The organism is Noviherbaspirillum sp. (genome assembly GCF_035254865.1).
Taxonomy (GTDB): Bacteria; Pseudomonadota; Gammaproteobacteria; order Burkholderiales; family Burkholderiaceae_D; genus Noviherbaspirillum.
In genome coordinates this window covers 1-48,049 of sequence record NZ_DATFAF010000023.1, presented here as the reverse complement: position 1 = coordinate 48,049, position 48,049 = coordinate 1, and the positions used below count along the sequence as shown (strand labels likewise).

Sequence of the window (48,049 nt, the reverse complement as noted above, 5' to 3'; positions counted from 1 at the left end):
GCCTTTGGGTAAGCCATGAGCGATGAACAGCATGGTGACCTTGCCTTTCAAGGCATTGATAGTGTGTGCGAAGTGCTCGGCGGTCGGGACGTCCAGCGCGCTGGTCGCTTCGTCAAAGATCAGAATGCTGGGGCGCTTGAGCAAGGCGCGGGCAATGGCAATCCTCTGCTTTTGCCCGCCCGACAATCCCGCACCGCGCTCGCCAATTTCGGTTTGATACCCCTGCGGCAGCGCCTCGATCACGTGGTGGATTTCCGCCATCTTGCATGCAGCGACGATCTGCTCGAACTTTGCATTTGGGCTGGCCATCTGCAAGTTGTCGTAGATCGTGCCTGAGAACAGCATTGTTTCCTGCGGTACGACACCGAAGTAACTACGCAACTCATTCGCCGAAAGGTAACGGATATCGACGCCGTCGATACGGATGGCACCGGCACTGGGTTGATAAAACCCTTGCAGCAGTTTGGCCAGCGTGCTTTTGCCGCAGCCGGAGGGTCCCATGATGGCGATGGTCTGCCCGGGTTGGATGGCCAGTGACAGATTCTCGTACACCAATGGCAGGTGGTCGCCGTAGCGGAAGGCGATCTCACTGATGTGGATTTCCCCGCGTCGGTTTGTGTCGCGGGCGGGGATCGCAGAATACGGCTCGACCGGTGCGTTCATGAGATCGCCCAGCCGGATCACCGCCAGTTTCGCTTGCTGGAACTGCTGCCACAAGCCAACCAGACGCAGCATCGGCTGCGATAATTTACCGGCAAACATCTGGAATGCGACCAGCATGCCGATGGTAAATTCGGCCGAGTGCATGACGGTGTAGGCGCCGATGCTTAGAATCAGCAGGCTCAACATCTGTTCGAGCAGGTTGGCGAAGGTGTTGTAGGTATTGGCCAATTGCCTGGTAGCGAAGCCGGCGGACAGGTAACTGGCAAGATAAGTGCTGTACTTGCTGTTTAGTTGCGGTTCGAGCTGCAGCGACTTCACCGTTTCCAGTCCGACGATGTATTCAGTCAGAAAAGCCTGGTTGCGAGCACCCAATTGGAATTGCTCTTGCAGGCGCATTTGAAACACCGGCGCCACCAGAAGGCTTAAACAAACAATCGTTCCCAGTACCGCTACGGCAATCAATGTCAGCGTGACGCTGTAATAGAACATGATCGCTACGAAGATCAGCAGGAAGGGCAAATCCAGCACCAGGGTCACGGCGGCGCTGGCGATGAATTCACGAATGGTTTCGATGCCGTGCAACCGCGCGGCGATTACACCGGTAGCGCGGTTCTGGAAATACAAGGGCGGCAATTTGAACACGCGCTCAAATACCGAAGAGCCGAGTACCGCATCGACGCGGTTTCCGGTGTGCAGAATCAAGTACTGGCGCAGCCAGGACAAGCCTGCCGAAAACAGCATGAACAGCGCCATGCCGATGGCAATAACGATCAGGGTGCTTTGCGTGTGATGAACAACGACCTTGTCGATGATGGTCTGGGTAAACAGGGGGGTGGCCAAGGCGATTATCTGAATTACCAGCGATGCCAGCAACACTTCCTGCCACAGTCTCTGATGCTTTAGCAGTTCGGGGATAAACCACCTGAAGCCGAAGCGGCGTGCCTGCCTGGCCTCGGCTTCGCTGTCCGGATCGGTGGCAGGATCGACTTTCGGGTGAATGCGGGTAACGTAGCCGGAATAGCGGAGTTTGAATTCATTGAGCGAAATCGTGCGCGGAGTGACATCGTTCACTTCGACAAGAAGGACATTGCCCGCCTCCGCTTGGAGGATCAATGCGGGACAATAACTTTCTGCGCTGCCGTCATCGGTCCCAGGGGCATCGCCACTTTCGGATTTCTGTGCCTCACGAGAAGCGGGCCTGGAATCAAACCAGCCAATGAGTGGAAAGGCTTCCTTGTGCAGCTTCTCCGGTTTGCTCTTGCGCAATGTCGATTCCAGGCCATACGCTTCTACGGCACGAATCAAAGCCCCGATCGTGTACGGCGCTACCCATTGCTGACTTGCCAGCTCGGTCGCGAAAGGTTTGCGATGGAGCGCACACACCCCTTGCAGCACCCAGAAAAAGGCGCCCTTCGTGAGAGTTTTGCTGCTGACACTATTTACTGACCAATTGGCCATACTCAGGCACCATATTGTTATTTTTGCAACGCGCAATTTATAATAACGGCAACTTTTAAACAACCCCATCTTTATGGGAAAGATTAATTTCCGCTCTGGAATTGAAATCCAAACACAGCCGGCAGGGGAATGATTGGCGCACCAACGCAGCACCGGGGATTCGATGGCTTGACCGCAAGCGGGCGTTTGAGAATGGCTAACGAGGCATATGAACGAGGTGTGTTCACGGCCGGGCGTCGACATTTGAACCAACGCAAGGCACGAATACCTGCGGCGCGTAGTGTGCTTACTGCCGCAGCACCCTCACACAAGCGGCAATCCAGACAGGACGGCCATCATGAGCAAACCGATTTCCTCGATCATGCACAGGGTTGTCAGCCCTGCCAGCATGGACGATTCCGTGGAGGAAGTAGAAGCGCAGATGCAGACGCATCAGGTTTCTTCCGCTCCCGTTTATGACAGCGACGGCGTCGTTCTCGGCATCCTCACCGCAACCGACTTGCTGAGGTTTCACGCATCCGGAAGGGACGCAAAAACCGTGAAGGCCTGGGAGATCTGCACCTACCGCCCGATTGAGGTCGCGCCCGACGCGTCGATTGCGGAAGTTGCCGAACTCATGCTCGCGCACAAGATTCACCACGTGGTGGTGATGCAGGGCAGATCGATGGTCGGTATCGTGTCCTCGCTCGATATCGTCAGGCTGTTCCTCGACCGGAATATGACCTAACGTGGTGCCCGCCCGAGCCGACTCTCAACGTCCAGCACGAGCCGGGTCGTCTTGAGCAGCGTGTCGGGATTCAGGCTCATCGAATCGATGCCGATTTCCACCAGGTACTCGGCCATTTCCGGATAGTCGGACGGCGCCTGTCCACAGATGCCGGAATGGCGTCCGTTGCGGCGCGCGCCCTCCACCGTCAGCCGGATCATTTCCTTGACGCCGGGGTCGCGTTCGTCGAAATCGAAGGCGACGATTTCCGAGTCCCTGTCCACGCCCAGCACGAGTTGCGTGAGGTCGTTGGAGCCGATCGAAAAGCCGTCGAACAGACGCGAGAAGGCGTCGATCTGCACCACGTTGTTCGGTATCTCGCACATGACGTAGATTTCCAGCCCGTTCTCGCCGCGCCGCAAGCCTTGCCGCGCCATTGCGTCCAGCACGGTTTGCGCTTCCTGGATGCGCCGGCAGAATGGAATCATGAGCTTGACGTTGGTCAGTCCCATGGTGTCGCGCACGCGCTTCATGGCTTCGCATTCCAGCGCAAAGCCATCCGCATAGGCCGGGTGCGCATAGCGCGCCGCCCCGCGGAAGCCGATCATCGGATTGGCTTCCTGCGGCTCGAACCAGCGCCCTCCGAGCAGGCTGGCGTACTCGTTGGTCTTGAAGTCGGACATGCGCACGATGACCGGCTTGGGATAAAACGCGGCGGCAATGGTGGCGACGCCTTCGGCAAGCTGCCGCACGAAATAATCCGCCGGCCGCGCATAGTCGCGCGTCATCCTGGCGATTTCTTCACGCACTTTTTCATCGTCGATGCGCTCCGGATGCACCAGGGCCATCGGATGCACCTTGATATGTTCGGCAACGATGAATTCCATGCGCGCCAGCCCGACGCCGTCGGTCGGCAGGAAGCTGGTCTGAAAGGCCACATCGGGATTGCCGAGGTTGACCATCAGTCGCGTGTGCGGCCGTGCCAGTGAAGAGAGATCGGTGCGTATGGTCTTGAACGGGATCAGGCCGCCGTACACATGCCCGACGTCGCCCTCGGCGCAGGCCACCGTCACTTCGTCGCCGCTGCGGATTTCCTCGGTGGCATTGTCGCAACCCACCACCGCCGGGATGCCGATCTCGCGCGCGACGATCGCGGCATGGCAGGTGCGTCCGCCGCGATTAGTCACCACTGCCGCGGCGGTTTTCATGACCGTGCCCCAATCGGGCGTGGTGGTGTCGGCGACCAGCACTTCGCCGGGCCGGAATTGGTTGAGCTGGGAGACGTCGGTGATCACGCGCGCCACGCCGCTGGCGACCTTGCCGCCCACTGCCCGGCCTTGCGCGCGCACCGGCCCCTTCCCCTCCAGCACGTATTCCTCGAGCATGCCGGCCGTCTTGCGCGAGGCAACGGTTTCCGGCCGCGCCTGCACGACGTACAACTTGCCATCGAGACCGTCCTTGGCCCACTCCATGTCCATCGGCATCGGATGTCCGGCCTTCGCACTGTAGTGGTCTTCAATTTTGATGGTCGCCTCGGCCAGCTGCAGCACCTCCTCGTCATTCAGGCAGAAACGCCGCCGCTCGTCCTTGGGCGTGGATACGTTGCGCGTGGTCTCGCGCCCCGCCGAGCTGGCATACACCATGCGGATCTTCTTCGCGCCGAGAGAACGGCGCAGCACCGCGCGATGGCCGGCATTGAAGCTCGGTTTGAAGACGTAGAACTCGTCGGGATCGACGGTGCCTTGCACGACGTTCTCGCCCAGCCCGTAAGCGCCGGTGATGAAGACGACATCGAGAAAACCGGATTCGGTGTCAAGCGAAAATGCCACGCCGCTCGACGCCAGGTCCGAGCGCACCATTTTCATGACGCCGATGGAAAGAAAAACCTTGAAATGATCGAAACCGTTGTCGATGCGATAGCGGATCGCACGGTCCGTGAACAGGCTGGCGAAGCAGTGCCGCACCGCGTCCAGCAGGCGCGCCTCGCCGGCGATATTGAGGAAGGTCTCGTGCTGCCCCGCGAAGCTGGCGGTCGGCAGGTCCTCGGCCGTGGCGGAGCTGCGCACGGCGACCGTGAGTTCGTTGCCGTATTCCTTCCTCAAGCGCGCATAAGCCGCAGTGATCTGCGCCGCCAAGTCCTCGGGCATGGCTGCTCGATAGACGATTTCGCGCGCCTGCCGCGCGCGGCGGGCAAGGTCATCGACATCGCCCGCCTTCAAGCCGTCCAGCGCATCGTGCAAGGCGGGCCATGCGTTGGCCCGGTCCAGCAGGTAGCGATAGGCGGCGGCGGTAATCGCAAAGCCGTTCGGCACGCGCACGCCTTTCGGCGCCAGTTCGCGCACCATCTCGCCCAGCGACGCGTTCTTGCCGCCGACGAGAGCGACGTCGCCAATTCCCAGGTCGGCGAACCAGCGAATCCAGGATGCGCTATCGTTTGCCATGCCGGCGCCGCGGGCAGCCGCTACTGGATGGTGATCTGCTTGGTGGTGCCGCCGGCCTTCTTCGGCAGCATCAGGCTCAGCACGCCATCCTGATACCTGGCTTCCACCTTGGATTCGTCCACATCCTGCGGCAGCGTGAAGCTGCGATACTGCTCGCCGTAGTGGCGCTCCTTGCGCACCATGTTGCCTTCCATCTTCTCTTCCTTCTCTTCCTTGGTTTCGGCGCGGATAGAAACCACGTTGCCGTCGATTGCGACCTTGATGTCTTCTTTCTTCACTCCCGGAATATCGGCCTTGATCTGATAGGCCTGCTCGGTTTCCGCCACGTCCATGCGGATGCGCGGTTCGGCTTCCATGCCGCGCAGCGAGGGCATCATGGAAAACTCCTTGAAGAAATCATCCATGTTGCGGAAGGGATCAAACCGCATCATGTCGCTGAAGGGATCAAAACGGGTCAAATTAGCCATAGTAACCTCCATGGTGAGTGCGAATCGATTGAAACAACCCGAATAACGCCATGCTCCCCGGCGCGTACGGCCATGCAGTGAACATCCGCACGCCGCAGAGGACATCCGCCCGGGATCCGCTCGTCGCGAGACGCAAGCCGAGCCGGAGCACTGCACTCATCATAGGTATTGGGCCGCACACCGCCATGAGCGAGGTCAATCGAAACCGCTGCGCGACACAATCGCGGTCCATTGACCCTTGCCGCAAACTTTGTTCAGATCGCTCTGGATTAATCCGCGCCAATTTATCTTTCCGCAACGCCAGATTCGCAAAGCTGCGCAAACTGACACTTGGCGTTCAACATGTTGTCTTACTTTTTTCGACTCAGGCTTGGGCCGCCGTCACTTATGGAAAATCCACTGCAGGCGCGCATCGACTCCCTCACTGAGGCGATCAGGCACCTAAGAAGAGACCTCGCGCGGAGCAAGCAGGCGGAAGCCTCCTTGCGCGCCAGTGAAAAACGCTTCCGCGCCTTCTTCAACGACACGCCGGTAGGCTTCGCGCAATTCGCACCGAACGGCCGTTTTCTCGAAGCGAACAAGCAGTTCTGCAACATGCTGGGCTATAGCCGCAACGAATTGCTTGAACACACCTTTCTCGACGTCACGCATCCATCCGATCGTGCAAGAGACCAGGAGTTGCGGCAACAGGTCCTGCAAGGCAAGATCCCGCGAGCGACCTGGGAGAAACGTTACATCCGCAAGGACGGCGGTATCGTCTGGGGCAGCCTGAGCCTGTCCGCAACACGCTCAAGCGATGGCGGCATGACTTACCTGCTGGCCGCGGTCGACAACATCAGCGAACGCAGGACCTTGCAGGAATCGCTGAACCGGATCGCCACCAATCTTGCGAAGACGGAAACCATGTCCTTGTCGGGTACCTGGCAGTGGGAAATCAGCCCGGGTACGATAAGCGCATCGCCGGAGGCCCTGCAGCTGTTCGGGATATCGCAGGATCAGGCATCCGTACCGTTCGACATATTCCTGCAGCGCGTCCATCCGGAGGACAGGTCCGTCCTGAGAGAAGCGCTGCGGCTTGCGACCACGGAACAGAAACCGTATCAGCTCGAATACCGGGTCTGTCTGCCACAGGGTAATGAAAGAGTGGTGCTGGCAAGCGGCGATATCTACGACCGCGACAAGGCGGGAAAGCCTCTCGTCATGGTCGGCATGGTGCAGGACATCACCTTGCGCAAACAGGCGGAGCGTGCGCTGGCGGAGAGCGAACAGCTGTTTCGACAATTGTTCGACAATGCCGCCGACGGCATCTTCATCGCGGACAAGGACGGCCAATATACCGACGTCAACACGAGTGCATGCCGCATGCTCGGATACCGCCGCGACGAACTGATCGGCATGCGCATTACCGATCTGATTCCGGAAGAGGACAAGGAGCGGCTCGCCACGGCAAGAGCCTATTTCTTGCAGGACAGCGAACATGCGCAGGTCGGCGAATGGAAGTTGCGGCACAAGAGCGGGGGATTCATCCTCGTGGAGGTCAATGCGCGAATCCTGCCCGATGGCCGGTGGATGGCGATCGTGCGCGACATCGGCGAACGCATGCGTATCCAGCGCGAACTGGAGCATTACGCCGAGGAATTGCAGGACCTGTATGACCACGCGCCTTGCGGCTATCACACGCTCGACGGCGATGGCGTGTTCTTGCAGATCAACAAGACGGAGCTGGACTGGCTGGGCTATGACAGCGAGGAACTGATCGGCAAGAAGAAGGTGACCGAGCTGCTCACCGAGGAAAGCAAGAAGAAGTTCAGCGAAAATTTTCCCAAATTCCTCGACCCCGGCCGGGTGCGCGACCTGGAAGTCGAATTCATACGCAAGGATGGCAGCATCCTGCCGGTGATGCTGAGCGCGTCCATCGTCTTCGACCTGGACGGCGGTATCGTCAGCAGCCGCACCACGCTGTTCGATATGACTGAACTGGCGGAAGCGCAGAAGAAATTGCGGCAAGCCGCCACCGTGTTCGAGCACACCAACGATGCCATCACCATCACCGACGCCGGCGGCACCATCGTCGCCGTGAACAAGGCGTTCTCCAAGATCACCGGCTATCAGCCCGAGGAAGTGATCGGCAGGAATCCGCGCATTCTGAAGTCGGACCGGCAGGACGACGAATTCTATCGAAGCCTGTGGTCCAGCATCGAGCAGACCGGTTCGTGGCAGGGCGAAATCTGGGATCGCCGGAAATCCGGCGAGTACTTCCCCGCCTGGGAGACCATCACCGCCGTCAGGGATGACAGCGGACGGATCACGGATTTCATTTCGGTCTTTTCCGACATTACGACCATCAAGGCGACCGAGGAGAAACTGACGCAACTGGCCTACCATGACGCTCTCACCGGCCTGCCCAACCGGCTTCTATTCAACGACCGGATCACCCAGGCGCTGGCGCATGCCAAGCGCCATCACACGCGTGCCGCGCTGCTGCTGCTCGACCTCGACCGCTTCAAGCTGATCAATGACACGCTGGGCCATGCGGCGGGCGACCAGTTGCTGCAGGTCATTGCGGCGCGTCTGAAAACGGCGATCCGCGAGGAGGATACCGTCGCCCGCCTCGGCGGGGACGAGTTCGCGATCATCCTGCCGCAGGTCGACAGCATCGAGGATGCCGCGATGTTCGCGCAGAAACTGACCAAGCTGGTGTCCCAGCCTCTGCCGCTGTCCAGCCAGATGCTCACCATTTCCACCAGCGTGGGCATCGGCATCTATCCGGACGACGCGCTCGACCCGGAAACGCTTTCCAAGTCGGCCGACATGGCCTTGTACGGCGCGAAGGACAAGGGGCGCAACGCGTACGAGTTCTATACGCCGGAGATGACGCGCAGCGCGACCGAGACGCTGCTGATCGACCGCGACCTGCGCCACGCCCTCACCCTGAATCAGCTGGAGTTGTTCTATCAGCCGCAAGTCAATCTTGCCACCGGGCGCATCGTCGGCGTCGAGGCGCTGATTCGCTGGAATCGCCCGTATCATGGCCTTCAGCTTCCCGCGCGCTTCATTCCGATCGCGGAAGAAACCGACCTGATCGAGTCGATCGGCGACTGGGTGTTCGACACGGCCTGGGAGCAGTTGCAGCGCTGGCGCGCGGCTGGCGCGCCGCCGGTTCGCCTGGCAATCAATCTGTCGGTGCGCCAGATCAAGCGCCCGCACCTGGTCGACGAGATCCGCAAGAAACTGGGTGCCGTGCCGCCCTATGCCGATACCGGGATCGACCTGGAAGTCACCGAGACGGCCCTGCAGATCGAGCCGGATACCGTGGACGCGCTCAGGGAGCTCAAGGCGCTGGGCCTGAACATCGTGATCGACGATTTCGGCACCGGGTATTCGTCGCTCAACTCCTTGAAGCATCTCCCGGTCGACATCCTGAAGATCGACCGTTCCTTCATCCACGGCATTCCGATGGATGCCGGCGACAAGGCGATCGCCAGCGCGATCGTCGCCATGGGGCACAGCCTCGGCATGCGCGTGGTGGCCGAAGGCGTGGAGACGCACGAACAGCTGCAATTCGTGATGGACCAGCATTGCGACGACGTGCAGGGTTTCCTGCTCTACCCGCCGCTGCCGGCCGATGAATGCGGGCGCTTCCTGATGTCAGGCTTGCCCATTGATCTTCATCAAAACGAACAGCGGGTGCCGCACTAAATTGGAACTGCGGCAGCTCGGGGGGAGACGTGGCGCGTACACCAAGTGTCAGGCACTCGATGTAATAGTGCATTTCTTCATCAACCGGGTCTGCCGCCTCGCCGTCCGTTCCACTTCATTCTTCCCCCGGCACAACTTGACGCCCATTCGGCGACGCTCTTTTGTCGTGCATCATTTACGGGCAGGCAATGACCAGTTTCTCCGCAAACAATCCTCTGCCCGACCAGCAATTCTCCCTGGTCAAAACGCTCGGCACCGTTGCCAATGCCGTCTTCATGACCGATGAAGCGGGCAGCATCATCTGGGTCAACGACGCGTTCTGCAAGCTGAGCGGCTATGCAGCTTCCGAAGCGATCGGCCACACACCCGCCCTGCTTCAGTCGGGCATGCAGAGCCCCTCCTTCTACACCCGCTTGTGGGAAACCATCCTGGCAGGTCATGTGTGGCAGGGCGAAGTGGTCGACCGGCGCAAGGACGGCTCGTTCTATACCGTGGAAGAAGTGATCACGCCGCTGTTCAACGAAGATGGTCTTGTTGTCAATTTCATCGCCATCCAGCGCGACATCAGCAAGCGCAAGAAGGATAGGGAAATCGACCACTACCTTGCCTACCATGATGCGCTGACGGGCTTGCCGAATCGCCTGTTTTTCCTCAGCGTCCTGCAGCTCGCGGTCACCCACGCCGAACACGCGCAGCAGATGCTTGCAACCCTGTTCATCGACCTTGACGAATTCGCATCCATCAATGAAAGACTGGGTTCCCGTATCGGCGACCGCCTGCTTGCGGCCGCAGCCGACCGCCTGCGTTCGACCCTGCGCAAGGAAGACACCCTCGCCCGGTTTGGCGGCGACGCCTTTACCGTCCTGATGATCGATATCCGCGATAGGGAGGTCGCCATGACCATGGCAAGCGCCTTGCTGGAAGCGCTTTCCCATTCGTTCATCATTGAAGGCCAAAAAATCGAACTTGGCGCCAGCATCGGCGTCTCAATCTATCCGGCTGACGGCAATGATGCGAAAAGCCTGCTCAGCCGCGCGGACCAGGCCATGAACGCGGTGAAACGCGAAGGCGGTAATGCCTTTCGATTTTGTCACACGCCTTGAGCCCTTTTCGGCGAGGAACTGCCTGCAGAGCGACACCTGCTGCCGCTGCCGGTTTTTTTAGGCGAAGCCCTCGAATTCCGGCGCTTCATCCCCATATCGCACACAGGAAAAAAGACCTCGTTCAGGTTGTATTTTTGGCTCTTCCGGCTGTCACGTGGTGTCAGACAAACCACACTCAACTACCCCGGATGAACCTCATTCTTTATCAGGAGTAGCAAGAAGCAGTGACTACACGAACCGACACCCCCGCAAACAAGAGCCGCCAGCCGCTTCGCGACATGCCGGAAGCCGCGCGTGAACATCATCGCCAGGACTTCAAGACCTTGTTGGAGCTGGGCAAGCAGCGCGGCTATCTGACGCACGCCGAGATCATCGACCACTTGCCGGACGGCATTGCTGAAGGCGACGCGATTGAAGGCATCATTGCCAGCCTGACGGACATGGGCATCGCCGTCTATGAGCAGACCCCGGATGCGGAAACGCTCCTGTGGTCCGATAACACAACGGCAACGACGGTCGATGACGAAGCCGAAGCCGCGATCGAAGCCGCGCTGTCCACCAACGGCAGCGACTTCGGCCGCAGCACCGACCCCGTACGCCTGTACATGAGCCGCATGGGCACGGCCAGCCTGCTCACGCGCCAGAACGAGATCGACATTGCCAAGCGCATCGAAGCCGGTCTGCACGACATGATGCGTGCGCTGTCGGCCTGCCCCGCGATCGTTGACGAGATTCTCGCCACGGCGGAAAAGGTCGCGCGCGATGAAATCAAGGTGAATGCGTTCATCGGCGGGATGGCAGAGCTGCCGGCGTCCGATGATGACAGTTCGACATCAGTCGCCGCCGCGCATCGCAAGGACGAAAAGGATGACGAACTGGAAAGCGATGCCGAAGGCGCGGATGAGGACGACGATGGCACGACGCTGTCGCCGCGCCAATTGCAGCAATTGAAAACCGACGCACTTGCTGCATTTGATCGTATCGCGAAATCCCTCAACGCCATGGGCAAGGCGCGCGCGCGCTACGGCTATCGTTCCAGGCCCTACCTCAAGGCACAGGAAAGCATCTCATCCGAGCTGGCCGGCATCCGCCTCGCACCCAAGGCCATCGAGCAGCTGGCCGCGTCGCTGCGCGCGCAGGTCGATCGCATGCGCGAGAGCGAAAAGGCCATCGCCGACATCGTGATCGACCGCTGCGGCATGCCGCGTGCGCATTTCAATGCCGTCTTCCCCGGCAACGCCACCAACATGCAATGGGTGGACGACGAAGCGGCCGCCGGCAAGTCCTACAGTGCCTGCCTGGTGCGTCATGCGCCCGCGGTGAAAGAGGCGCAGGAGCGGCTGCAGGAAGTGCAGGCGCACGTGGCGATTCCGCTCCCGGATCTGCGCAACATCCAGCGGCAGGTGGCGGCGGCGGAAATGCGCGTGCGCCGCGCGAAGAACGAGATGATCGAGGCGAATCTGCGCCTGGTGGTCTCGATCGCGAAGAAATACGTCAACCGCGGCTTGCCCTTCCTCGACCTGATCCAGGAAGGCAATATCGGCTTGATGAAGGCGGTCGACAAGTTCGAATACCGTCGCGGCTTCAAGTTTTCCACTTATGCGACATGGTGGATTCGCCAGGGGATCATGCGCGCGGTCGCGGACACGGCGCGGACCATCCGGGTGCCGGTGCACATGATGGAAATGGTGAACAAGCTCAATCGCATTGCGCGATCGATCCGCAGCGAAACCGGTGCAGCGCCCGACGCGGCCACGCTGGCGGTCAAGATGAAACTGCCGGAAGCCAAGGTGCGCGAGATCATGAAGATCGTTCGCGAACCGATATCGCTCGATATGCCGGTCGGTGAAGAAGGCGACATGGAGCTTGGCGACATGATCGAGGATACGCATACGACCGCGCCGGAGGATGCGGCGGTGCAGGCATCGATGCGGGCTATCATCAAGGACATGCTGGCCTCGCTGACGCCGCGCGAAGCGAAAGTGCTGCGCATGCGCTACGGGCTCGACACCTCGCGCGACCATACGCTGGAAGAAGTCGGCAAACAACTCGACGCCTCGCGCGAACGCGTTCGCCAGATCGAAGCCGCCGCAATGAGCAAGCTGCGCCATCCGTCGCGTGCCGAGAAGCTGAGAAGCTTTCTGGAAGCCGACTGAGAAAGACCGTCACGCAATGCGCGAGTAGCGGGTCGAGATGAATTTAATCGGCGCGCCGGGAAGGCCATGACTGTCCACGGAAAACACGGAAGGCACGGAAAATGGCAAGACTTTTTTACCTTTTGTGGGCAGCCGTCATTTCCCTGCAAAAGGGCAGAAGCTTTGCCAACAAAAAGAAAAGCATCCACGAGGATTGCAAAGCTTGACCTCATGCCCATGGTCTGCAACGGCTTAAACCTGCCGGAATCCCGGTGCGCGCCGCTTGGCAAGCCTGCCATTTCCGCACTCTGTCCGGGCGCTCTAATTGACCACGGCAGTCAAGGCTGCACATCTTCAAACCTTTGAGGACGGGAAATCCGTGTTGAATGCGATGGCGAAATTCCGGGCCGGCCTGGGCGCCGCATGCATGGGAAAACGCCGCGATGTCTCTACCGCGGCGTTCCTGTTCACAAGGCACGAATTAGTCAGAACGTGGCAGGATCCCAGTTTGTCTCATGGTGGATCGCATCGAGCAGCTCCTTGCCGATGACGGGCTCAAACTGTTTATGCAGCGGCGCAAGCGCCTTCTTGAAAGCCTTCTTCTCGGCCGGCGTCAGATCGACGATCTGCATCTTGGTCTTCTTCAGTTCAGCCAAGGCATCGTTGTTGTCCTTGGCGGCGATGCTGTTGAAGTAATCGGTGCTGTCTTTTACGACACCGTCCATGATCTTGCGAATATCCGGCGGCAATGCGTCCCAGAACCGCTTGTTCGCGACCAGCACATAGTTGTGGAAGCTATGGTTGGTGAGGGTCATGTACTTCTGCACTTCGTAGAACTTTTGCGTTGCGATGTTCGAGGTCGGATTTTCCTCGCCGTCGACCGTCCCCGTCTGCAAGGCAGTGTAGACCTCTGAGAAAGCCAGAACTTGCGGATTGGCGCCAAGCGCGCGCATCTGTGCGTCGATGACCTTCGATGGAGTGATGCGCATTTTCAGGCCCTTGAAGTCGGCCGGTGTGCGAAGCGGCCGGTTCGCTGTGGTTTCCTTGAACGCGTTATCCCAGAACGCCAGGCCGGCAATGCCCAGCCGGTCAAGCTTGTTCAGCATGCCCCTGCCAACCGGACCCTGGGTGATTTTATGCGCTTCGTCCAGATTATCGAAAATGTACGGCAAGTCGAATACCTGGAACTCCTTGACGCCCATCGAGGTAAGTTTGGACGAGAGTGGCGCGAGGACCTGCACCGCGCCGAGCTGGAGCGCCTCCATCTCCTCCTTGTCCTTGTACAGCGCACTGTTCGGATAGACGTCGACTTTCACCCGTCCGTGAGTGCGCTCCTCGGCGAGCTTCTTGAAGTATTCCGCGGCCTTGCCTTTGGGTGTGTCGAGCGCGACGACGTGACTGAACTTGATGACGATAGGGTTTTGTGCCCAGACGGAAGCAGCGCAGAGCAGCGCTGCGAGTCCAAGCGTGAATTTCGTATATCTCATTTGCTTATCTCCTTGTTTCGGCTGATGATGACCTTGTTTTTCAGTACGCCATGCGAGACGCTGAAGTTTTCCGGTATTGTGAATAAATGTTTCCTCCTCTGCTCAATGCAGATCTTCTTTCCCGGATGAGCACGTTCGCATGGCTTCATGTCGACATGACATCCTTCGATAGTAATGACCAGCGAAGACACTGAACATTGCGTATTTTTCAATGACCTTTTCCGAACCGTTAAGGCGGAGGATTGTCACGCTCCACCCTCCGTCGACGGCATCGGGTGAAGGTCAAGGCGTCGACCGGCTTTCAGCAACTGGCCTGGAACTTCATGACCGACCAACCCGGGCAACAAGGCTGAGGCAGCCAGCACGCCATCGAGGTCGACGCCGGTTCGAAACCCCTCCAGCTCAAGCATATGGACCAGGTCCTCGGTACAAACATTTCCCGTCGCGCCGGGCGCATACGGACAGCCGCCGAGGCCGCCAAGAGACGCGTCAAAACGGTCGATGCCTGCGCCGAGTGCCGACAGCGTATTGGCCAGCGCCATGCCGCGCGTGTTGTGGAAATGGAGCGTCACCTCCAGCGCGGGAAAGCGTGAGCGCACGGCTTCCGAGAGGGTCGCCACTTGTGAGGGAAACGCCATGCCCGTGGTGTCGCACAAGGTCACCCCATGAATGCCGATATCGACAAAGCGTTGCACCCATTCGAGTACCTGCTCCACCGGGACATCTCCCTCCATCGGGCAGCCCATTGCCGTCGAAAGGGAAACGTTGATCGAGACCGGTGTTTTTTGCACAGCCTCGATCACGCTGCGCAGTTGTGCAAACGACTGCTCGCGTGTCATGCGCAGGTTTGAACGGTTATGGCTCTCGCTTACCGACATGACCAGGTTGATCTCGTCGACATGGCAGGAGATGGCCCGCTCGGCACCTCGCACATTGGGAACCAGGGCGGTGTAAATGATGCCCTCGCGGCGCTTGATCCGATGCATGACCGCCTCCGCGTCGCGCAAGGCTGGAATGGCTTTTGGCGAGGTGAAAGATGTTACTTCGATCTTCGCGTAACCACACTCGCTCAGGCAGTCGATCAGCGCGATCTTGGCTTCGGTGTCGACGAATCTGGATTCATTCTGGAACCCGTCACGCGTCGCAACTTCCTGGATGTACAGGCGTTTCCTGTTCATGATGTTCCCCGTCAGATTATGCCGCGCGCGCGCCAGGCGTCGCGCGTCGCGCCGTCGATGCCAAGGCCTTCCAGGATTTCGTCGGTATGCTGGCCAAGCGCGGGCGCGGACCGGTATACCCTCCCTGGTGTTGCACTCAACTTCGGGACAATTCCCGGCAAATGAACGGGCGTCCCGTCCGGTAACCGGGACTCGAGAATCATGTCACGAGCGCGGTAGTGCGGGTCGCTGGCAATGTCGGCGGCATCATAGATCTTGCCAGCCGGGATGCGCGCCTTGTTGAGCGTGTCCAGTGCTTCGTCCAGCGAGTGCTGCGCCGCCCATGCGGAGATGGCCGCATCGATCCGATCCACCTGTTTCACGCGACCGTCATTTTGCGCAAGTGCTGGATCGTCACGCAGGTCGGCTCGCCCGATCAAGTCCATCAGGCGCCGAAAGATGCTGTCTCCATTGCCGGCAACCAGCACATACTTGCCGTCTGCGCACTGATACGCATTACTCGGAGCGATGCCCGGAAGGGAGCTGCCGGCCGGCTGGCGAATCGCGCCGAAGACCGAGTACTCGGGCAACAGGCTTTCCATCATGTTGAAGACGGATTCATACAGGGCGACATCGACCATCTGCCCTTCCCCGCCGTGCTGGTCGCGATGTCGCAGCGCAAGCAGAATGCCGATGACTCCATGGAGCGCGGACAGCGAGTCGCCGATCGAGACGCCGACGCGCACCGGGGTGCGGCCTGGCTCGCCGCTCAAGTGGCGCAAGCCCCCCATGGCTTCACCCACGACGCCGAATCCCGGCCGATCGCGATATGGGCCGCTCTGTCCGTAACCGGAGACGCGCAGCATGACAAGACCCGGATGCAGTGCGTGCAACTCTTCCCAGCTTAGCCCCCATGCTTCGAGCGTGCCGGGTCGAAAGTTCTCGATCAGGACATCGCTCTGCTGGACGAGTTGTTTGACGACAGCCTGGCCCTCCGGCGTACGAAGGTCGAGTGTGATGGATTCCTTGTTGCGCGACTGCGCTTCCCACCAGACCGATGTCCCTTCGTGCAGCAGGCGCCATTTCCGCAGCGGGTCGCCGGTGCCGGGCGGTTCAACCTTGATGACGCGCGCACCGAACTCCGCAAGCATCTTGCTTGCGAAAGGTCCGGCGATGAGCTGGCCGAGTTCGAGTACTCGCAAGCCGTCCAATGGCTTCATTTCTGCATTCTCCACGTGAAGCGTTGTTGTCGAGGAACTCATCTTAAGAAGGGAAAAGCGTCCTGATAATCAGTGAAATTTCAACGCCCCTTTCCGGGATGGAAAGGGTCAGGAAGCGCGCCGCGAGTATGGACACGCGAAATTGGCGCACCAGACGTGCCGCTTGCCGAGGATTCGCCCGTCACACCTTGAGCCAGCGGGGAATGTCTGCGTTGCCGCGACTGTCTGCACCTGGCGCCATTGCCGTTCCGCCATGAAGTCGGTACGGCCTCATGATTGACAGTACTTTGTTTTTCAACTAGCCTTTCCCAGGCATCAAGGCTTGCCAGCGCTTGCATGCCATCATCGAAGGCTATAAGTGACCGCGACAATTCGAGAGACCGGTCCGACGACAAGTGATAAATCCCACGCATTTCGATCTCCAATCGCTTCGCATCTTCCTCCTGGTCGCCCAGACCGGCAGCCTCACCAAGGCAGCGGACAAGGCCTGCATGACGCTCTCTGCGCTCAGCAAGCGCATCGGCGAGCTCGAGCGCACGATGGATTGCACCTTATTTGTGCGAATGCCGCGTGGGCTGGAACTGACGCCGGCCGGCAAGGAGCTGGTCCACCACGCGCGCGGAGTGCTGGACACCGTCAATCGGATGGCCAACGACATGAGCGACTTTGCCATTGGCGTTCGCGGCCATGTGCGCCTATGGGCCAACACCTCGGCCATCATCGAGTTTCTTCCGCGCGATCTGGCCTCCTTCCTGCAGGAACAGCCTCTCATCCGCATCAGCCTGGAAGAGAAGTTAAGCGAGGAGATAGTCTCGGCGCTGGTCGATGGCGAAGCGGATCTCGGTATCTTCGCCGACAATGTCGCCTCGCACGGCGTCGAAAAATTTCTCTATCAGACGGACAAGCTGGTCGTGCTCGTACCGCCGCAGCATCCTTTGGCGTCCCTGACGGAAATTGCTTTCGCGGATACATTGGATTACGACTTTGTCGGGCTTAGCCAGGGCACTTCCCTGCTGCAACGATTGACCGATGCGTCCGCAGCCCAGGACAAGGCACTGCGCTTACGTATTCAAGTCAGAAGCTTTGACGCGATCTGTCGAATGATCGAAGCGGGATTAGGTATCGGCGTGCTTCCGGACTGCGCTGTCAGGCCGGAACTTCTGGGCGCCGGCTTACACGCGGTCCGACTGTCCGACGCATGGGCATCACGTACGCTGTGGTTAGGCGTGAAGCCCGAGTCGACTCTGTTACCTGAAGCGGTCAAACTGCTTGCGCATTTGCGCCAGGCGGGAGTCGGCGAGGTCGCGAAAACCACTGCCAAGACATGAAGATTGGCGCACCTGCATTTCCATATTGGCGCACAGTCGTATCGTGAGTGCGCATGTGCAGCGGGCAGTGCCGGCGGCGGCACGCGATGCGGACCAACCACGGTGACGCACCAGAGACCGCCGCGCTCAGCGCCTGCGCTATCCGTTCAACTACCGGGCCCTGGCACCTGTTGTTTTGGCAAGGAGCTCAGCGTTGGTCGGCCACGTCGGCCCTCGAATGCAACTGGCTACAAGCATCCTCGCGGCGCTGACCATACCCTCGTTGCCCAGTCCAGTCTTGGCCTCGCCAGACCATGCGAACACGCGCGCCCGATTCGGTTGCATCATTCCTGCGATACGGATTCAGGTGCAATGTCCGGTGTAAAAAAACGTTCTCCCATTTCTTCCAGCCCCAGTTCCCGCAGCACCTCTTGCAGGCGTCGGCTTGGACGCCCGGTGGGCAATCCCTTGTAACTGGCGATGATCAATTCATTCTTCATGGAATGCTCCCAGCCCACCAGCTCGGTCACGTTGACCTGATAGCCGTGCGCTTCCAGTTGCAGGCAGCGCAGGACGTTGGTGACCTGGCTTCCGAATTCGCGGGTGTGGATGGGGTGGCGCCAGATCTCGGTCAAGGCGTCGCGGCCGAGCGACTTGCCTTTGTTCTTCTTCAGCACCGAGGCCACTTCCGCCTGGCAGCAAGGCACCAGCACGATGAACTTCGCCTTCTTCTGCAGCGCGAAGCGAATGGCGTCATCGGTTGCCGTATTGCAGGCATGCAGCGCAGTGACGACATCGACAGTTTCCGGCAACTGTGTCGAACTGATCGACTCGGCCACCGACAGATTGAGGAAGGACATGCCGGGAAAGCCCAGTCGCTGTGCCAGCTCCTGCGATTTCTTCACCAATTCGTCGCGCGTCTCGATGCCGTAGATGTGCGATTTGTCGTTCAGGTTCTTGAAGAACAGGTCATACAGAATAAAGCCGAGATAGGACTTGCCCGCGCCATGATCCACGAGGGTGATGTCGGCATGATCCTGCCGAACTTCCTGCAACAGCGGCTCGATGAACTGGTAAAGGTGGTAGACCTGCTTGAGCTTGCGGCGGCTGTCCTGGTTCAGCTTGCCGTCGCGGGTCAGGATATGCAGCTCTTTCAGCAGTTCGACGGACTGACCGGGTTTGATGTCGTGATTGTTGCTCATGATGGGAAAGTCCGTTTCAGGATTGCAGGGGTTGCGGCCCCATGTTCAGCTTAGCGGCCAAAGCCTTTGTCGGCCCAGGCGCTGGCGCTGGCGCGCGTCAGGGCGAAATTGGGCTCAACCTTTTTGCCGGCGATTTCACTGCCTTGTTCATCGATCGCCGTGAGCACGCCGTGCGGCTCATAGTCATCCGGCACGATGGTCAGCGTGACGGTGATGGCCGCGCCATTGTACGTGATGGCGACACGCTTGTTGAGCGTCGCATGCAGTTGCTGTTCATGCCGCCGCAGCACTTCGGATGCGGTTTTGACCAGCGTGGAGAAGGCATTGGCATCGAGCGGTTTGGGGTTCTTCTTGTCGCGGCCCATGGTCCACGGTCCCACCAGCGCCGGTTCCGACTCGCCGTCCTTGAACATGGCGACCGCCCAGCCCTCGTCGTCTTCGTTCTTGATGACCTTGGCTGTCCAGCCGTCATCCTTCCAGAGGCGGTCTTCGTAAACGGGGGATTCGGTATTCTGGTCGGGCATGGCAAGGCGAGGTGTGGTGCGGCGGGGAGGCCAGATTATACAACGCGACCGGTCTCCTGCGCAGGAGCCTGTCCTGTCCGGCGTGGCGGAAAGAAGTCTTGCTGTCGGGGTGGGGGTAAGCGGCTGGCAGGACGCCGACGACAGCCTGCCCGATTCGGGGCAAGCCCGCCGGCGCTGAAACGGTCAACTGCGGCTAGCGCGTCGTGATGGTAATGCGATCGCCATCGGTGATGACATTCACCGGCTCGCCGACTTTGTGCACGGATGTCGGATGCTCAATGACATACCTGCCTTGCGTGCCATCATCGAATTGCACGGTGATGAGGGAAGGACCGCCGCTGGCGGACGTCACCACGGCACCACTGCCGGAGCTTGATCCAACCGTCGTCTGGTCGACTACCGCGGTGGTTTCGACGGCGGCAATTTTCCCGCTGTTAACATTCTTCTGGGTGGATGCAACTGTCGACGAGGACGGCGACGACGACGCGCACCCGGCGATCAGGGCCCCTCCCAAGACACAGATAACGGCTGCTTTGATTGCTCCGAACTTCATGGTGTTCTCCTTTCTGGTCGGCCAACGTTGAATTAGTTCCTTTGATCGAAATGCAATGGTGTGACTTCAAAGAAGGAACTCAGTTCATCAAGTCTACGTGCGCTGACGGGAAACCTTGCGAATGCGCAAGCTCCGTCGCCGCCATGGAAATCTTCACCAACCTGCACCAACCTTAACCCACCTCCATGCCGGGGAACCCAGGGCCGTCCCGGCCTATCCCACCTTCGCGTCATTCATGCGGGGCGTTCTGCGTTCCGCTTGCGCCGTGAACACATCCATATCCATGCGTCCTTCAGAGACGCGCTCCTTTGTCGCCGTCGGGTCTGCGTGCCGTCCGAAGTACCGACAAAGCACCGGAAACAACAACGATGCCCATCGTTGTACCTGCGTAGCAAGGCCTTGTTCAATCCTGCAGCATTCATGAAGGAGCATATTGTGAGAGCATTTTTGTTCAACTGTACGGCGGCATTCTGTTTCATTGCGGCTTCACCCTCGGCGGTCATGGCGAACGGCAATGTCGCGCCACCGGCCGATGGCATTCCTCATCCATTTGCCGTGAAGTACGACTTCAAAACCATCGATGTGCCGGATGCGTCGGGTACCAAGGCGTACGGCATCAACGACCTCGGCCATGTCGTCGGCACCTTCAGCCATCCTCAGATCCCTGGACAGTTTTCGTTGAACCACGGCTTCCTGCTGAAGAACGGTGAATTCACGACGATCGAATATCCGCATGCGCCCGGCGAAACGCCGGACATCGCGGAGTTCGCGTACGACATCAACAACCAGGGACAGATCGTCGGTTCCTACCGCATGGGACATGGTTTCGATTACGGCTTCCGGATCGATGGCGGTATCTTCAGCACCATCAGCACCTCCGAGTTCGATGTCACGGCGGCGCGCGGAATCACTGATGCCGGCACCATCGTCGGGAATTTCAACTCCACCCGCATTCCCGACCTCCACAGTTTCATGCTCAAGAACAAGGTCTTCACCGTGGTCGACGTTCCCGCTTCGATCTCGACCACCGCGCATGGCATCAACATTGCCGAGGACATCGTCGGCGAATATGTCGGCAGCGACGGAAAACAGCACGGCTACCTGTCGCGGCGCGGCAGCATCACCGTGATCGACCGCCCCGGCGCGCAGTCGACGACGCCGTACGGGATCAATGCCCGCGGACAGATCGTCGGCAGCACCTTCGGGGAGACAGCCGGAACGCACGGCTTCCTGCTCGCCAAAGGCAAGTACTTCACTATCGACTATCCGGGCGCGGTTTCGACTGAAGTCTTCGGCATCAACAACCGGGGCCAGGTGGTGGGCGACTACCAGGACGCCGAAGGACGCACGCACGGCTTTGTCGCCACGCCGAAGTATCGCGTGGACACCGGCGACGATCAGGACGGCAGCATGCTGTTGCTCCCCTTCTCCAGGCCGTAAGCCTTCGATCGACGCCAAGTTTGCGGGTCGGCAAGCGGCAAGCGGCAAGCCCTGCCAATGCACGAGCTTCGCGACTAATATGAAATGCTGAGCGCGTGATGATCGATGCCGCCCGACGGGTTCCCGCCCTGTCCCACTACGCGCATCGGTATTCATCTTAGAAAAAGATTTCGCGATCTGCGCTGGCGCAATTCCGCGCCGGCGCATCGTTCTACCCTGAATGCGGTAGCTTATGTCCATCCACGGGACAACATCATGAAAATCCCTCTGCATATCACCTTTCTGAATATCCCTCCTTCCGATGCCATCGAGGCGGAGATCCGCAAGCGGGCGGAAAAGCTCGACCACTTCTCCGAACATGTGATGCATTGCCATGTGACTGTCGATGCTGCCGGCAAGCACCATACGCAAGGGCGCATGTTTGAAGTGCATATCGACCTGACCGTGCCGCAAACGGAAATTGCCATCAGTCATGTCCATCAGCATGAGAATGTGTTCATCGTCATCCGCGACGCGTTCGACGCCGCAGTGCGGAAATTGCAGGATTACGTGCGCGAGCAACGCGGCGACGTGAAAACGCATGAAGTCCCGCTGCACGGCCGCGTCACGAAGCTGTTCGAGGACGGCTATGGATTCATCGAAACGGCGGACGGGCGGGAGTTCTATTTTCACCGCGACAACCTGGTCTATCCCGATTTCAATGCGGTGGCGGTCGGCACCGACGTGCAGTTCCTGGAGCAAGGCGGCGCGGGCGAAGGCCTGCAAGCCAAGAGGGTGACTGCTGGCCATCACCATATTTCGGGTTAGGAGAGCCGATGAGCACGCGATTCCCGGCGCATTACGTTTGCCACTTCGTGAACGGCTGATGCAGTACGAGGGGCTGCCGCGTCAAGGTTTCAGGGTGCGCGGCCTTCGATGCGCAGCGTGTCCGCCTCGCGGCGTACGGGCGTTCCCATTTCGCGGCAGAGCGCGCTCATCCAGCCGGCGATGTAGTCGACCTGCGCCCCGCTGGCGCGACGGACCTGGCAGTTCTCGATGAACACCGGATGCAGCGTGATGCCGCACAGGGCATCGCGCGTCAGTGCCATTTCCAGCAGCAGTTGATGGTCGTTCCTGAAGTCGGGGTCGACATAGTAATCGTCCACCAGGTCGCCCGCCGCGTAGATGATCGGGCAGCCGCGATGGATCTCGATTCCCTGGAACACGTGCGCGCTGTGGCCGAACAGGATTTTCCATCCCATCTCGATGGCGGCGTGCGCGATCCTGCGAAATTTTTTCGATGGACGGAACACCATGTTCGGCCCCCAGTGCAAGGACAGGATGGGCCAGTCGACCGATGCGCAGCGCAAGGGATCAAGCGCCTCGCGCAAGGCGGCCATGACGGCGGATTCATCGTCAAAATCCAGGTAGGCCATGCCGGGCCGGTCGCCCCGTGCGGCAAAATCCTCCTGATGATCGCAGAATGCCGCCATGCCGAAGCGGATGCCGCTGCAATCGAGCGTCACCGGCGACAGGGCCTCACGCCGGTCTTCGCCGGCACCCGCGAAGCGGATGTCGTGGCGGCGCAGGAGGCGCAGCGTATCGCGTAATCCTTCGATGCCGAAATCAAGGACGTGGTTGTTGGCGAGGCTGACCAGATCGACCCCGGCCCTGCTCAAGCTCTCGACGGCCTCGGGCGGCGCGCCGAAATAGAATGCCTTGGGCGCGCCCTGCCACTGCTCGGTCGACGCGGTGATGGCGCACTCGAGATTGACCACGGCCAGGTCGGCGCCGCGCATCAGATTGGCAATCGGGCCCAGCGGGTAATCCGGCCCGTGGCGCAGGATGGCTTCCTTGACCAGGCGTCCGAGCATCACGTCGCCGCCAAACATGACGCGGACGATGCCGTCTTGCGCTGGGACGGACTGCGTCATCGAATCAGACTCCTCGCCGGACCCGTCGTCCGGTCAGGTCCGCGCCGCGCGCTGCCCGCGCTCCGCATCGACCGCCGCCAGCAACAGCAAGCCCGCGACGAAATAGCCGCCGGTGATCAGCATCGCCAAACGGTGGTCGCCGCGCGACAGCCAGGTCGACAGTCCATAGGTCAACGGGCCGACGATCGATGCCAGTCGCACCGCCATGCCCCACAGGCCGAAGAACTCGGCGCGCCGCAGATCCGGACTGAGGATGCCGACGAAGGCGCGTGCGGCTGACTGGCTCGCGCCAAGGCAAAGGCCGGCGATATTGGCGGCCAGCCAGAACAGCGCCGGACCTTGCGCCATCCATGCCAGCGCGACCATCAGGATCCAGCCGACGAGCGTGATCGCGATGGTCGCGACGTGGCCGATGCGGTCCTGCACATAGCCGAATGCGAACGCGCCGATGGCGGCGGTGATGTTCACCACGATGATCAGCCTCACCGTGTCCTGCGTGGAAAAGCGCATCGCCTGCTGCGCGTAAATCGCGGCCAGCGCGATGACGGCCTGTATGCCCGACTGATACACCACGATGCACAGCAGGAAGCGGCGCAGGTCGGTGTAATGCCGCGTGCGGTGCAATGTCTGCATGAGACGTGCGGCGGTCTGTCGGGCCAGGCCGGCGCCGCGCGCCTGCCATTGGCGCGGCGCGCGTTCGCGCAGCAGCAGGAAGGTGGGCAGGCTCGCCGCGCCGAACATGGCGGCGGTGATCAGCATGGTGACCGGTACGTAATGCCAGGCTTGCTGCCCCCGCGCCGCGGCCCAATTGACATAGGCAAGGCAGATGCCGAGCGAGAGCAAGCCGCCGATGTAGCCGAGGCTCCATCCCCAGCCGGAGACCTTGCCCTGGCTTTCGCTGCCGGCCAGTTCGGGCAGGAAGGCGGCGACGATATTTTCGCCGATGCCGTAGAAGAAACTGGACAGCACCAGCATCAGCACGCTCAGCCAGAGTGTGGCCGGCCCGGACAGCGCCAGTGCCGCGGTGGTGGCGACGCAGCCGACCGTGGACGCAAGCAAGATGCGCTTCTTGTTGCCGCGCAAGTCGGCATAGGCACCGAGTACCGGTCCGACCACCATCAGCAGCAGGTTGGATACTGCCAGCGCGGCGGTCCATGCCAGCGTCGCCCAGGTCTTGCCGCCGGCAACGACGGCGACGAAATAGGCATTGTAGATGGCGGTGATGACGACGGTGGTATAGCTGGAATTGGCGAAGTCGTACATCGCCCAGCCCCACACCTCGCGGCGCGAAACGCCGGGCGCCAGGACGCTCCCCGCGCCGGGAACAGCCGTGCTTGTGGTCATGTTGCCATCCGTTCTATGGAATCAACAGAATAAGACCGGTGGGTGCCGATGGAAAGCCCGACCAGAGCGCGTGCTTGATCCATAACAATGATGCGGGTTCGGGAAGTTTTATGGTGAGGCTTGACTATGTCGGCATCGATCCTTGTGAACGATCATCAGACTCACCGCGGTACATCTTCCGCCGAGCAATTGCTGGCGATCGTACAGCAACTCGCGCGCGAAACGCATCCCGGGCAGGTGCTCGAGGTCGGTCTGCACACCTCATTCGAGCGCGACCTCGGCCTGGACAGCCTGGCACGCGTGGAATTGATGCAGCGCGTGGGAAAAGCTTTCGGCGTCGAAATGCCGAGCGAGGCGCTGGGACAGGCCGACACGCCGCGCGAGCTGTTGCACTGGCTGGGACAGGCAGCGCCCGAGCAGGCGCCTGAGTTTGCCCATGCGCTGAGCGGTTCGCGGACGCCTGGCGTGCCCACCGACGCGCAGAGCCTGGTCGATGTGCTGGAATGGCACGCCGAGCGCCAGCCCGACGAGGTCCACATCCTGCTGCACGACGAACAGCACCAGGAGCATCCCATCAGCTACCGCGAGCTGCTGGATGAAGCGCGCAGCATTGCGGCCGGCCTGCAGGCGCAAGGCTTGCAGCCGAAGCAAACCGTTGCCCTGATGCTCCCCACCGGCCGCGATTACCTCGCCTGTTTTTTCGGCGTGATGATTGCCGGCGGCATACCGGTGCCGATCTACCCGCCCGCGCGCATGGCGCAGATCGAAGACCATCTGCAGCGCCACGCGCGCATCCTGTCCAATGCCGAAGCGGTGCTGATCATCACGTTCAAGCAGGCCAAACAGGTCGCTCTCATGCTGCAGGCGGCCGTGCCGAGCCTGGCGGCCATCGTCACGCCCTCCGATCTGCATGCACCGCCCGCGCCGCCGCGCTACCAGCCGCAGGCCGGCGATATCGCCTTCCTGCAGTACACTTCGGGCAGCACCGGCGACCCCAAGGGCGTGGTGCTGACGCATGCCAACCTGCTGGCCAACATCCGCGCGCTCGGGCAGGCGACGCAGGCCGGGCCGGACGACGTGTTCGTGTCCTGGCTGCCGCTCTACCATGACATGGGCCTGATCGGCGCCTGGTTCGGCACGATGTACCACGGCATCCCGCTGGTGCTGATGTCGCCGCTCGCCTTTCTCGCGCGGCCCGCGCTCTGGCTGCAGACGATCACGCGCCACCACGGCACGATGTCCGCCGCACCTAATTTTGCGTATGAATTGTGCGTGCGGCATATCAGCGACGCCACGCTCGCCGAACTCGATCTGTCGCGCTGGCGGCTGGCGCTCAACGGCGCGGAGCCGGTCAGCCCCGCCACGCTGGAATCCTTCGCAACGCGTTTTGCCCGGTGCGGCTTGCGCCGCCAGGCGCTCACGCCGGTCTACGGGCTGGCGGAATCCTCGGTCGGGCTCGCCTTCCCGCCGCTGGAGCGCGGGCCGCGCATCGACGTCATCGCGCGCGATACCTTTACCCGCGAGGGCAAGGCCGTGCCGGGTGGCGGCGCGGACGCCTTGTCCATCCCTTCCTGCGGCCGCGCGCTGCACGGCCAGGAGATCCGCATCGTCGACGACGCGGAAGTCGAATTGCCCGAACGCCGCGTCGGCCGCCTGGAGTTCCGGGGCAGCTCCGCCACCTCCGGCTACTATCGCAATCCCGAGGGCACGAGCAAGCTGTTTCGCGGCGACTGGCTCGACTCCGGCGATTTCGCCTACATGGCCGAGGGCGAGGTCTATGTCACCGGACGGGTGAAGGACCTCATCAAGCGCGGCGGACGCAACCTCTATCCCTACGACCTGGAACAGGCGGCGGGCAATGTGCCGGGCATACGTAAGGGCTGCGTGGCGGTTTTCGCCAGCCCGGATCCCGCCACCGGCAGCGAACGGCTGGTGATCATGGCCGAGACCCGCGAGCGCGACGAAGCGGCTCGCGCAAAACTGCGCCAGGCACTCAATCAGACCGCGGTCGACGTCATCGGCATGCCGGCCGACGACATCGTCCTCGTGCCGCCGCATGCGGTACTCAAAACGTCCAGCGGCAAGATCCGGCGTCTGGCCAGCAGGGATGCGTACGAGCATGGCAAGGCGGAACAGCCGTCCGCCCTGCCCCGCCTGCGCACAGCCCGCTTCGCCGCGAGCGCCGTGCTGGCGGACCTGCGTGTCGCCGCAAGGCGCGTAAGTGCATGGGCATACGGCGTGTACATGTGGCTGGTGCTTGCGGTGCTTGCGCTGCCCGTCGGCGGATTGATCCTGCTGTTGCAGAGCCCCGCGCAAGGGCGGCGCATTACCCGCTTTGCGGCGCGCTTGCTGTTCCGCCTTGCCGCCGTACCGCTGTCGGCCAATGGCTTCGAGCGTTTGCCGCGAGAACCGCATGTGCTGCTGGTCAATCACTCCAGCTATCTCGACGCCATTGCACTCACCGCGCTGCTGCCCGCCGTGCCCGGGTATGCGTTCGCGGCAAAGCGCGAATTCGCCGCCCAGCCCGTGATGCGAGGCCTGATGACCGGACTCGGCGCATTGTTCGTCGAACGCTTCGACGCGCGACGCGGAGCGGAAGATGTGGAGCGCATGGCCGAGGCCTTGCGCGGCGGCCAGAGCGTGGTAGTTTTCCCCGAGGGCACATTCAGTCGGGAAGCGGGTCTGAAACCCTTTCACGCCGGCGCCTTCCTCGCGGCAGCCAAGGCGGCCGCACCGATCGTGGTTGCCGGCCTGCGCGGCACACGGGCGGGCTTGCGTGCCGACACCTGGCTGCCGCGCCGCACCCGCATCGGCTTGGAGCTGGGCCCGGTGCTGGCACCGCCCGGCCTCGACTGGTCCGCTGCGGTGCAATCCAGCACGCAAGCGCGCGTGGCAATGGCGCGGCTGTGCGGCGAATTTGCTGCCATCGGCTGAGTTTTCCGCACCGCATGGAGGCAAGCCGGTTGTTGCGGAGCGCTTTGAGAAGGCGCAAACCTGCCCCGCCTTGCGCTGCTAACGTGGGAGAACGAACCACCCGCACGCGGAGACGGCACCATGCAAACCTTCATCCTTCTGACGCGACTTTCCCCGGAAGCATTGAAATCGCCGACTTCCATGGAAGACTTTGAAAAACGTGCCGTCCAGCACATCGAGCAGGAATGTCCGGACGTGAAGTGGCTGCAGAGCTACGCACTGCTGGGGCCGTACGATTATCTCGACATCTTCACCGCGCCGGACATGAATGCCGCGCTCAAGGTGTCGGCCATGATCCGTACCTTCGGTCGCGCGCATTCCGAGATCTGGGGCGCGACCGACTGGAACAACTTCAAGAGCATCCTGCACTCGCTGCCGGCGCATTGAAGCGGCAAGCAGTGGCCTGAAAATACCTCAGTGGCTGCGCTGCCGGCGCTTCCCGAGCCGGGATTCATGGCGCACGAGCGCGGCTTCGAAGGCGGCGAAATCCTTCGTCTTTCTTCCGTCCGACCGCCATGCGCTCTCCAGTGCCTGCAGAATGCGCGCCGGATCCCTGGCCGTTGCATGAATGTAGCCGAGCGCCCTGGCCGCCCGTATCGCACGTTCCGACGGTAGCGGCTTCGCCTTCGGCCAGATGCCGCGCATTTCACGCAGGAAGATATTCACCGTGACGGGACCGATCCCCTTGCCGAGTTCCATGAGGCGGTGCTCCAGGTCGGCCTCGTCGCGCGCGTCCTCATGCAGCGCATTCAGATCGCCCTGGTACTGCTCCTGCAAGGTCTGGCTGAGGTCCAGCAGCTTGGTCGTCGTCTTGAAGTCGTAGCGGGTATAGCCGCCGCGATCGAGCAGTTCGACCAGCTTGTCCCATCCCGCGTCGAGCATGCGGCGTGGCGAAAGAACGCCGGCCTGCTGGAATTCGCGATGCGTCCGCATGGCGAGCGTTTCGGAAATCCGCGCGCCGAACAAGACTGCCGCGATGAACCATTTGAAGACTTCTCCCGAGTCGTGACGATGCAGGTCGATGCCCAGCTCTTCGGCGTAGGTGCCGCCGACTTGTTCGACCAGTTGCGACGGGCGCATTCGTTCATGCCCGGCAGCGCGATGGCGTTCAGGGCGCGCACCGTGCGCGGCATGTGCAGGAAGCTGTCTGGCCATGCCTATCCCTTGATGCACACCCGCGGTTCGAGCCGCGCGACGATGCGCGCCAGCCCGGCCTGGTCGGCGGCATCCACCACCTCGCTCACATCCTTGTAGGCTTCCGGCGCCTCCTCCGCCACGCCGCGCATGGAGGGGCTGCGTATCAGGATGCCGCGATGCGCGAGCGAATCGGCGACTTGCCTGCCGCCATAGCGCCGCAGTGCCTCATGCCGGCTCATGCTGCGGCCCGCGCCGTGGCAGGCGGAGCCGAACGAGAGCTGCATCGAGCGCCTGGTTCCCGCCAGCACATAGGACGCCGTTCCCATGCTGCCGCCGATCAGCACCGGCTGGCCGTAGGGCTGCAGCTGTGCCGGCAGCGATGGATGATCGGGACCGAATGCGCGGGTGGCTCCCTTGCGATGGACGAACAGCTTGCGCTTGCGCCCGTCGATTTCATGCTCTTCCACCTTGCAGGTGTTGTGCGACACGTCGTACAGCAGTTCCAGGCTGGCCTGCGGGAAGAACCGGGCGAACACTTCGCGCGTGAGGTGGGTCAGAATCTGCCGATTGGCCAGCGCACAATTGATTGCGGCGCGCATCGCACCGAGGTAGCGTTGACCGAGTTCGGAGCGGATCGGCGCGCAGGCCAATTCGCGGTCCGGCAGGGTCATTCCGTGCTGCATGGCGACCCAGGCCATGTCGCGCAGGAATTCCGTTCCGATCTGATGCCCCAGCCCGCGCGAGCCGCAGTGCACGCTGACCACGATGTCTCCGACATGCAGGCCGTATCCTTCGGCAATCGCCTCGTCGACAAGCGTGCCGACACGCTGCACTTCGAGGTAATGGTTGCCGGAACCCAGCGTCCCCATTTCATCGCGCTGGCGGTGTTTTGCCGCATCGGATACGAGGTCGGGGTCGGCGCCTTCCATGCGCCCGGACTCCTCGGTCACGTTCAGGTCGTCGAGCGTGCCGTAACCGCGCGCGACCGCCCAGCGCGCCCCGTCCAGGAGCATCCGGTCCATTTCCTCCGCACTGAGGCGCAATGCGCCGTGACTGCCGACACCGGCCGGAATCGCATGGGACAAGGCGGAAGCCAGCTCGAGCTTGTGCGGCTCCAGGTCCTCATCCTTCAACCCCGTCTTCAGCAAGCGCACGCCGCAGGAGATATCGAAGCCGACGCCGCCGGCCGACACCACCCCGCCCTGGTCGGGATCGAAGGCCGCCACGCCGCCGATGGGAAAGCCGTAGCCCCAATGCGCGTCCGGCATCGCATAGGCGGCCTTCACGATGCCGGGCAGCATCGCGACGTTGCAGATCTGCTCGCGGACCTTTTCGTCCATGGCCTGCATCAACTGTTCGCTTGCGAAAATGATCGCGGGGACACGCATGCCACCCTGCGGTGGCATTTCCCAGGTCATTTCCGATTGGCGAATGAAATGTGAGCTGTCCATGCTATACATCCACCACGCATTGCGCGGTCCAGATGCCCTTGTCCGACCGTTTCACCTTCAGTTCGGTCAGTGTCGCGCCCTTGGGCTCCACGGCCGGACAATGACGGGCGACATCGACCGGCTCTCCCCACACGCTGGCATGCAGGGTGGCGCCGTCCTGCGCCAGATGAAAGCGGCCGAACAGCATGCCGCGCGTGGCCATCTCGTAAATCAGTGCATTGATCCAGTCGAGGAAGAGAAATTCATCGTCGTTGCTGCTGCAACGGATCTCGATGCCATGCACGGCCCTGACCGTTTCCGGTTCGGTCACCACTGCGGTCAAGGCCAGCGCCGCCTGCTCGAATGCCTGCAGCTTGCTGCCGCCGGTTCCGCGGATGCCGATGTCGGCGCCGTGCCGGAAATGCTCCCATCTTGCGGCTGCGGAACCATCCTGCGGCATGGCATCCTCATTCTGTGGCCGGCCCCGGCCGGAGAGCGCCAACGGACAAACTCAGCTTAGGCGTGCAAACCCTCCTGACATTGAGATCCGTCAAGCCGTCGGCCATGGCTCGAAGGCCGGCGTTCGGCAAGGCAAGCGCGGGCGGAAATTGAATGATCTGGCGCAATGATCGCCGCAATGGGCGATCTACGATAGTAATTGCCAGCAACAGAAAAGGCATCACCCGGAACACAAGGGAGTCGATACCGGGTACCAGCAAACCGAACAAGGCGTCCGAGGCCAGACGGACACCATCACCTGAGTGGCAAGAAAAATGACAAGCCTCACCGCCTTGCAAGTACATCAGCTCTATCAGGCCTGCGACCCCGAGCTGTTCCGTTTCCGCAGCACGGAAGAACTTGAGGATCTGGGCGAAATGATCGGCCAGTTGCGCGCCATGGATGCGGTGCGCTTCGGCGCCGGCATCCGCCACGAAGGCTATAACATTTTCGCGCTTGGGCCATCCGGTCTCGGCAAGCGCACCATGGTGCACCGCTACCTGGAAAAGAAGGCGAGCAGCGAACCCGGTCCGGACGACTGGTGCTACGTCAACAACTTTGCGCAGCCGCACATGCCGCGCGCGCTTCGCCTGCCTGCCGGCCGCGGCACGGCATTGCGCGTGCAGATGGAGCAACTGGTCGATTACCTGCAATCGGCCATCCCGGCGCTGTTCGAAAGCGACGAGTACCGCGACAAGATCGGTGCCATCCAGGAAGAATTCAGCAAGCAGCAGGAAGTGGCCTTGGGCGAGCTCGAAAACGACGCGCATCAACAGGAGGTGGTGCTGCTGCGCACGCCCGGCGGCTTTGCCTTCGCGCCGACCCATTTCCACGAGATCATGCCGCCGGAGGAATACAACAAGCTGCCGGAGGAGGAAAGAAAGCAGATCGAGGAGAAGATCGCCGGACTGCAGGAACGCCTGGAAAAGATCCTGCGCCGCCTGCCGCAATGGCACAAGGAACGCAGCGAGCGCATCAAGCAGCTCAATCGCGACACCATCCTGTCCGCCGTCGAGCACGCGATGAACGAAGTCCGCACGATGTTCAACGACCTGCCGCAGGTGCTGTCCTACCTGGATATCGTGCAGCTCGATGTGATCGAGCATGCCGACGATTTCCGCAGGCAGGAAGAACCGTCCAACACCGGCGGCCTGACCCTCGTGATGCATGAGGATTTCCGCCGCTACCAGGTGAATGTGCTGGTGACCAACGGCACGCACTCCGGCGCGCTGGTCACCGATTTCACCCTGATCAAGCCCGGCGCGCTGCATCGCGCCAATGGCGGCTATCTGCTGCTCGACGTGCGCGAGGTGCTGATGCAGCCCTTTGCCTGGGAGGGATTGAAGCGGGCGCTGAAATCGCGCGAGATCCATATCGAATCGCTCGGCCAGGCCTACAGCCTGATCAGCACCGTGTCGCTGGAGCCGGAGCCGATTCCGCTGAATGCCAAGATCGTCGTGTTCGGCGATCGCCTGTTTTATTACCTATTGCAGGAATACGATCCGGAATTCCGCGAGCTGTTCAAGGTGGCGGCGGATTTTGAGGAGCGCATCGAGCGCAACGCCGACACGCATATGCTGTATGCGCGCATGATTGCCACGCTGATCCGCCAGGAGGCCTTGCTCCCCTTCGAGCGCGGCGCGGTCGCCAGGGTCATCGAGCATGGCGCGCGACTGGTCGGCGACGGGGAGCGCCTGTCCACCCACATGGGCAGCGTCAAGGACCTGTTGCGGGAATCCGATTACTGGGCGCGCGAAGAAGGCCGGAACATCGTGCTGCCTTCCCATGTGCAGCGCTCGATCGATACGCAGATCCGTCGGCAGGACCGATTGCGCGATCGGATGCACGAGGAAATCCTGCGCAACACCCTGATGATCAGCACCGACGGCGCAGTGACCGGGCAGATCAACGGACTGTCGGTGATCGAACTCGGCGGTTTCGCCTTCGCGCAGCCGACACGCATCACCGCGACCACGCGGCTTGGCGAGGGCGAACTGATCAACATCGAGCGCGAGGTCAAGCTGTCCGGCGCGATTCACTCCAAGGGCGTGCTGATCCTGTCGTCCTTCCTCTCCTCCCGTTACGCCAGGAACCAGCCGATGGCCTTGTCGGCCAGCCTGGTGTTCGAACAGTCCTACGGCATGATCGACGGCGACAGCGCCTCCATGGCCGAATTGTGCGCGCTGCTGTCGAGCCTGGCCGGTCTGCCGATCAGGCAATCGCTGGCGATAACCGGATCGGTCAACCAGCTCGGGCAGGCGCAGCCCATCGGCGCGGTCAACGAAAAAATCGAGGGTTTTTTCGACATCTGCGCGGCACGCGGCCTGAACGGTGAGCATGGCGTGCTGATCCCGGCCGCCAACGTCAAGCACCTGATGCTGCGTCATGATGTGGTGGCGGCGGTCGAGGCTGGCCAGTTCCGCATCCATGCGTACGAGAATGTCGATCAGGCCGTTTCCATTCTCACAGGCGTGCCCGCCGGCGCTGCCGGTCCGGGCGGCTATCCCGAAGGAAGCGTCAACTACAAGGTGGCGCTCCGAGTGGCCGAATTGACCGAGGTGATGCAATCGTTCTCGCGCCGCCAGGGAGACGGCGTGCGGCAAAAGAAATCGGACAAGGGTGAATGAGAGCGCGCTTGCATGATCGATGGCATGCAAGCGTCCCGGGGCATGGCTCGGTAGCGCAAGTCAATCCCGGCCTTGCCCCATCGCCCGCTCATCGCGCCACGGCCTTGCGCACGATGGAGTAGAACGCTCGCTCCGGCAACACCCGTCGCAGGGCGAGAATGCTTGCGGAATTAGGGGAATAGCGCATGCGCGCCGAGTTGTCGGTGGCCGCGCGATAGATTGCTTGCGCAACAAGCTCCGGCCCCGGCGCCGTGTAGCCGGCCTTCTGCATGTTGGGCATGGTTTTCTCGACGTAACCATCGTAGGAAGTCAGGCCCGGCTTCGACATGAGATCCATCGAGCGGTCGTAGAAATCGGTCCTGATCGGCCCCGGCTCGATGATCTTGACCCGTACGCCGAAGGGTTCGAGCTCATAGTGCAATGACTCGGTAAAGCCCTCCACCGCCCATTTGGTGGCGTGGTACACGCTATAGAGCGGAAAGGTGATCCGGCCACCCATCGATGCGACGTTGATGATGGTGCCGCCGCGCCGGTCGCGCATGTGCGGAATGACTTCGCGGCACACATTCATGAGGCCGAACACGTTGGTCTGGAACTGGCGCTCGACCTGCTCGGGGGTGGAGGCTTCGAAAGGCCCGACGAGGCCATAACCGGCATTGTTGACGACCGCATCGAGACGGCCGAAGCGATTCAGCGCGCCGTCAATCGCGCCGCGAATCGATCCGGTGTCGGTGACATCCAGGCGGGCTGCCATGAAGCCGGCGCCGGACGGTGCCCAATCCGCTTCCTCCGGCTTGCGCATGGTGGCGACCACCTGCCAGCCTGCGGTGTGGAACTTCAGGGCGCTGGCTTTTCCGATGCCGCTGGATGCACCGGTAATCAAAACGGTTTTCCTCATCACTGCTCCTTATAATCAAATGTTTAAACATATCGACCTATTGGTCAAAATTTTTGCCGACACAAGGCCGGCAAGCCGGATTCCGCGTTCATGCCACCGCGTGAACACAGGAATTCAATTCAAACACATGACTGCTCCGCCTGCATGACGAGCTGCTTGAGCTGCAGCAGTCCCTCGTCGAGCGTCAGGGAATAATAATTTTCGCGCGACTCGCTTTCCACCTTCACCAAGCCGGCCTGGCGCAGCACTTTCAGGTGATGCGAGATCGCCGGCCGCGACAAGGGCATTCTTTCGGTGATCGCGGACACGTTCAGCCGCTCGCTCTCGACCAGCAGCATGATGATGTCCTGTCGTTGCTTGTCGCCCAGCGCATGGAAAAGCGGTGCGCAAAGCCGGAAACTCTGCAGAACGTCGTCGAGCGTCGGCGCTTTCTCTTTACTCATCTCAAATCAATGCGTTTAAACATATAAACATATTAATGACAAAAGGAGAAGCAGGCAAGCGCTATTTTTCCCATGCGATGTTATCGTCCGGCCACCGGCATCAACGCTTCGCCTGCAGATAATCGAGCAGCTCATCCAGCGTTCGCAATTTCGCGTAATCGGCTTCCGGAATCTCGACCTTGAGCTCGCGGTGCAAGCCGATCAGGAAATTGAGCCAGTCCATCGAGTCGAGGTCGACCTGCTCGCGCAAGGGCTGCGCCGCAACCAGCTCGCCCTCGTCCACTTCCGGCGCAATCGATCTCAGCGTGGCCATCACGACGGCGAGGAGTTCCTGTCGATTCATCGTCTGCCTTTCAGAGTTGTTCCGGCCGCTGCAGCCACTCGCGCACTTCCGCCAGGAACAGCGCGCCGTAGTGGCCGTCCGACACGCGATGATCGGCGGCGAGGCTTGCGGTCATCGCCGGCATCGTACAGAGCATGCCGTCGACGGCCCACGGCATTTCCCGGATACGGCCGAAGCCGACCAGCGCCACCTGCGGCGGATAGATGACCCCGAAAACCGTTTCCACACCTTGTTCGCCGAGATTGGTCACGGTGATGGTCGGATCAGTCATCTCGGAACTGCGCAGCGACCCGGCGCGGGCGCGCTTGACCAGGTCGGTGAGATCGCCCATCAACTGGTCCAGGCTTTTGTCCGACACGTCATGGATCGCCGGTGCAATCAGGCCTCCCTGGCGCAGCGAAACCGCCACCCCGATATGGATAGCCGCGGATGGACGATGCACGCCGTCGAGGTAGAAGCCGTTCATGTCGGGGTACTTTTTCAGCGCCAGCGCGACCGCCTTCAGTTGCAGGCATGCCATCAGCAGGCGCTCGGTGATGCCGCGTTTTTCATTGGCGGCAGTAAGCCATTCCTGCGCGCGGCGCATGGGCACGGTTTCGCCCAGGTAGTAGTGCGGAATCTCCCGCTTCGACCGGCTCATGGCGGCGGCGATGGCCTTGCGCATCTCGGCATGTTTGTCCGGCGGCGCGGCTGGCGGCTTCGCTTCGAGTCGCTGCACGTCCTGCAGGGTTACCGCGCCATCCGGGCCCGTGCCGGCCACGCTGTCGATGTCGATGCCGTGATCCTCCGCATGCTTGCGTGCGGCAGGAGAGATCCTGCGGCGTGCCGAGAGCGGCTGGCGTGGCGCAGCCGGTTCGCCGTGAACGGCGACAGGCATGGCAGGCACTTCCGGCGCACGTATCGACCGTTCTGACCGTTCCGTCCGCTTTGCCGTTTCCGGAGATTCGCCGGCTTCCAGCAAGGTGGCGAGCACGGCGCCGACCGGCAGGGTTTCGCCGGGCTGCGCGAGCAGCTCGAACACACGGCCTTCCTGCCAGCTTTTCACATCGACCGCCGCTTTCGAGGTATCGACCACGGCGACCACCTGCCCGCGCCGGACCGTGTCGCCGGGCGCAATCTTCCACTGAAGCAGCTTCCCCTCGTCGACATCGGCGCCGAGAAATGGCAGCTTGAACTCGATCATGTCTTGCCCATCAGTTGTTTCGCGGCGGCCGCGATCGTGTGCGGCTGCGGCAAGGCGGCTTCTTCCATGTGGCGGGCATAGGGAATCGGCACTTCCGCGCTGCATACGCGCGCCAGCGGCGCATCGAGGTCGTAAAAGGCATGCTCCATGATGCAGGCCATGATTTCCGCCGACAGGCTGCCGGTTTTCCATCCCTCGTCCACCACGACGGCGCGATGCGTCTTGCGCACCGAAGCGGCGATGCTTTCAATGTCCAGCGGCCGCAACACCCGCAGGTCGATCACTTCCGCGTCGATGCCTTCCTCCGCCAGCCTTTGCGCGGCATCCATTGCCTTGGGCAGGCATCCGCTATAGGCAAACAGGCTGACGTCGGTACCCTTGCGCCGCACGGCGGCGAAGCGGATGTCGCATGCCGCCGCCGGAACGATGTCGTCCTCCATGTTGTAGAGCTGCGCATGTTCGAAAATGATGACCGGGTCGGGATCGGCCAGCGCGGGCGCGAGCATGCCGCGCGCATCGGCGACCGTGGCCGGCGCGAGCACCCGAATGCCGGGAATGTGCGCATACCAGCCCTCCAGGCTGTGCGAGTGCTGCGCGGCCACCTGCCGCCCCGCGCCGGTAGCCATCCGGATCACGACCGGCACGTTGAACTGTCCGCCTGACATGTGACGCATGGCTGCCGCCGTGTTGACGATCTGGTCCAGCGCCAGCAGGCTGAAGTTGACCGTCATGACTTCGACGATGGGTCGCATGCCGCCCAAAGCCGCGCCGATGCCGGCGCCGACGAATCCCAGTTCGGACAGCGGTGTGTCGCGTATGCGTTCCGACCCGAATTCCTCGATGAAGCCTTTCGAGACAGCGTACGTACCGCCGTACTTGCCGACATCTTCGCCCATCAGAAACACGCGCGGGTCGGTGATCAGCGCTTCGCGCATCGCCTGTCGCAACGCTTCGCGATAGCTCATTTTCATGGCTGCGCCTCCGGCGCCACCACATCCTTCATCAGCGCTTCGACAGGTTCCCATTCCGAGGCTTCGGCGAAGGCGATGGCCGACTGCACTTCCTGTTCGGCCTGCGCATCGATGGCCAGGAATTCCGCTTCGGTCAGCTTGCCCTCTTCCTTCAGGCGCGCGGAAAAGCTGTGAATCGGTCCGCGCTTTTTCCACTCTTCGATTTCCGCCTTGTCCCGATACAGGTCGGGATCGAACATCGAGTGCGGACGGAAGCGGTAAGTCTGGAATTCGACGAAGAACGGGCCTTCCCCGGCGCGCACATGTTGCGCCGCCTGCTTCGTCGCTTCGTGCACCGCAAGTACGTCCATGCCATCCACCTTCATGACGGGAATCTTGTAACTGGCCGCCTTGATGCACAGATCGGTTTGCGATTCGGAGCGCGCCAGCGCCGTGCCCATCGCATAGAAGTTGTTCTCGCACAGAAAAAGCACCGGCAAGCGCCACAGGGCGGCGAGATTCATCGATTCATGGAAGGCGCCCTCCGCGACGGCGCCCTCGCCGAAGAAGCAGGCATTCACGCGCCGGATATCCTGCATCTTGTCAGCCAGCGCCAAACCGACGGCCAGGGGCAGTCCGCCGCCGACGATGGCATTGCCGCCGAAGAAGCGCGTGGCGCGATCGAACAGATGCATGGAGCCGCCGCGCCCGCGCGAGCATCCATCCCGCTTGCCGAACATTTCGGCCATGATCGCGTTCATGGGCACGCCGCGCACCAGCGCGTGGCCGTGTTCGCGATAGGTTGCGACGATATTGTCCTGCGCATCGAGTGCGTGCAGCGCGCCGACAGCGACCGCTTCCTCCCCGATGTACAGGTGCAGGAAGCCGCGAATTTGCCCACTGCCGTACAGCTCCGCCGATTTCTCTTCCATGCGCCGGATGCGCAGCATGTCGGTCAGGAAGGATAATGACGTGGACTTGTCGGCGGCGTTCATGATTGTCCCTCCAGCGTGGAGGTGTCGCCTTCCGGCAAGCCGAGCTCGCGCGCCTTCAACAGCCTGCGCATGATCTTTCCGCTGCGCGTGCGCGGCAGCGTCGGCAGGAAATCGAGTTCTTTCGGCGCCACCGCGGCGCCCAGGCGCTTGCGCGCATGGCCCAGCAATTCCATGCGCAAGGATTCGGATGCCTCGTAGCCGCTCTTGAGCGACACGAAGGCCTTCACCATTTCGCCGACGGTTTCATCCGGCTTGCCGATCACCCCGGCTTCGGCGACGGCGGGGTGTTCCATCAGAGCGCTTTCCACCTCGAATGGCCCGATCAAGTGGCCGGAGGATTTGATTACATCGTCGGTGCGGCCGATGAACCAGAAATAGCCGTCCGCGTCGCGCTTGGCGAGGTCGCCCGTCAGGTAAAGATTGCCGGCGAAGGATTTGCGATAGCGCTCTTCGTTGTTGAGGTAGCCGCGGAACATGGACGGCCAGCCGCGCCGCAACGCCAGTTCACCCTCGGTATCCGGTTCGTCGACGATGCGCACCTGTCCCTGTTCATCCCGCGCGACGATGAAGGCATCGATTCCCGGCAGGGGCCGTCCCATCGAACCGGGCTTGATGTCAAAGGCCGGCGTGTTGGCGATCATGATGCCGCCGGTCTCGGTCTGCCACCAGTTATCGTGGATGGGCAAGCCCAGCGCTTCCTTGCCCCACCAGACCGCTTCAGGATTGAGCGGCTCGCCCACGCTGGCGATGAAGCGCAGGCTCGGGAACGCGTATTTCCGCGCCACTTCTTCGCCGGCTTTCATCAGCATGCGGATGGCTGTCGGCGCGGTGTACCAGACCGTGACTTTCTGCTCCTGCAGAACGCGATACCAGCGGTCCGCGTCGAACTCGGCTTCGTCCACGACGGAGGTCACGCCATGCAACAGCGGCGCGATGATGCCGTAGGAGGTGCCGGTCACCCATCCCGGATCGGCGGTGCACCAGTAGATGTCGTCCGGATGCAGGTCGAGCGCGAATCTGCCGGTGGCCCAGTGCGTGATGGCCGCGCCGTGCACATGGACCGCGCCCTTGGGCGTGCCGGTGGTGCCGCTGGTGAAATGCAGCAGCGCCATGTCTTCGGGCCGGGTTGGCACGACGTCGAATGCGTCGCTCGATTGTGCCAGCAGGCGCGCCAGATTCAGCGTGCCGGGTATGTCGGCTGCTTGCGCGCCCTGCTCCTGCACCAGCAGCACATGCTGCAAAGCGGGCAGGCTGCCGCAAATCTTTTCGATCTTGCGGCGATAGAGCTGCTCGGTCGTCACCAGCACCTTTGCTTCACCCAGCGTCATGCGCGTAGCGATCGGTTCAGGACCGAACGCGGAAAACAGCGGGCAAGCCACCGTGCCATTCTTCAGGCTGCCCAGCACGGCGACATACAACTCGGGGATGCGGCCCGACAGTACGAACAGACGATCGCCCTTGCCGACGCCCAGGCCGCGCAGAAGACCGGCGAAGCGGTTGGTGAGTGCAGCGAGCTCGCGATAGGTGATGACACGATCCGCGTCCGCACCGAGGAAGCGAAAGGCAATGCGATCGCCCTTGTCCGGCACATGTCGATCGACGGCTTCGAACGCCATGTTGAGGCCGCCGCCCGGCATGCCGGCAAGTTCCCGCCGCGCATTTTCCCAGGAGAATTCATTGCGGGTTTCAGCGTAATCCACCCAATTCGGCGCCACACGAAAATCGGATGCGGTCTTGCGAATGACGGAAGTGCGCGGCATGACGATCCTTCCTCTTCTGCAGTCACCAATCCATTGTCCTGCGCGGGAGACAGGTGGGTTATTGATCGGCATCAAAAAGGCTGGCGAACGGACGGATGACGAGACGCATGCCCCGATAATGGGATGGAATTTCCGTCGCCGCACTGTGATCGGAAATTGTTTTGTGCTTTTGGAGTCATATCCATATTCCCGCCCGAGGATCGTCCCATGGATATGCCTCAAACCGCTGCCACCGGCAACGCGGCCTTCACCCTCACCCGCACCCGCTTCGATGCCGTGCTGTTCGACCTCGACGGCGTGGTCACGAAGACCGCCACCGTGCATGCCCGCGCGTGGAAAGCCATGTTCGACGACTTCCTGCGGGAATGGTCGAAACAGAACGGCCGTGCGCAGCCGCCCTTCGACATCGTGCAGGACTACGCACGCTTCGTCGACGGACTGCCGCGTCAGGAGGGAATACGCCGTTTCCTGGCATCGCGGGACATTGTGTTGCCGCAAGGCGATGCTTTCGATCCGCCCGAAGCGCATACCATGACCGGCCTCGGCAAGCGGAAGAACGCCCTGCTCCTTGACGTGATCCATCGCGACGGCGTCGAGGTTTACGCGTCGACCGTCGCACTGATCCGCGCCTTGCGGCGCGATGGCTTCCGCATCGCGGTGGTTTCCTCCAGCGCCAATTGCCGTGAATTCCTCGCGGCCGCCGGCGTGCTCGACCTGTTCGATGCCCGTGTCGACGGTCTTGATCTGGCGCGCGGCGAATTGCGCGGCAAACCGGCGCCCGACACCTTTCTTGAAGCCGCGCGCCGCCTGGGCGTCGAGGCATCGCGCGCGGTGGTGGTGGAGGATGCCAGCGCCGGCGTCGAGGCCGGTCGTGCGGGCGGCTTCGGCGCGGTGATCGGTGTCGATCGTCTCGGCCGGCCGGACGCACTGGCGCGTGCCGGCGCGACGGTGGTGGTCAGCGATTTGTCCATGATTGCGGAAAGCTCCGAATGAACGAGGACACGATGACGGATTTGAGCGAGCGCCATTTCTCACCGTTCGACCCTACGGCCGATCCCTTGTGGCTCATGATCGACGATGAATTCACGCCCACGCGCGAGCATGAGTTCGAGGCGCTGTTTTCCGTTGCCAACGGCTATCTCGGCAGTCGCGGGTCCTTGCCCTTCGGCACCTCGCTATCGGCGCCGATGGTGTTCATCGCCGGCGTGTTCGACCTCGTGCCGCCATCCACCCTGCCCGAGCTGGTTGCCGCGCCGGGCTGGACGCTGCTGTCGCAGGCAGCCGGCGCCAACCGTCTGGCGACCGAAAGCCTGGCGCTGCTCGGACACCGCCGCATGCTCGACATGCGACAAGGCATCTTTCGGCGCGAGTTCCGTTTCAGCGACAAGGAGGGCCGCGTCATTCATGTCCGCTTCCTGCGCCTGGCCTCGCTGGCGGACCGGCACATCCTGCTGCAAAGCTCGCTGTGCACGGCGGAAACCTATTCGGGGCCATTGGCGATTCGTTCCGGCTTTGTCCAGTCGCCCGGCTCCGCCACACAGACCTTTTCCTCAAGCACGACTTGCCGGGAGTCTTCATCCGGACCGGTGCAGATCCTTGCAGGGCGCACGCATTCCGGCACCTCCATCGCGCTCGCGGTGGCGGCTCGACTCAACGCCGCGTCGGAAAGCGAGCATGCGCCGCGCATCAACATCAGCAGCACGGCCGGCGCGATGGACAATGTGATGCAGATGGAAGTCGAAGCGGGAAAGGTCTACCAGTACGACTGGCTGGAAGCCTGCCATACCTCGCGCGACAATCCGCATCCGGAACAAGCCGCCGTCGCGCAACTGGAACGCCTGCTCGTGGGAGGCGTCACGCCGGCCATCCACCGTCATGTCGAAGCATGGGCGAGGCGCTGGCAGGCGGCCGATGTGGAGATCGAAGGCGACGACGAAGCGCAGCGCGCGATCCGCTTTGCCTGCTACCACCTGATATCCGCCGTCAATCCCGCCGACGAACGCGTCTCCATCGGTGCGCGCGGCCTGAGCGGGAGCGGCTACAAGGGCCACGTCTTCTGGGATACCGAAATCTTCCTGCTGCCCTTCTATACGTTCACCGATCCGCCCTGCGCCCGCGCCTTGCTGATGTATCGTTTCCACACGCTTGCGGCGGCGCGCGGCAAGGCTCGACGACTCGGCTATGCCGGCGCCTTGTACGCCTGGGAATCGGCCGATTCGGGCGAGGACGTGACGCCGCCCTACGCGATCACGCCGGTCGGTGAAGTGCTGCCGGTCGCGACCGGCCTGCAGGCGCATCACATCAGCGCCGATATCGCTTACGCGGTCTGGCAGTACTGGCAAGCCACGGGCGACGACGATTTCCTGTGCCATGCCGGCGCCGAAATCCTGATCGAGACGGCCAGGTTCTGGGCCAGCAGGGGCGAGTTCGAAGGAGACGGCCGCTACCACATCCGCAAGGTCATCGGGCCGGACGAATACCATGATGAAGTCGATGACAACGCCTATACCAACTGGATGGCGCAATGGAATCTGGATTGCGCGCGCACGGCCGTCGGCATGATGAAGGAGCGCTGGCCGCAGCGATGGCATGATCTCGCCGGGCGCATCCGCTTTGATGAGCGCGAGGTCGAGCGCTGGCGCAGCGTCAGCGCAAATATGTACACCTGCATGGATGCGGAACACCATCTGATCGAGCAGTTCCAGGGCTACCTCAAGCTGGAGGACATCAATCCCGCACAATATGCCCCGCGCAGTCTGCCGCTCGACATCATCCTCGGCAGCGAGCGCACCCGGCGCAGCAAGCTCGTCAAGCAGGCGGATGTGGTGATGCTGCTGCATCTGTTCGGCGAACGGATTCCGCCCGCCATGCGGGAAGCGAACTTCCGCTATTACGAGCCGCGCACGGAACACGGCAGTTCCCTGAGCCCCGCGATGCATGCGCTGATCGCCGCGCAACTCGGCGACATGGAAATGGCATTGCGCTATTTCCGGCAAGCGCGCGAAATCGATCTCGCCGACAACATGGGCAACGCCTCCGGCGGCGTGCACATGGCCGCGCTCGGCGGATTGTGGCAGGCGCTGGTCTTCGGATTCGCGGGATTGCGCATGAGCGAAGCCGGTCTCGCGCTGAGGCCGAATTGCCCGCCCGCCTGGCGCGCCGTGCGCTTCAAACTGCTGTGGCGCGGCCAGCAACTTGCGCTGCGCATCGGGCGCGAACAACTGGAAATCGAACTGCTCAACGGAACATCGATCCCCGTCACGGTCGGCAACGCGCCTGCATTCCTGCTGGACGCGGGCCGGACGTCGCGCTGGGAATGGACAGACGGGGCATGGAAGGAGCTTGCAAGTGAACACCGATAAAGCCATACAGATCGTTTTGCCGCTGGCCGATCCGCGTAGCCTCACGGCTGCGCTCCCCGTCGCGCGGGTGGTGGCGAACACCGCGCATGCCAGCCTGCATATCGTGACCACCAGCGCACATCTGCCCGCGGTGCAGGATTTCTTGGAACGCATGTCCTTGCCTCGGGAAGAACGCGATGCCATCGCCATCGACGCAGCGTCCGGCGATGTGATCGACGCCACGATGCAGACGCTGGACGCGGCCAGACAGTCCGTAGTGCTGCTGGCGGCGCGTGTCGGTGACGAGACGGATCGTGATACGGGCTCAGCCTTCGGGCGACAGGTGCTGGAGAAAGTGACCTGCCCCGTGCTCGTCGTCCCGCCTGACAAGGACATGAGCGCCTGGCGCTGGCGCAAGGAATTGCTGCCGCAGGATGGCACGCCGGGTTGCGCGGGTGCGCTGGCGCAAATCATCAATCGTTCCGCATCGCTCGGGATCGAAAACCTGGTGCTGCGCATCGCCGGCGCGAATGTCGGTCAGCCGACCGAGCGGGGCAGCCTGGCAACGCCGCGTTATGTGGACCACCCGCAATACGAATGGGAGCAGTGGGGACAGGAGTTCCTCGATCGCATTTGCGGCATGGGCGCGCGCGTGGACGAAGGCAGGCTGACACTGTTAATGGCCAGCGGCGAGCCCGGCGCCGAGACGATCCGCGTGGCGCGCGAGAAGGAAGTCGACATGATCGTGCTGCCCTGGCACTGCGCCATCGGTTCCGGCCGCGCGCACCTGATCAAGGCCGTCCTGCGCGGCGCGCACTGCCCGGTGCTGCTGTTACCCGAAGACGGCGGCCGTCGCTGTACCGGCGACGGCTGAGCCTGCCTTGCGCCCCGTGGAGACAACGGCTGCGGTGGTATTCAGCCAGGCCCGCGGCGACATGCCGGTGTACTCGGTGAACGCGCGCGTGAATGCCGGTTGACTGCCGTAGCCCACATCCAGGCACACCGTCTTGACCGCCCTGCCCTTCTTCAGAAGCTGCTGCGCCAGTCCGATGCGCCATTGCGTGATGTACTCGCCGGGCGTGATGCCGACGACATCGCGAAAGAAGCCGGCGAACTTGCTGCGCGACATGCCTGCAAGCAAAGCCAGCTTTTCAAGGCTCCAGTTTTCCTGCGGATTTTCGTGAATCGCCACCAGCGAGCGGGCAAGCCGTTCATCCGCCAGGCCGGCCAGCATGCATGGCGACAGCTTTCCGGTCTCGAACACGTGGCGCATGATCTGAACGATCAACACATCGCACAACCTGTCGAGGATCAACTCCCGCCCGCACTGCTTCGCGGACGCCTCGGCAAACAGCAGGTCGAGCGTCCCCTTCAAACTGGCAAGTTGCGCAAGCGGGACATCGAGAACATCAGGCAATGCCTTGGCCAGCGGATTGTTAATCCCGCCCTGAAACGTGATCACCGCGCACAGCAGCGTGGCGGACGTGGTCGGCAGCACATGAACCTGATGCGTCAGCCCGCGCGGATAGAAGACAATGGACGGTTCGTCGATGTGCAGCGAAGGCTGGTCTTCGTGATGAAAAATCACCGGCCCCTGCCTGACCACATGCAGTTGACCGGCGACGCCGTTTTCCCTGAAGTTGTTCGAGCCGCAAAAGTCGCCGTTGTAAAAGACGCGTGCGCTGAAATTGTGACGTCCGACAAGGGTAGAGATTTTATCCATGCGAGAAGAATCAGAACGATTGGGGACGATTGGTTATACATTCTGGACGAACGGCAACCTTTCGACAAGTCAACTAGTTTAACTTGAGCAAAATCAACAACTCCGTTGTTTTCTTGCCGCGCGTGGCACTCGCAGAACCATCGTCAATCGCGCCGGAAAGCCGATTAACCGTCACTTTCATCTCCCAAAAATGAGAAACAATCAGCCCGTCACGGGCGTGGAATACATGCTGCGCAAAGACCAGTCGCTCATCTCGCGCACCAATACAAAAGGCATCATCACCTACACCAACCACGACTTCACCGAAGTCAGCGGATTTACCGAAGACGAACTGATCGGCGCGCCGCACAATATCATCCGCCACCCGGACATGCCGGTCGAAGCCTTCAAGGATTTCTGGCTGACCCTGAAATCGGGCTATGGCTGGACCGGCATGGTGAAGAACCGCCGCAAGAACGGCGACTACTACTGGGTTCTCGCGAACGCGACACCGATCTGGGAGAACGGCGAAGTTACCGGTTACACCTCGGTGCGCACCATGCCCAGCCGCGAGCAGATCGAGCAAGCCACGCGCGCCTATGCGCATATCAAGGAAGGCAATGCCAACGGCTTGAAAATCCGGCATGGCAAAGTGGTCAAATCCGGTCTGACCGGCATGCTGGCATCGCTGCGGCATCTTCACATTCGCGGCCGCATCAACGCAGTACTGGCAGCCCTGTGCCTGGTCATCATCGCCATCGGCGCTATCGGATTGATGGGCCTGAACAGGTCCAATCGCAGCCTCGACAGCCTGTATCAGGATCGCATCGTACCGATGGGGCAGCTCGACACCGTCGTGCGCCTGCTCAATCGCAGCGACATTGCCGTGCTGGAAGCGCTGGACAGCAACGACCCGCGCGTCGCCGGCGAAGCGCGCCGGCAGATCGACGAGAACGGTCGCACAATCGATACAAAGTGGAAAGCGTTTACCGCCACCGCGCTCACCGGCGAAGAAAAACGGCTGGCCGACCAGTTCGCCGCCGATTACGCGCGCTATCTGAAAGATGGCCTGAGCCCGGCCGCCGCCGCCCTCGCCAAGAACGACATGGCAGAGGTCAAGCGCCTGCACGACCAGGTGATGAACCCGACATTCGTCCCGGTGAGAACGGGCATCAATGAGCTCCTGAATGTACAGCTCGAGGTAGCGAAACAAGCGTCCGAAGCCGCAGCCGCCCAGTACGCCAGCATTCGCAACACCGTCGTCGCGGCAACGCTCCTCGCATTGGGATTCGCCGTCTTCATGGGCGTCGTCCTGTCACGCGCCATCGTGCGGCCGCTGAGCACAGCAGTCGACGTCGCCAAGCAGATCGCTGCCGGCAACCTGATGGCGCAGGTCGACAGCGCTTCGCAGGACGAGACCGGCCAGATTCTGCACGCCCTGTCGGTGATGAAATCCAGTCTCACCAATATCGTCTCCGGCGTGCGGCGCAACGCGGAGAGCATCGCCGCCGGCGCAGCGCAGATCGCCGTCGGCAACGCCGATCTGTCGGCGCGCACCGAGCGCCAGGCATCCAGCCTGGAAGAAACCGCGGCAAGCATGGAAGAACTCACCTCCACCGTGAAAAACAACGCGGAAAATTCGCGCGGCGCGAAGAAGCTCGTCGAGGGCGCGCGCGACACGGCGGCCGAAGGCGGCGCGGCCATGGACCAGGTAGTCCGGACCATGGAATCGATCACCACCAGTTCGCAACGCATCACCGACATCATCGGCGTCATCGACGGCATCGCATTCCAGACCAACATCCTGGCGCTGAACGCGGCCGTGGAAGCGGCGCGCGCCGGTGAACAAGGCCGCGGCTTCGCGGTCGTCGCCGCCGAAGTGAGAACCCTCGCCCAGCGCAGCGCCGCTGCCGCCAAGGAAATCAAGGACCTGATCAACGCGTCGGTTTCCCAGGTCGAGCATGGATCGACCGAAGTCGCGCACGCGCGCAGGACGATGGAAGACATCATGGCCTCGGTCAGGCATGTGGCCGACATCATGAACGACATCACCGCCTCGTCGCAGGAGCAGAGCAGCGGCATCGAGCAGGTCAGCCAGGCGGTGGTGCATATGGACCAGGTGACGCAGGAGAATGCGGCGCTGGTGGAAGAAGCGGCTGCGGCTTCGGAGTCCTTGCAGCAGCAAGGGGCGGAGTTGATGCAGGCGGTTGGGGTGTTTCGGGTGGAAGGCTCGCATCAGGCTGCTTCGGTGATGCGGATTGGTTCGCGGGTGGGGGGGAATGTGGTGGTGCGGGGTGGGCGGCGGGTTGCTTGATGTGCGGGCTTGGGGTGTTTTTTCTTCGGTGACCCGGTGCGGGTGGTTCTCCGTGGAGGCGTGCCGGGGGCGGCCCGGCAGCCGCTCACTTTCTTTGCTTCGCCAAAGAAAGTAAGCAAAGAAAGGCGACCGCAAAGTCTCCGCCCCTGTCGGGGTGCCCGAAGGGATGCAGGCAAAAGCAGGAAGCGAAATAACTCGCCCTCGCTATGCTCGGAGCTCAAACAGATTTCGCTTCTTTTTCCGCTTTTGCCTGCATCCCTTCGGCGGAGCCAGAGCGGGTGTTTTCAACCCATCCCCACCCCGACCCTCCCCTTGAAGGGGAGGGAGAGATCTATTCTTTACCTTGCGCCTGACAACAATAAAGGACGTGCAACTCCCTCCCCTTCAAGGGGAGGGCTGGGGTGGGGATGGTTTGAAAAACGCCCGCTCTGGCTCTGCCGAAGCGCTGCAGGCAAAAGCGGAAAAGAAGCGAAATCTGTCTGAGCTCCGAGCATCGCGAGGGCGAGTTATTTCGCTTCCTGCTTTTGCCTGCAGCGCTTCGGGCACCCCGACAGGGGCGGAGACTTTGCGGTCGCCTTTCTTTGCTTACTTTCTTTGGCGAAGCAAAGAAAGTGAGCGGCTGCCGGGCCGCCCCCG

The 48,049-nt window shown here is 61.8% G+C and carries 36 protein-coding genes; 14 read left to right on the top strand and 22 right to left on the bottom strand.

The window, feature by feature from the left end:
- Positions 1–2,190 (bottom strand): peptidase domain-containing ABC transporter (locus VJ651_RS06610; protein WP_324106679.1); only part of this gene is annotated, 2,190 nt, incomplete at its 3' end.
- Between the two features lie 268 nt (positions 2,191–2,458).
- On the opposite strand from VJ651_RS06610, the gene VJ651_RS06605 reads away from it, so the two are divergent.
- Positions 2,459–2,848, top strand: a complete 390-nt coding sequence (locus VJ651_RS06605) for a cyclic nucleotide-binding/CBS domain-containing protein (protein WP_324106678.1) — start codon at positions 2,459–2,461, stop codon at positions 2,846–2,848.
- Here the strand turns inward: VJ651_RS06605 and ppsA are convergent.
- Together ppsA and VJ651_RS06595 are read right to left on the bottom strand one after the other, a co-directional pair.
- Positions 2,845–5,268: a phosphoenolpyruvate synthase gene (gene ppsA / locus VJ651_RS06600; RefSeq protein WP_324106677.1), complete on the bottom strand. Its 2,424-nt coding sequence runs from the start codon at positions 5,266–5,268 to the stop codon at positions 2,845–2,847. The genes VJ651_RS06605 and ppsA overlap by 4 nt on opposite strands.
- A gap of 20 nt (positions 5,269–5,288) precedes the next feature.
- Positions 5,289–5,735 (bottom strand): Hsp20/alpha crystallin family protein, encoded by a 447-nt coding sequence (locus tag VJ651_RS06595; RefSeq protein WP_324106676.1) that lies wholly within the window; start codon positions 5,733–5,735, stop codon positions 5,289–5,291.
- 387 nt (positions 5,736–6,122) lie between these two features.
- Between VJ651_RS06595 and VJ651_RS06590 the strand changes: the two genes are divergently transcribed.
- From VJ651_RS06590 to rpoD, 3 genes are all read left to right on the top strand, one after another.
- Positions 6,123–9,434, top strand: a complete 3,312-nt coding sequence (locus VJ651_RS06590; RefSeq protein WP_324106675.1) for a PAS domain S-box protein — start codon at positions 6,123–6,125, stop codon at positions 9,432–9,434.
- A gap of 188 nt (positions 9,435–9,622) precedes the next feature.
- Positions 9,623–10,537: a sensor domain-containing diguanylate cyclase gene (locus tag VJ651_RS06585; RefSeq protein WP_324106674.1), complete on the top strand. Its 915-nt coding sequence runs from the start codon at positions 9,623–9,625 to the stop codon at positions 10,535–10,537.
- Between the two features lie 278 nt (positions 10,538–10,815).
- Complete coding sequence (gene rpoD / locus VJ651_RS06580; protein ID WP_324106680.1) at positions 10,816–12,693, top strand: RNA polymerase sigma factor RpoD; 1,878 nt, start codon at positions 10,816–10,818, stop codon at positions 12,691–12,693.
- A gap of 464 nt (positions 12,694–13,157) precedes the next feature.
- Here the strand turns inward: rpoD and VJ651_RS06575 are convergent, their stop codons facing one another.
- The 3 genes from VJ651_RS06575 to VJ651_RS06565 all read right to left on the bottom strand — a co-directional run bounded on the left by VJ651_RS06575 (position 13,158) and on the right by VJ651_RS06565 (position 16,536).
- The gene (locus tag VJ651_RS06575; RefSeq protein ID WP_324106673.1) at positions 13,158–14,159 is read right to left on the bottom strand and encodes a TRAP transporter substrate-binding protein; all 1,002 of its coding nucleotides are present in this window, start codon (positions 14,157–14,159) and stop codon (positions 13,158–13,160) included.
- 245 nt (positions 14,160–14,404) lie between these two features.
- On the bottom strand, positions 14,405–15,337 hold the full coding sequence (locus VJ651_RS06570) for a hydroxymethylglutaryl-CoA lyase (protein WP_324106672.1): 933 nt from the start codon (positions 15,335–15,337) through the stop codon (positions 14,405–14,407).
- Positions 15,338–15,348: 11 nt separating this feature from the next.
- Positions 15,349–16,536 (bottom strand): CoA transferase, encoded by a 1,188-nt coding sequence (locus VJ651_RS06565; RefSeq protein WP_324106671.1) that lies wholly within the window; start codon positions 16,534–16,536, stop codon positions 15,349–15,351.
- Between the two features lie 395 nt (positions 16,537–16,931).
- Between VJ651_RS06565 and VJ651_RS06560 the strand changes: the two genes are divergently transcribed.
- Entirely contained in the window at positions 16,932–17,864 is a 933-nt protein-coding gene (locus VJ651_RS06560) for a LysR family transcriptional regulator (RefSeq protein ID WP_324106670.1), read from the top strand.
- A 323-nt stretch (positions 17,865–18,187) separates the two neighbouring features.
- Here the strand turns inward: VJ651_RS06560 and VJ651_RS06555 are convergent, their stop codons facing one another.
- The 3 genes from VJ651_RS06555 to VJ651_RS06545 all read right to left on the bottom strand — a co-directional run bounded on the left by VJ651_RS06555 (position 18,188) and on the right by VJ651_RS06545 (position 20,122).
- On the bottom strand, positions 18,188–19,045 hold the full coding sequence (locus VJ651_RS06555; RefSeq protein ID WP_324106669.1) for an SAM-dependent methyltransferase: 858 nt from the start codon (positions 19,043–19,045) through the stop codon (positions 18,188–18,190).
- Between the two features lie 50 nt (positions 19,046–19,095).
- Complete coding sequence (locus VJ651_RS06550) at positions 19,096–19,569, bottom strand: hypothetical protein (protein WP_324106668.1); 474 nt, start codon at positions 19,567–19,569, stop codon at positions 19,096–19,098.
- Positions 19,570–19,762: 193 nt separating this feature from the next.
- Positions 19,763–20,122 carry a hypothetical protein gene (locus VJ651_RS06545; RefSeq protein ID WP_324106667.1) on the bottom strand — a complete coding sequence of 120 codons (360 nt, stop codon included), beginning with the start codon at positions 20,120–20,122 and terminating at the stop codon, positions 19,763–19,765.
- A gap of 435 nt (positions 20,123–20,557) precedes the next feature.
- Between VJ651_RS06545 and VJ651_RS06540 the strand changes: the two genes are divergently transcribed.
- Together VJ651_RS06540 and VJ651_RS06535 are read left to right on the top strand one after the other, a co-directional pair.
- Positions 20,558–21,562, top strand: coding sequence for a hypothetical protein (locus VJ651_RS06540; RefSeq protein ID WP_324106666.1), 1,005 nt, complete (start codon positions 20,558–20,560; stop codon positions 21,560–21,562).
- A 255-nt stretch (positions 21,563–21,817) separates the two neighbouring features.
- Positions 21,818–22,369, top strand: coding sequence for an HPF/RaiA family ribosome-associated protein (locus tag VJ651_RS06535; protein ID WP_324106665.1), 552 nt, complete (start codon positions 21,818–21,820; stop codon positions 22,367–22,369).
- Between the two features lie 89 nt (positions 22,370–22,458).
- On the opposite strand, the gene VJ651_RS06530 is transcribed toward VJ651_RS06535, so the two are convergent.
- The gene (locus VJ651_RS06530) at positions 22,459–23,475 is read right to left on the bottom strand and encodes a CapA family protein (protein ID WP_324106664.1); all 1,017 of its coding nucleotides are present in this window, start codon (positions 23,473–23,475) and stop codon (positions 22,459–22,461) included.
- A 33-nt stretch (positions 23,476–23,508) separates the two neighbouring features.
- Complete coding sequence (locus VJ651_RS06525) at positions 23,509–24,819, bottom strand: MFS transporter (protein WP_324106663.1); 1,311 nt, start codon at positions 24,817–24,819, stop codon at positions 23,509–23,511.
- Between the two features lie 126 nt (positions 24,820–24,945).
- Between VJ651_RS06525 and VJ651_RS06520 the strand changes: the two genes are divergently transcribed.
- Together VJ651_RS06520 and VJ651_RS06515 are read left to right on the top strand one after the other, a co-directional pair.
- A complete protein-coding gene (locus VJ651_RS06520; RefSeq protein ID WP_324106662.1) occupies positions 24,946–27,753 on the top strand; it encodes an AMP-binding protein in 2,808 nt (935 codons plus the stop codon).
- Between the two features lie 120 nt (positions 27,754–27,873).
- Positions 27,874–28,179 carry a GYD domain-containing protein gene (locus tag VJ651_RS06515; protein WP_136416417.1) on the top strand — a complete coding sequence of 102 codons (306 nt, stop codon included), beginning with the start codon at positions 27,874–27,876 and terminating at the stop codon, positions 28,177–28,179.
- 27 nt (positions 28,180–28,206) lie between these two features.
- On the opposite strand, the gene VJ651_RS06510 is transcribed toward VJ651_RS06515, so the two are convergent.
- From VJ651_RS06510 to VJ651_RS06500, 3 genes are read right to left on the bottom strand one after another with little or no spacing between them, the layout of a single operon-like run.
- Positions 28,207–28,947, bottom strand: coding sequence for a hypothetical protein (locus VJ651_RS06510; RefSeq protein WP_324106661.1), 741 nt, complete (start codon positions 28,945–28,947; stop codon positions 28,207–28,209).
- A 2-nt stretch (positions 28,948–28,949) separates the two neighbouring features.
- On the bottom strand, positions 28,950–30,380 hold the full coding sequence (locus tag VJ651_RS06505) for an RtcB family protein (RefSeq protein ID WP_324106660.1): 1,431 nt from the start codon (positions 30,378–30,380) through the stop codon (positions 28,950–28,952).
- A 1-nt stretch (position 30,381) separates the two neighbouring features.
- Entirely contained in the window at positions 30,382–30,819 is a 438-nt protein-coding gene (locus VJ651_RS06500; RefSeq protein WP_324106659.1) for an archease, read from the bottom strand.
- A 313-nt stretch (positions 30,820–31,132) separates the two neighbouring features.
- On the opposite strand from VJ651_RS06500, the gene VJ651_RS06495 reads away from it, so the two are divergent.
- Positions 31,133–33,484 (top strand): Lon protease family protein, encoded by a 2,352-nt coding sequence (locus tag VJ651_RS06495; RefSeq protein WP_324106658.1) that lies wholly within the window; start codon positions 31,133–31,135, stop codon positions 33,482–33,484.
- Between the two features lie 88 nt (positions 33,485–33,572).
- On the opposite strand, the gene VJ651_RS06490 is transcribed toward VJ651_RS06495, so the two are convergent.
- The 7 genes from VJ651_RS06490 to acsA all read right to left on the bottom strand — a co-directional run bounded on the left by VJ651_RS06490 (position 33,573) and on the right by acsA (position 40,056).
- A complete protein-coding gene (locus tag VJ651_RS06490; protein WP_324106657.1) occupies positions 33,573–34,382 on the bottom strand; it encodes an SDR family oxidoreductase in 810 nt (269 codons plus the stop codon).
- A gap of 119 nt (positions 34,383–34,501) precedes the next feature.
- Positions 34,502–34,825: a metalloregulator ArsR/SmtB family transcription factor gene (locus VJ651_RS06485; protein ID WP_324106656.1), complete on the bottom strand. Its 324-nt coding sequence runs from the start codon at positions 34,823–34,825 to the stop codon at positions 34,502–34,504.
- A gap of 100 nt (positions 34,826–34,925) precedes the next feature.
- Complete coding sequence (locus VJ651_RS06480) at positions 34,926–35,168, bottom strand: acyl carrier protein (RefSeq protein WP_324106655.1); 243 nt, start codon at positions 35,166–35,168, stop codon at positions 34,926–34,928.
- Between the two features lie 10 nt (positions 35,169–35,178).
- Positions 35,179–36,351 carry a dihydrolipoamide acetyltransferase family protein gene (locus VJ651_RS06475; protein ID WP_324106654.1) on the bottom strand — a complete coding sequence of 391 codons (1,173 nt, stop codon included), beginning with the start codon at positions 36,349–36,351 and terminating at the stop codon, positions 35,179–35,181.
- Positions 36,348–37,322 (bottom strand): alpha-ketoacid dehydrogenase subunit beta, encoded by a 975-nt coding sequence (locus VJ651_RS06470; RefSeq protein WP_324106653.1) that lies wholly within the window; start codon positions 37,320–37,322, stop codon positions 36,348–36,350. Before VJ651_RS06470 ends, VJ651_RS06475 begins: the two co-directional genes overlap by 4 nt.
- The gene (pdhA, locus tag VJ651_RS06465; protein WP_324106652.1) at positions 37,319–38,296 is read right to left on the bottom strand and encodes a pyruvate dehydrogenase (acetyl-transferring) E1 component subunit alpha; all 978 of its coding nucleotides are present in this window, start codon (positions 38,294–38,296) and stop codon (positions 37,319–37,321) included. The genes VJ651_RS06470 and pdhA overlap by 4 nt, the downstream gene beginning before the upstream one ends.
- The gene (acsA, locus tag VJ651_RS06460) at positions 38,293–40,056 is read right to left on the bottom strand and encodes an acetate--CoA ligase (RefSeq protein WP_324106651.1); all 1,764 of its coding nucleotides are present in this window, start codon (positions 40,054–40,056) and stop codon (positions 38,293–38,295) included. Before acsA ends, pdhA begins: the two co-directional genes overlap by 4 nt.
- Before the next feature lie 207 nt (positions 40,057–40,263).
- On the opposite strand from acsA, the gene VJ651_RS06455 reads away from it, so the two are divergent.
- The 3 genes from VJ651_RS06455 to VJ651_RS06445 are packed head-to-tail and all read left to right on the top strand — an operon-like array spanning position 40,264 to position 44,271.
- Positions 40,264–41,049 (top strand): beta-phosphoglucomutase family hydrolase, encoded by a 786-nt coding sequence (locus VJ651_RS06455; protein WP_324106650.1) that lies wholly within the window; start codon positions 40,264–40,266, stop codon positions 41,047–41,049.
- A complete protein-coding gene (locus VJ651_RS06450) occupies positions 41,046–43,418 on the top strand; it encodes a glycoside hydrolase family 65 protein (RefSeq protein WP_324106649.1) in 2,373 nt (790 codons plus the stop codon). Before VJ651_RS06455 ends, VJ651_RS06450 begins: the two co-directional genes overlap by 4 nt.
- The gene (locus VJ651_RS06445; protein ID WP_324106648.1) at positions 43,405–44,271 is read left to right on the top strand and encodes a universal stress protein; all 867 of its coding nucleotides are present in this window, start codon (positions 43,405–43,407) and stop codon (positions 44,269–44,271) included. Before VJ651_RS06450 ends, VJ651_RS06445 begins: the two co-directional genes overlap by 14 nt.
- On the opposite strand, the gene VJ651_RS06440 is transcribed toward VJ651_RS06445, so the two are convergent.
- On the bottom strand, positions 44,230–45,120 hold the full coding sequence (locus tag VJ651_RS06440) for an AraC family transcriptional regulator (protein WP_324106647.1): 891 nt from the start codon (positions 45,118–45,120) through the stop codon (positions 44,230–44,232). The two genes, VJ651_RS06445 and VJ651_RS06440, sit on opposite strands and share 42 nt — an antisense overlap.
- 190 nt (positions 45,121–45,310) lie before the next feature.
- On the opposite strand from VJ651_RS06440, the gene VJ651_RS06435 reads away from it, so the two are divergent.
- The gene (locus tag VJ651_RS06435; RefSeq protein ID WP_324106646.1) at positions 45,311–47,413 is read left to right on the top strand and encodes a methyl-accepting chemotaxis protein; all 2,103 of its coding nucleotides are present in this window, start codon (positions 45,311–45,313) and stop codon (positions 47,411–47,413) included.
- Positions 47,414–48,049: the final 636 nt, after the last annotated feature.

What these genes read in the sequence shown, in the direction of transcription:
- VJ651_RS06435 (WP_324106646.1), top strand. Translation starts at nt 45,311, where the DNA reads ATGAGAAACAATCAGCCCGTCACGGGCGTGGAATACATGCTGCGCAAA.
- VJ651_RS06495 (WP_324106658.1), top strand. Translation starts at nt 31,133, where the DNA reads ATGACAAGCCTCACCGCCTTGCAAGTACATCAGCTCTATCAGGCCTGC.
- VJ651_RS06535 (WP_324106665.1), top strand. Translation starts at nt 21,818, where the DNA reads ATGAAAATCCCTCTGCATATCACCTTTCTGAATATCCCTCCTTCCGAT.
- pdhA (WP_324106652.1), bottom strand. Translation starts at nt 38,296, where the DNA reads ATGAACGCCGCCGACAAGTCCACGTCATTATCCTTCCTGACCGACATG.
- VJ651_RS06490 (WP_324106657.1), bottom strand. Translation starts at nt 34,382, where the DNA reads ATGAGGAAAACCGTTTTGATTACCGGTGCATCCAGCGGCATCGGAAAA.
- VJ651_RS06605 (WP_324106678.1), top strand. Translation starts at nt 2,459, where the DNA reads ATGAGCAAACCGATTTCCTCGATCATGCACAGGGTTGTCAGCCCTGCC.
- ppsA (WP_324106677.1), bottom strand. Translation starts at nt 5,268, where the DNA reads ATGGCAAACGATAGCGCATCCTGGATTCGCTGGTTCGCCGACCTGGGA.
- VJ651_RS06550 (WP_324106668.1), bottom strand. Translation starts at nt 19,569, where the DNA reads ATGCCCGACCAGAATACCGAATCCCCCGTTTACGAAGACCGCCTCTGG.
- acsA (WP_324106651.1), bottom strand. Translation starts at nt 40,056, where the DNA reads ATGCCGCGCACTTCCGTCATTCGCAAGACCGCATCCGATTTTCGTGTG.
- VJ651_RS06485 (WP_324106656.1), bottom strand. Translation starts at nt 34,825, where the DNA reads ATGAGTAAAGAGAAAGCGCCGACGCTCGACGACGTTCTGCAGAGTTTC.
- VJ651_RS06480 (WP_324106655.1), bottom strand. Translation starts at nt 35,168, where the DNA reads ATGAATCGACAGGAACTCCTCGCCGTCGTGATGGCCACGCTGAGATCG.
- VJ651_RS06545 (WP_324106667.1), bottom strand. Translation starts at nt 20,122, where the DNA reads ATGAAGTTCGGAGCAATCAAAGCAGCCGTTATCTGTGTCTTGGGAGGG.
- VJ651_RS06525 (WP_324106663.1), bottom strand. Translation starts at nt 24,819, where the DNA reads ATGACCACAAGCACGGCTGTTCCCGGCGCGGGGAGCGTCCTGGCGCCC.
- VJ651_RS06555 (WP_324106669.1), bottom strand. Translation starts at nt 19,045, where the DNA reads ATGAGCAACAATCACGACATCAAACCCGGTCAGTCCGTCGAACTGCTG.
- rpoD (WP_324106680.1), top strand. Translation starts at nt 10,816, where the DNA reads ATGCCGGAAGCCGCGCGTGAACATCATCGCCAGGACTTCAAGACCTTG.
- VJ651_RS06470 (WP_324106653.1), bottom strand. Translation starts at nt 37,322, where the DNA reads ATGAAAATGAGCTATCGCGAAGCGTTGCGACAGGCGATGCGCGAAGCG.
- VJ651_RS06565 (WP_324106671.1), bottom strand. Translation starts at nt 16,536, where the DNA reads ATGAAGCCATTGGACGGCTTGCGAGTACTCGAACTCGGCCAGCTCATC.
- VJ651_RS06585 (WP_324106674.1), top strand. Translation starts at nt 9,623, where the DNA reads ATGACCAGTTTCTCCGCAAACAATCCTCTGCCCGACCAGCAATTCTCC.
- VJ651_RS06455 (WP_324106650.1), top strand. Translation starts at nt 40,264, where the DNA reads ATGGATATGCCTCAAACCGCTGCCACCGGCAACGCGGCCTTCACCCTC.
- VJ651_RS06475 (WP_324106654.1), bottom strand. Translation starts at nt 36,351, where the DNA reads ATGATCGAGTTCAAGCTGCCATTTCTCGGCGCCGATGTCGACGAGGGG.
- VJ651_RS06505 (WP_324106660.1), bottom strand. Translation starts at nt 30,380, where the DNA reads ATGGACAGCTCACATTTCATTCGCCAATCGGAAATGACCTGGGAAATG.
- VJ651_RS06440 (WP_324106647.1), bottom strand. Translation starts at nt 45,120, where the DNA reads ATGGATAAAATCTCTACCCTTGTCGGACGTCACAATTTCAGCGCACGC.
- VJ651_RS06590 (WP_324106675.1), top strand. Translation starts at nt 6,123, where the DNA reads ATGGAAAATCCACTGCAGGCGCGCATCGACTCCCTCACTGAGGCGATC.
- VJ651_RS06510 (WP_324106661.1), bottom strand. Translation starts at nt 28,947, where the DNA reads ATGGCCAGACAGCTTCCTGCACATGCCGCGCACGGTGCGCGCCCTGAA.
- VJ651_RS06450 (WP_324106649.1), top strand. Translation starts at nt 41,046, where the DNA reads ATGAACGAGGACACGATGACGGATTTGAGCGAGCGCCATTTCTCACCG.
- VJ651_RS06575 (WP_324106673.1), bottom strand. Translation starts at nt 14,159, where the DNA reads ATGAGATATACGAAATTCACGCTTGGACTCGCAGCGCTGCTCTGCGCT.
- VJ651_RS06595 (WP_324106676.1), bottom strand. Translation starts at nt 5,735, where the DNA reads ATGGCTAATTTGACCCGTTTTGATCCCTTCAGCGACATGATGCGGTTT.
- VJ651_RS06500 (WP_324106659.1), bottom strand. Translation starts at nt 30,819, where the DNA reads ATGCCGCAGGATGGTTCCGCAGCCGCAAGATGGGAGCATTTCCGGCAC.
- VJ651_RS06520 (WP_324106662.1), top strand. Translation starts at nt 24,946, where the DNA reads ATGTCGGCATCGATCCTTGTGAACGATCATCAGACTCACCGCGGTACA.
- VJ651_RS06530 (WP_324106664.1), bottom strand. Translation starts at nt 23,475, where the DNA reads ATGACGCAGTCCGTCCCAGCGCAAGACGGCATCGTCCGCGTCATGTTT.
- VJ651_RS06570 (WP_324106672.1), bottom strand. Translation starts at nt 15,337, where the DNA reads ATGAACAGGAAACGCCTGTACATCCAGGAAGTTGCGACGCGTGACGGG.
- VJ651_RS06515 (WP_136416417.1), top strand. Translation starts at nt 27,874, where the DNA reads ATGCAAACCTTCATCCTTCTGACGCGACTTTCCCCGGAAGCATTGAAA.